This is a genomic window from Nitrospinota bacterium, from assembly GCA_029881495.1.
In the GTDB taxonomy this organism is placed as follows: Bacteria; Nitrospinota_A; UBA7883; order JACRGQ01; family JACRGQ01; genus JAOUMJ01.
The window spans coordinates 57,672-115,342 of record JAOUMJ010000003.1; the positions used below are offsets into that span (position 1 = coordinate 57,672).

The window sequence follows — 57,671 nt, forward strand, 5'->3', positions numbered from 1 at the left end:
CAGCAATATCGCAAATTTGCCTTATCTTGTGGACGCTTAACGTCCTTGGCGAACCTGCGCGAACTGTGAAGAGTTTGTCGCCGTTTTCAGCCACATGTACAAGTACGCCCGGCTTGATCCTTTCATGGTATTTCCACTTGCCGTAGTTCTTCTTCATCAATGGATGAAGATATTTCGTATAGTCGGGTGCACCGTTATCGCGCGGCGCAAGTTTTTGACCAGTTGTTGAACTCATAGCTTATCCCTCAACTTTCTCGTTACTGACAATATCTTTGTTCATCACCGAAGGATTCCTCTTTTTCTCCCCGCCGAAATTTGACGGAGCAAGCTCCTCAAATTTGATGTACGGGCTTACCCTTGGTTCGCGGACCATTCTTGGATCTGGCTTGATGCCTACATTCTCAAGGAAAGTGCCGAGCCCAATGCGCGCGATGAATTCGCCGACACGCTCATGCTCAAGACCGTTATCGGCCCAGAAATCCCATATCCTTTCAATAAGCTCGGTGAGCTTATCCCAGTCCTCTTTCGTTTCGAGTTTCATGAAAGGAACCAGAACAGAACCCATCGTGTCGCCAATCTTAAGCGTTCGTTTTCCGCCAATAAGTATTGTTACACCCTTGTCCTTGCCGGGAGCCAAAGCCCTGTTCATTACGTTGATGCAGTGCATGCAGTGAACGCACGAGTCATCGTCAACGACCATCTTCTTGCCGTCGAGCTTCATGCAATTCGCGGGACAGCGGCTGATTACAACGTCCTTCACGTATTCTTCGCCGTTTTTATCGATGAATTTCGCTACTTCGGCCTGGTCTATCAGCATCGGTCCGCGCCAAGTACCTATGATAGGCATATCGGAGCGCTGCATGGAGTTTGCGCAGTCGTTCGCGCAACCGGAGAGTTTGAATTTGTACTTGTAGGAGAATTCAGGCCTGTGAAGGAAGCCGATGAATGTATCGGTAATGTGTTTTGTCACGCCCATGGTGTCGTAGCAGGCCATTTCACATCGTGCCTGTCCAACGCAGCAGGCGAGGGTCCTCATCGCGGCACCCGAACCACCGATGTCCCACCCTTTTTCCATCAGCGCTTCGCCGGCGACGAATGTCTGCTCCGTGTTTGAACCTAGCATCAGGATATCGCCGGTCATACCGTGCAGCTGCATGATGCCTGCGCTATGTTTTTCGCTGATATCGCAAAGCTCGCGCAATGCGTCGGTGGAGTATACGAAACCGGGCGGCTCGATAACGCGTATGGTATGGAATTCCTTAATATCAGGATATTTGTGACCAAGTTCCGAAAGGCGGGCAATAACGCCGCCGCCGTACTGAGGAAGGTTGACTAGCGTTCCCTGCCAGTAGTTCCACCTGTTTTCGTAGGATTCTTCAAGCTGATCCAGTAGCTGGTCAACCGAAGGTTTTTCCTCTGCCAAGCCCTTCAAATCGGTCACAAAGCTGGGCCATGGACCGCTTTCAAGTTGATCTAGCAGGGGCCTTTTCTTATTTTTTGTCTTTGCCATATTACCCTCACTTATAGAAGTTTCTGTCACTGCCTGAACAATTAACTATCAACAAACCGTCTCACAGGACGGCAACTACACTAATAAACAACGCTATATCCACGGGGCAACATTATGCTTCTCCGCCAAGTCTACGAATCCCGCATAATCTACAATCTTTACCCCATCTATTACTGATGCGATCCCTCTTGCCTTCAGGTCTGGCCCTAGAGCGTAAATTTCGAACTTGCCGAGAGCCTCTTTCAATTTCTTTTCATATGATGTCCCTTTTGAAGCGGCGTATACACCATCCTCGATAAGCAGTATCGGCGTATCCTTGATGGCGTACTGAAGGCATGAATCAAGGTGCCCAAAAAGGAACGGTGATTTATTTACGGTAAATAGCAATTCGTCACCCCTCTTTAAAATGGAAACAGGACATCCTGCTCCTGCATTAATTTTGTAACTTCGCTTTTGTCGACGACCTCGACTTCAAGTAGAAGATCCTCAACAGTAAGGCCTCTATTCTCAAGTGACTCCTTTTCGACATATATTTTCTCTATTCCATATCCTGGGAGTACCCTGAATGTGGTCGAAAAATCTTTCGCTCCAATCTCTTTTGGATCCTGGCCTTTCTTTATGGCATAAACACCATCATCGAGAAATACAGCGGAAAGGTCCTGATCGTAGGCGGCAACGATGAGCATTACCTCGAGACCCTCATAAGGATTGATCGTTCCATGAGGGGCCTTCCTCATAACGAACATCATCTTTTTAACTATTTCGTCGCTTGATTCTTCAATTTCTTCCGGATTTGCCATCTTTTAATCCCCAAAGGTCACTAATCGGTCGGTTGATATAGCCAGATCTGTCAATTGCCCAAGTCCTGATATTCTGGTTCCTTTAATTAGGTTATCGTCTATCAAGCCCCGTCTTTTGCCAGCGGCGATGCAAACAACAATATCTATCCCTTTTTCCTGAGCAAGTTTGGACCACTTTTCCTGAACGTTCCTATCGTCCTGAGGCGGATCGCCAAATGAAGTAGCGTTGTTAACGCCATCGTTATAGAGGAAAACTCCTGAAACTTCGTGCCCCTTTTCAAGGGCAGCGATAGCAAAATTGTATGCCGAGTCTGAAGACTGGTGCTGATACGGTCCTTCAAGTATCAAAATACCGAATTTCAACTTTACCCCCACTTTTCTACAATTAAAAATTGCTCTATGCTGAACTAGTAAAAGGCAATATCAGTGCCAATTCCCTCCATAATTCAATGTTAATCCTGAATAATGTAAACGGCTCATTACTATATGAATATTCAATGCATTCTTAGCATCATAAAATATGACGTGGTTTTTGTATTTATAAAAGGTATTGTCTTTATACCATTGGTAATATGGTGAAAATACCATAGCAAGGCGGATGTTTGAGATGTTTCGTAATAAATGCGCCATTTATTAACCTCGTTTTACTTTAAAAATTTAATGGTGTTTTTCGATCCTTGAATTTGAATGGAGAGACCTTGGATACCATACAGGTTTTGAATGAAAAAATGAGAACGTAGGATCGCTGAATACATCATCACTTCTTTCTCCTGTATTTTATCGTTGTTGTCATTATACACCTAGTATCAATATTTTTAAATTCAGAATCAAAACCTGCCTGACAGCCAATTTGTAATATCTTCAACTGACCCCACTCAAGTCTTATTGCAACAGTATGTTAGAATGTTTCTTGAAACTACATAAAATATAATTTACAAGTCACCTTAGATAGGAGATGTTTTTACTGATGAAAGAAGCTATTTTAAATATTATCCCCGGTTCTCCGGTACTTTCAGCACTGATTTTCATAATTGTGCTGGACATCGTGCTATATATGGCAAGAAAACCTGTGCATCGAGGCATAAAGTCGATAAGCTTCATATTAAAAAACGCGATGAGGATCACTTCTCATTCCGTACTGCTTGCAGAAAATCAGCTTCAAAAACGCAACAGAGATGTTCTGCTCGCCGCTGGTATCGACGCCACGGAAAGACTCATGGAGAGGGAATTCAGAAGAGTGGAGGAGACACTGAAACGAGACCTGGAAGGGTATCCGGCAATTCAGAGAAATATGGCAGAGCTGATAGCAAAGATCGATGAAGATTACAGAATAAGCACCGAGGTACCACCTTCTCCTCCGGAATGGGTAAAGGTGGTGCAGTCTGTTTCCATAATCCCTGCTTCTGACACAATGGTAGCCAGAATGCTAGGCGAGATACGCTCTACGCTGATCCAGCAGGAGAAGAATGCCTTAAGCACTTACCGGGAGTCCACAAGCAAAAGGCATTCTATGCTGCGAAAAATGATGCCTTACTGGAGGAAGCTCTCTGAAACATTGGCGCATGTCGACGCATCCATATCTGGTATTCTCAAAAGGTCAAGCCATATAGACCGGCAGATCCAGGATTTTGAGGATATTCGAAAAGGATCGGAAAAAGCTGTTCGGACTCTATCCTCCTCGTCAATGACGCAGTTCACCATATCGGGACTGGTGCTTTTAATAGCGCTGGGGGGGGCGATGGTGAACTTCAATCTCATCGCGTTGCCTATGTCGGAGATGGTTGGGGGGGCTAGTTTTATAGGTCCATTCAAGGTATCGAGTATTTCCGCGATGGTGATCATTCTTGTCGAAAGCGCGATGGGTCTGTTCCTCATGGAATCATTCAGGATAACCAGGCTGTTTCCTATCATTGCCTCAATGGACGACAAGCTGAGAAGAAGGATAATGGTTGCCGCCTTTATACTCCTTTTCGTATTGGCATCTGTTGAATCGTCTCTCGCTTTCATGCGCGACAGGATAGCGGCGGACATTCAATCCTTAAGGTCGGCTTTGACCGGCCTGGAGCCGCAGGAGCCGACACAGGCAAGCTGGATACCGATGGTCGGTCAGATGGTGATGGGCTTTATCCTGCCGTTCGCCCTCATGTTCGTTGCCATACCTCTTGAATCGTTCATACACTCATCAAGGACCGTGCTTGGAGTAGTGCTTGCATGGTTATTAAGAGCCTTCGCTTATTTGTTGAGGCTGTTCGGGAATATTGTGAAATCGTTCGCCGATTTTGTCATGGCCGCCTACGACCTTTTCATTTTCCCCCCTTTATGGCTTGAAGACCTTGTGAAGGGAAACAAAGTTGAATCGGATAATTCTGATATCGGTTCAGATCCGGAAGTCATCAAGGACGTGATAACTTTCAAGGATGAGAACTCGGTTTCCGCAGAAAAAAATGACGAAGATGGAGATGATACAGGCGTTTTCGAAACCGTAAAAAAAGGAAAGAATGATAAAAAATGAAGAAAATATCGCATGCTTTCCTTTTATTTTCCCTGTTTATGCTTACGTCATGTTTTCAGACCGCGCAAAACCACACCAGAGGCGTATACATGCTTCTCGATACCTCGGGGACATATGCCGAGGAGATACAGAAGGCACAATCGATAATCAACTATCTTCTAGGAACACTTCAACCGGGCGACACAATGGTAGTCGCCAGAATTGACAGCGGCAGTTTCAGCGAAAAGGATATTGTCGCAAAAGCAACATTTGACAGCAGGCCTTCCGTGGCGAACAAGCAAAAGCGGGTATTCCTTCAGACGATACAGGATTTCGCCAGCACGGTGAAAGGGAGCAAATATACCGACATCAGCGGCGGACTTCTCCAGGGGGTCGAATTCCTTAATGAAAAAGGGGTCGGGAAAAAGGTCATCCTGATTTACTCCGACTTGCAAGAAGAACTGCCAAAGGGGCATGTTCGGGATTTTCCGATGGAACTATCGGGATTCGTAGTAGTCGCCCTGAACGTGACAAAACTTAGAGGAGATATCAAGGATCCGAAGCAGTATCTCGACAGGATCGAATATTGGCGCGACAAGGTAGAGTCCAACAGGGGAGAGTGGAAGGTTATAAACGATCTCGACAGGCTTGAATCTATTTTTGAATAATAACTGTTTTTTCCGCTTGCGATAAAAGAGAGTTTTTGTTTATTTTCCAGCCTCGATTGAACGAACTATTAATTGAATGGCAAATAACGTGGTTGAAGTAGTCGGCTCTAACAATAGCATTCTCGATATTGAAAACTTAACAAAAGTATTTGGCAAGCTTACTGCGGTCGACGATCTGTCACTTTCAATTCCTTCAAAAACGATTTTCGGTCTGCTTGGCCCGAATGGGGCAGGGAAGACAACGCTTATCAGGATGATTGCCGGGCTAGTTCATCCAACAAAAGGGAAGATACGACTATTCGGCAATTTGCCGCCTGAAAGCCTGAAAGCAAGGGGGCAAATCGGATATATGCCTCAGGACATCTCCATCTATCCCGGCCTTTCCGTGCTGGAGAACATATATTTCTTTGGAAGGATATACGGACTCGAAAAGGAAAAGCTCATACGCAACGCGGAAGAGGCGCTTGAATTCGTAGAATTGTCCGCCAAACGTAACACTCAGGTATCCGAGTTATCTGGTGGAATGGTGAGAAGAGTATCTCTTGCGACAGCATTGGTTCACAAGCCGAAATTCCTGGTATTGGATGAACCTACAGCAGGTGTCGATCCTCTGCTAAGGCTAAAGATATGGACCCTTCTTGAAGAGTTGGCATCGGAAGGCACGTCAATACTTATTACGACACACCACATCTCCGAAGCGAGGGAGTGCGGTAATGTTGTTTTCATGAGAAACGGCTCACTCATTGATCAAGGGGCGCCTCAAAGTATCATGGATAAGTACTCGGCAAGCGATCTTGAATCTGCTTTCGTTAAAGCTACTGAGGAGAGAGGTAACTCCGTGTGAATATCAGGTGGATAGCGCTACGAATTATTCAGGAGATAGTCCGAGACAAACGAACGCTCGCGCTTCTGTTCGTTGTGCCAATAGTTGTGATGACACTCATATATTACGCGCTGGCGACGGACGAAATTGCGAAAGTGAGCGTCGTATCTCGCGGCACCGCGCGATTGTTCGATTCTGAGATCATTAACGTGCTCGAAAACGATGATGATGTCGAGTTGGTTGCCATAGATATCCCCGACGAGGAGACGGATCCGGATATTCTTGTTGAGCTGATAAAAAAGGAACTGATAGCCGGACACGTCGACGGCGTGCTTTACATGGATGAACAGCTTCTGCTGGATCGTTTTTCAGACAAAAGGGGGACAATTCACATCTTTGTAGAAGGTTCTAAACCAATTATTACTTCATCCGTTTTCGCTGCTATCTCCTCCGCAATGGACGACCTGGCCGCCGGACTCCCTGTGGTTATCGATTCTTCATGTTCCGCGTTCTGCGCCGATTCCGTCAACAACAAGACAATGGACATGGAGAAACATTTAATATATGGTTCCGATGAATACAGACTGATAGATTTTTTCCTCCCTGTCTTTCCAACGTTTTTTGTATTCTTTTTCACTTTTATAATCTCCACTATCAGTTTCCAGCGTGAACGGCTGAGAGGAACACTGGAAAGACTCCAGGCGGCTCCTATCCGCTTTTACGAAATTGTCGGAGGTTACGTCTTCGGATTCTTCATTTTTGTTACCCTGCAATCGATAATCATCGAGAGCTATATCATGGTGCTGATAGAGTTCGAATTTTCCATACAACAATTCGTTTCATACAGCGTGGTGGTCATCCTTACCATGCTTGTTTCGCTTATGCTCGGGCTGATGGCATCGTTCCTCGCGGCAAACGAATTTCAGGCTATACAGTTTATACCGCTCTTCATACTCCCGCAGATATTCCTCTCCGATATGATCTGGAGTATCGACAGCTTCCCGAAAGTGTTCAAATACATTTCGTACGCATTTCCGCTTACCTATTCGAACAAGGTAGCCCGCGACGTGATGATACGAAACAAGCCGTTGATCGACTCATGGTTTTCATTGCTGGTACTGGTCGGCTTTATTCTGCTTATTCTCACTGTAATGACCATAATCGCGAACAGGAAACTGCGGAAAAGCGATTGATCGTTTTGTACCCTGAATAAATGATAATCTGGAATTCGCAAAAGGGGAGGGGGGCAAATTGTTGAAGATCCTGTTTCTATGTACAGGGAATTCCTGCCGGAGCCAGATGGCGGAAGGTTTCGCGAGGGCGTTAAAGGGAGACGTCATTGAGCCGTATTCCGCGGGAGTTGCTCCATACAGGCTAAGCGCGAAAGCGACAACCGTGATGGCAGAAGCGGGTGTGGATATATCGAAGCAGTACTCAAAGGATGTATACGATCTTTTTGAAATTCATTTTGATTATGTGATAACAGTCTGCGATAACGCGAGGGAGAGTTGCCCGGTGTTTCCGGGACACGCGACAAAGGTAGTGCATTTCGGATTCGAGGATCCACCGTTCCTCGCAAAGGACGCAAAAACCGAAGAGGAAGCTCTCTCTCATTATCGACGGGTGAGGGACGAGATCAAAAATTTCGTGGAAAAGCTCCCGGGGATCCTGGATCAGCTTTCAAAATAGCCTAATAATATTTTACGAATTCATTGGCATGCTCCAGCGCAGGGGTATGGCTAGAGAGGATTCGAACTGATACAGCCTATTTGTCAGGCTCGCTCATTACCCGGCTGTCGCCGTGCCGCAGGATGAAGAACTCCTCTTCGCTTAACCCGGCTTTTTCTCTCTCTTCTTTCAGCTTTAGCGGCGGTTCGTCCAGCGGTTCGTTCGTAAGGACGAATGTCCCCCAGTGCATGGCGACAGATCTCTTCGCATTAAGATCGATATGAGCCTTCACCGATTCCTCCGGGTTGATATGCGAGAACTTCATGAACCATCTAGGTTCGTAGGCTCCGATAGGGATGGCGGCAAGATCGAAAGGGCCGTACTTCTCGGCGATCTCCCTGAAGTGCGGCGTGTAGCCGGTGTCGCCGAGGAACACGAAGCGAAAGCCGGGGGAGACAACCACCCATCCGCACCAGAGTGTATCGTTGGTGGAGAACATCGACCGCCTGCTCCAATGCTGAACCGGCACGGAAACGACTTTTACGTCGTCGAACTCCGTCTCTTCCCACCAGTCGCGCTCGATGACGTTGGTTATGTTTGTATCATCGAACCACTCCCGAAGGCCGAGGGGAACCATGAAAACGGTTTTATCCCCGCCATCCCGCTTCCGTAACGCCATAAGGCTCTTTGTATCGAGGTGATCGTAATGGTTATGGGAGATCACAACTATATCGATCGGGGGGAGGTCTTCCAGAGCGAGGCCCGGTTTTGTATGCCTTTTCGGCCCGATGTTTTCGAAAGGGGAGGCCCTCTCCGAAAATATAGGGTCGGTAAGGATGTTCTTTCCCCCTATCTGCAAAAGGAGGGTCGCTTGGCCAATCCAGGTCACCGTGTTTTTTGTTCTGTTTTGCCGGAGGAACTCGGGGTCGTTCTCCCCCATCGGGAAGTTGTATTCGATGTCGTTCGGATTCTCCATCCCGATCCGTTCCCACTGCCATTTGACCATGTCGCTGAAACCGGGAAGTTTGTAGTTGTTATGTATGTTCACGAATCCGTTTTCCACATGATGCTTCTTCATCTTACTCATATCCTGCGCCGAGGCTGTGTTAATAAACAGAATGATCGTCGAAAATATAAACGCAACCTTCATGATCATATTTTGAAATCGAAAAACCTGATAACAACAGCCATATTTATATCTTATTAAAAGAATATCATGATGATAATGCCACAAAATAATAGTGGCGGTAAGTTTATTATTGTAAATTTATTTTGATAATGGATTTAACCGCCTCAGCTTTTATCATGTAAATCCTTGATATTAAATTAATGACTTTTTCAGGAATTCGGCAGCACGTTCGCCGAACTCGGCGCCAAGCTCTTCCTGGACATAATGGCCGACCTCTTGAAACTGAACAGTCGTTGAGCGTTCGAAGAGGTTTTGCCACCGCACAAGCTCGTTTTTTCCAAACGCAATATCCTTCTTCCCCCAGAGGATGAGAGCGGGCTTCCCCTTTACAGCCGGGATCTTTTCCCAGATAGATTCGAGCCATGCAGAGGAGCCGATGATCTCTTTTGGAAAGACAATGCACCCTTTACGGTTCCCATTTTGCGGCATTATGTACTGCCGATGAATCTGCTTTGTCAGCTTCCTCTTCTCCCCAAATCCCATTTTCATAACGACCTTCACAAAGAAATTGTAGCGGGTGATAAGGAAACGGCCTATGAATCCCCCCATAACGGCGCTGAACCGCTCAAAGTGAGGGTTCCCCTTCACCGACCAGGCCCAGGTGTTCTGGATTACGAAAGCGCGGACGTTATCGGGATTATTCACCGCGTAACTCATCCCTATCGGGCCGCCCCAGTCGTTCAAGGCAATAACGATCCCCTTCAGTTTGAGATGTTCAATAAGCTCGCTGATTATCTTTGCGTGATCGGAAGGGAGATATGACCACTCTTCAGGTTTATCGGAAAGGCCGAAGCCGAGGAGGTCGGGGGCTATACAGCGATACTCCTTTGATAGTACCGGTATCGACTTCCGGTAGAGGAACGACCACGCCGGGTTCCCATGTAGCAGGAGGATCGGCGTACCTTTTCCTTCGTCAAGATAGCTTACCGTTCCCGCCGAACTATTAAAGGTCTTTGGGGAAAACGGATACTCCTCCCTATCAAGCCAGTCGTTCAATATTCCTCCCCTTTTAGTGAAAGTAACTGCATTAACAATACCACGCAAATATGTTGATAACAAAAGATGTGGGGGGTGGAGAGTTTGTTTGATAGATTCGTTTCGACTGAGGGGACGCAGTAAGAAGTGGCGGGGTTGACGAGACTCGAACTCGCGACCTCCTGCGTGACAGGCAGGCGTTCTAACCGACTGAACTACAACCCCAGTCAAGAAAACGAAAAGGAATTGTAAATCGCTTTTCATCACAAGTCAATTTATTAGTAATCCCCCCCTTTACTATTCAGCTCCCTCCGAAATGCTAGAATAGGGGTGTTCCGAACAGTAAAGGGGTAATCATCATTCTATCGGCCAGGCTGGCCGTGGGGGACGCTATGGCTGAGACTGACAGGATCCGGGAAATTGACCGCATTTTCTCCCTTCAGAAAGGGGCATATTCTAAAAACATGTATCCCACGATTGAGGAACGGCTTCAGCATCTGGACAACCTGTACAACGCTATCAGAGAGAACAGGGAGAGGATAGCGACCGCCATTAATGCCGATTTCGGGTGCCGATCCTTCACCGAATCGTACGTAGCCGACGTTTTCGCCCCTATGGATTGCATCCGGTACGCGAAGAAAAACCTGAAAAAATGGATGAAGCCGTCAAAAAGAGATGTCGCCATATGGTATCTCCCCGCAGAAAACATGGTAATACCCCAGCCTGTAGGTCTGGTAGGGGTCATCTCCCCGTGGAATTTTCCTCTATACCTTTCACTCGGACCGGCGATCTCGGCGCTCGCCGCGGGGAACAGGGTAATGATAAAGTTTTCCGAACATACGCCGCGCACAGGAGAACTGCTTGCCGAAATAATCAGGGGCTCTTTTGCGGAGGACCATTTCGCCGTGGTAAATGGAGGGGCGGAAACAGGGGAGGCGTTTACGAAGAAAAAGTTTGATCACATCATCTTTACCGGTTCGACCGCGATAGGCCGGAAGGTATTACAGGAAGCGAGTGTCAACCTGACTCCGGTAACACTTGAACTTGGCGGGAAATCTCCAGCGATCATATCCCCCGGTTTTCCAATGAAAACAGCGGCCGAGCGGATAATGTTCTGGAAGTGTATAAACGCCGGGCAGGTCTGCGCCACAACTGATTATGTGATGGTTAGGGAGGGGGAAGAGGAATCGTTTATAAAATCGGCCAATCAAGCCGTTTCCAGCTATTACCCTAAGCTGGAATCAAACGAGAACTACACCGCGGTCATAGATGAGCGGCACTACAAAAGGCTCGTTGCCCTTCTGGATGACGCCAGAAGGAAAGGGGCGCGTATAGTGGAGATAAATCCTGCCGGAGAAAAGTTCTTTCCGTCCAAAAGGAAGATCCCGCCAACGCTTCTGCTCAAAGTGACGGACGACATGAAGATAATGCAGGAGGAGATCTTCGGGCCTCTCCTACCTGTAATTACATATGGAAACATGGAGGAGGCGAAAAGGTTTGTAAATTCAAGACCGCGTCCGCTTGCTCTCTACTATTTTGACCACGACCAAACCCGTATTGACCTGATGCTAAGAGAGACAATTTCAGGGAGTGTCGCTATAAACGACACTGTATGGCAGTATTCGCAGGATGGAATGCCTATCGGGGGTATCGGAGAGAGCGGGATGGGGCATTATCATGGCAGGGAAGGGTTTGAGACCTTTTCAAAGATGAAGCCGGTATTTCGCCAGAAACGTTTTAATGCTCTTGGCCTTATGCGTCCCCCTTACGGCGCGATCATGAAAAACCTCCTGAAGCTGATGCTCCGCTGACCGGCGAAGTATGTTCACGAGAAGGGAGCTGATTAAAACCTCCATCGCCGGAGGTATTCTCCTTGCGGCTATCCGCGTCGCTCATGGCCCTTTCAAATACGATCCTGTCGCCCCTGAAGATACCGAATATAGTTTCTATTTCCTAACAGAGAAAGACCGCGCAGTCGTTGTGGCGCTCTCTCCCGTGATTCTAGCGATAGATCCCGCCGGGAATGGCGAACGGATAAACGATATAGTCAGTGGCGTCGATAGGGCTATTTCGGGACTCCTTCCATCGGTGCAGAGTGAGGTTAGGGATCTGTTCAACATTCTAAATTTTCCGATTACAAGGAGGCTTCTTTGCGGGGTATGGCAACCGTGGTTATTGGCAGAGGTCGACGATATAGACCGATTCCTCAGCAGTTGGCAACATAGCCGTTTTCTCCTGTTGAGGAGCGGATACCAGGCTCTTCATGAACTTGTTACCGCATCATGGTATGGAAATCCGCGCTCCTGGGTGGAGATAGGGTACGAACGGCCCCCCGACCTGGGTGAAATAGAGTGACTCCCGACATCTCCACCGGCATATCAAAAGGGTGGGAACACCATGACGCTTCTCTACTCGAACGGGACATGGTGATTGAAGCTGACGTTGCCGTGATAGGCACCGGCGCGGGGGGTGGCCTTTCGGCGGAGATATTTGCCAAGTCCGGACTAAAGGTCGTCATGATAGAGGAGGGGCCTTTAAAGACGTATCGCGACTTTCATCTGCTGGAAAGCGAAGCGTATCCTCACCTCTATCAGGAATCTGCGAGCAGAAAGACCAAGGATAAGGGAATCGAATTCCTGCAGGGGCGTTGTGTCGGCGGAAGTACTACGGTGAACTGGACAACTTCAATTCGCACACCAATCCAGACTCTAGAATATTGGCGCGATATATATGATTTTAAAGGATATGGTATGTCGGAAATAGTGCCGTGGTTCGAACTGGCCGAGGAGCGTTTCAACGTCACGAGTTGGGATATCCCGCCGAACGAGAACAACGATGTGCTTCGGCGAGGGGCAGAAAAACTCGGTATCTCTTTCGATTTTATGAAAAGGAACGTGAAGAAGTGCCTAAACATCGGTTATTGCGGTTTAGGCTGTCCCGTCAGCGCCCGGCAATCGGTGGATGTAACTTCCATCCCATCGGCTATGGAAAAGGGGGCGATACTGTTAAGCCGGGCGAGAGCCGAAAGATTGAATATTAACGGTGGAAAAGTAAAAAGTGTTACCTGTGTCGGGATGGACAGATTCGGAACGGCTCCCGGAAAGCATAAAGTTACAGTGGTTGCCAGGGAGTTTGTTCTATCGGGAGGCGCAATTGGAACACCGGCACTCCTCTTGAGGAGCAAAGCTCCCGATCCACATGCGATAATCGGCAAGAGGACTTTTCTGCACCCCGTAAGTATTTCGATAGCTCAAATGCCGGACAGGGTGGATGGCTGGTCGGGAGCGCCGCAATCGGTATACTCAGACCACTTCAATTTCGTTAACGATGGCAGAATGGAGTATAAGCTGGAGATGGCGCCTGTCCATCCGGTACTTGCCGCGACAAAAATCACAGGATATGGGAAGCGTCATAAAGAGCATATGAAAAATCTGCCATATGCCCAAGTGATTATCGCTCTGAACAAGGATGGTTTCCACCGCGAAAGTCCGGGCGGTTACGTGGAATTGAACAGGGACGGAACACCCGTGCTGAATTATCCGATAACCGATTACCTGTGGGACGGTCTTCGCAGGTCGTTGCTCTCTTCCGCCGAGATTCAGTTTGCCGCCGGAGCAAAAATGGTGCTTCCGCTACATGAAGATTCATTCGGGTTTCGCTCATGGAGCGAAGCTAAAAATGAAATTCCAAAACTTGAGATGTCGACTTTAAGGGCAAGGGTCGCCAGCGCACATGTGATGGGTGGATGCCCGATGGGAGCCTCCGAAAAAACATCCCTTCTCGATTTCAATGGAAAGTATCGCTTTCTGGACAATCTTCATGTGTTCGACGGCTCGATATATCCGACAAGCCTAGGAGCCAATCCGCAACTTACAATATTTGCGGTAACGATGAAGCAGGCCACTGAGCTGACAAAAGAAATATGATGCCGGAATTTACTTTATGCTTTTTTCTTGGCGTCCACTTTCGAAACAAAACTCGCGAATCTCTTGACTACCTCGCCAGCCGGTTCAATTGAGTCGATCTTCTCCACCGATTTGCCGGCCTGAAAATAGTCCCTGTACCCCGAACCCTGCTGGGAAGCTTTTTTCAGGTGGAAGATCGACCTTAATGTGTAAAACATCCTCATCCACCGCTTGATACTTTTATCGCGTAGCAGTAGCTTAACGATCCAATTCGCCTCAGTTCCTGTTTTATCAACAAAAGGGGTGCGGATCACTGAAACCGGAACGCCGCTTATCTTGTCCGTAAGGACAATATCCTTTTCCTTCGCGTTTAGAATGGCATTCTTATAGTCATCATGCACATTACACTCTTTCGTAGCGATAAAGCGTGTTCCCATCTGAACGCCCGCATATCCAAGGTCAAGCGCCGCCTTGAAATCGGCTTCGTTTCCAATACCACCGGCACATATCAACGGGACTCCAAGATCCTTAAGGTCGTCATACATCTTTTCTGCCGATTCTTTTCCTGCATGTCCACCCGCTCGGTTGTTCACGCAAATCAACCCATCGACTTCGCTCTCGAGCGCTTTAAGCGCCCATTTCCTGTTTGTTGCGTCATGATATACGATCCCTCCCGCCTGATGTACCTTGTCGACCACCCATTTGGGTTTTCCAAGGGCTGTAATAAAAAAACGAACATTCTCCTCTAGCGCAATGTCGACCCACATGCGCATTCTATTCATATAACGTCTGGAAGAATCCTCAACAAGAGCGTTGAAACCGATAGGCTTGTTTGTGAGGGTTCGAATATAGCGTATACCCTCCCGAAGCGTATGACCATATACGAAGGTCATGGATACCGGCTGTATGATGCCGATCCCCCCGGCTTTACTCACCTCGGCGACAAGCTCGGGATTACTGCAAGGGTACATAGCTCCGCAGATGAGAGGGACTTCAATCCCGACCTGCTCGGTAAACGGTGTCACAATCATATTCTTATTCCTTTAAAGGGCCTATAAGCCAGCAGGCCTTCGCGGTTGCCACTATATCGCCTGCTACGTCTCGCAGTACCACGTCAACCTCGTACTCTTTTTCGATATTATCCTTCGGCGGATCAAACTCCGACTTTGCCGTGATGGTTCCGCGGGCCTTCTTTGTATATTCAATTGAAAATCTTCTGACTATTCCGCGCGCGTTCTCCGGTATTCCTGCCATCATCGCGAGACCGGAGGCGATTTCCGCAAGGTTCACGAGCGCCATTGCGTGTATGCTGTTCAGATGGTTCCTTACTTTTCTCCTGTCACGCATCTCCACAACGGCTTTGCCGGGTTCAAGGAATACTGTTCGAAAGCCTATTGAACCGGAGTAGGGGGCAACCTGCCCTATGAAAAAGCTGAAAACCGCTTTCCCAAAAGGTATTTCGGCCAGCAGGCGCCATGTTTTTAAAATGAAACCCGGTCTAACTAATGTCAAAGATCACTCCAAATAAGTGTATGAGTCGAATAAACGGTTTTTTCATATTCTTCATTTTCGTATTTACGACGAATTATATCAGAAAAGGGGCTATTCGCCTGTAACAAGCAGAACGGAATCCTTCATTTTTTCAACCATGTTTTCAAGAGATAGGCCGTCTGCCTGAACAGATTTTAATGTTCCTGCGTCCGACGGAGCAGGCGCCCGTTTCAGCAATTCCATAAGTTTTGCCGATTTTGTTGCGTAGTTTATGTTTTGAGGTATATCGCCGTACCAGTTGAAATGGCGTATTGTTTTCAATTTCACTGAGGTAATGCCGATAACTTCCCCTTTACGGTTAAAGAGCGGGCCACCGCTGTTTCCCTGCTGAACGGGCGCGCTCATCTGCATGGTATTCGGATCGTTCTTCAACCCCTTTGTGGAGTTGATCCTGCCGGTAAATAGTTTTGGGGAGAATCCGGTGATATGGGGGAGGGGAAAACCTATCGTGAACACATCGGCTCCCATCCGGGGCTCTTCTTCGGAGATGGCAAAAGGAGCAGGAATCGATTCGAAACTTTCTGGGATTAGAAGGGCGATATCGTTATCCATGTCTGAAAGATATACCCTTGCCGCTATTTTCACCCCGTCTGTCCTTATAAGCTGAATATTTTTTCTCCTTTCGATAACGTGTCTGCAGGTAATGATGTATCCATATTCGGTAGGCCAGGCGGTGCCGAGCGCTCTTTCCATCTCTTCCGTGGAGATAACCTCCTTTGACCTCTCATGTTCCGCTGAAAAAACATCTGGCCGGGTTCCGGTTCCCCATTTTTCAAGTACGCCGTTCCTGAAGGCTACATATTCCTGATGGTTTATTTCCGGATTGCCATGCAAAACGCTTGGGGCATCGTAGACATCAAATACAAGGATTTCCCATGTATCACCCCCTTCATTGAGTATTGTTTGCCATACCGGTTTTGCCCCTCTGTATCGCTTGTTCGGCTCTATCCACCACTTCGCAAAATCCTCTTTAGTGGCCCCTTTCTTGATGCCGTAAAATCCGGTTTGCGTGAGATATAGATCCCTTGAACTGGCGCAGGCAGAAATGGATATTGCGATAATGAGGATAGTAATTCCTTTTGCCGCTTTCATCCCTTACAAGTTTATCCCCTTTGTTGCACGAATTTCAAAGATAGCGGAAGAATTGGCTGCTTTTTTAATTTCGTTGACGTTTGAAACAAAGGGTTTAGAATACCTCCATGGGTGTGTCAAATAACTTCAGATTCCATCTGCTGTTTCTTCCGCTAATCCTGGTATTCACCACCAGTCAATCCGCACACTCCGAAGTTGTAAACAAGGATGCCGATGGCCTTGAGAGTACAATTTATGCACTCGATTCAAATCAGCAAACACCGCTATTTAAGGGGAAATACTCGATACTCCTCGAAGGGGAGAGAGAAACCCAGATAAACACGATACGGGATATGGACGGCAACATCGTCACTGTTGAAACGCTTGTAGCAGAAAAAGGTATCTTTTCTAAGTACGGGTACCAGAGGGTAAACGCGAGCGAAGGGGGAGAATTGATCCTAAAAGGGAATATTCTTCATTACACCTACATCAAGGATGAAAAGACAAAAACTGAGGAGCTGATATACCCTCAAAGCTTTGTGGTCGGGCCAGCGCTCACAGCATATGCCCGCACCAAATGGGACACTATCATGAAGGGGGAAGAACTCCCTATAAGGTACGGAGTTCTCGACAGGCTTGATATCTTCCGCTTCATGCTCATAAAAGAGGGGATGGAGAAGAGAGGATCGGAAGATGTTGTCGTAGTAAAACTTATGCCAGCCACATGGCTGGTGTCCAAATTGGTAAATCCGGTATACATTACCTTTTCAAAGGACGGCTCAAAGGTCTATAAGGTAAAAGGGAGAACTTTCCTGCTGGTAAAGAAGGACGGGAAGTGGGAGCCGCTCGACGCGGAAACGATATACCACCATCCCTAGGCGTACATAATAATCCGTTTGCTGGATTTCATGCCCTATCTGGCTGAATATAAACTGCATGATAAACGCAATACTTGCTCGTTAAGCACGATTCAGATGTTACGGGAAATGCGCCTCTGCCGGATACAATTACTGCTCTAATACCGGGCTATAACATATCTCGATCCCGAAAGTATGCCCAATCGGTGCCTTTTTGAAAAATGCATCAGGCTCTTATATGTTTGCCGATAATTTCCATTCAATGTAACTCCATAATCTCCAAATTATATTTATCGTGTATAATAGTTAAAACATCAGAGATGAAAAGGCTCTTATAATTAATATAAATGCAAGCATATCTGTTTGATAACCAGTCAAAATCAAGCATTTTAGTTGATACCGTCCGGCAAATAAGTGGGATAATACCAATAGAGGAAAACATGAAGATGCGTTCCGGTTCCAAGATAATGCAAATAAGCCTGGAGGATAGTTATGGGTCAGATTAACAAGGTAGCAGTGCTCGGCGCAGGGGTGATGGGTTCGACTATCGCCGCCCACTTCGCCAATGCGGGACTGGATGTCCTGCTGCTTGATATTGTCCCGAAAGAGCCTACAGATGATGAAAAGAAGAAGGGGCTTGGCCTGGAAAGCCCAGCCGTAAGGAACCGATTCGCATTAAAAGGGCTTGAAGGGGCAAAAAAGGCAAAGCCTGCCCCCTTTTACCTCCCGGCCTATGCCTCTCATATTGAAACCGGAAATCTGGAGGATGACCTGGCCCGTCTCAAGGAGTGCGACTGGGTTATTGAGGTCGTTCTTGAAAATATGGATGTGAAGAAAAAACTCTTCTCTGAAAAGATTGCTCCAAACCTGAAGGAAGGGGCCATTCTTTCAACGAACACAAGCGGACTCTCGGTAAACGAGATGGCCGAGTCGCTTCCACCAAACGTCAGGAAGAATTTCCTGGTCACGCACTTCTTCAATCCGCCTCGATATATGAGGCTTCTTGAAATTGTGCCATGCAAGGATACATCCCAGGAAACAGTTGCCGCTATGGCGCATTTCATATCCAACAGACTTGGAAAGGGGATAGTCTACGCAAAAGACACCCCAAACTTTGTGGGGAACCGCATAGGCGTTTACGCGATCTTCAACTCCATAAGGCACATGCTGGAAATGAAGATGACGGTCGAAGAGGTGGATGCCATAGCCGGACCGGCAACAGGGAGGCCGAAAAGCGCGGCATTTCGTACGGTCGACCTGGTAGGCATCGATACGCTGGTACATATTGCCGAAAATACATACAAGGCACTCCCCAACGACGAACAGAGGGATATATTCAAGGTTCCCGAATTCATGCTCAAAATGGTGAAAGAGGGGCTTCATGGCAGTAAAACGGAAAAGGGATTCTACAAGAAAGAGAAAGGGGCGAACGGCTCCAACATCCTCTACTACGACTACACCAGTTCCGACTTCAAGCCACTTCAAAAGCCAAAGTTCGGATCCATACAGTCTGCCAAGATGATGGACAACACTGCTGTAAGGGTAAAGGCGGTAGTATCCGGCCCCGACAAGGCTTCGGAATTTGCCTGGAAAAATCTGCGGGATACCATAATTTACGCATTCAACAGGGTGCCTGAGATCGCCGATGATGTGGTAAACATCGATAACGCAATGAAGTGGGGTTTCAACTGGGAATTGGGACCTTTCGAGATGCTGGATGCGATCGGCATCAACTACTTCGTTGAAAGAGCCGGGAAGGACGGTGTTGCCGTTCCTGAAAAACTGAAAGGGATCGAAAGTTTTTACAGGTATACGGATGGACGCAAAGAGTATTTCGACATCACAAGTGGTAAATTCAAGGAGGTTCCGCAGAGAGCCAACGAGATAAACCTGGAAATAATAAAGAAGGCCGGGGGAGTGGTAGAAAAGAATGCCAACTGCTCAATAGTAGACCTCGGCGACGGCGTGTTCTGTTTCGAATTTCATTCCAAGATGAACAGCCTCAGTAACGACATCCTTTCGTTTACACACAAGGCGGTAAAAAGGGCGGAAACAGAAGGGGTCGGTCTGGTAATCGGAAACCGAGGAGCAAACTTCTCTGCTGGCGCAAATCTTATGATGCTTGCAGTTGCAATAGCTGAGGGAGCTTTCGAGGATGTCGATATTACAATCCGGGCTTTCCAGAAGGCGACAATGGGTGTTAAATATGCCAAGGTGCCGGTTGTAGCGGCGCCGTTCCATCTTGCCCTTGGTGGCGGATGTGAATTTCCACTCCATGCCGATGCCATCAATGCGTATGCAGAAACATATATGGGGCTTGTCGAAATTGGCGTAGGACTACTTCCCGCTGGTGGCGGTACAAAAGAGATGGCTGTAAGGGCAATAGATCTTGCTGATAAATTCGGCACCGACCCAACAACTTTCATCTTCAAATATTTTAAAAATATCGGTCTTGCAACGGTGTCGATGTCCGCATCTGAACTCTTCGAACTCGGCTATATGAGGGAAGGGGACAGCATAACCATGAATTTCGATAACCTGATATCGGATGCAAAACAGAAAGTAATTGCCCTTGCAGGAAACTACCGCCCCAAAAAGCCGCGCGAAGACCTGAAGGCCCCCGGCCGGAGCATTGCGGCGAGCATGAAGAGCCAGCTTTGGAACATGAAGATGGGTGGTTTTGCAACCGAGTATGAAGCGGAGATCGGCGGAATGATCGCCGATGTCATTACCGGCGGAGATGTTCCGGCGGGAACGATCATAACCGAAAAATATCTCCTCGACCTTGAAAGGGAAAAGTTCCTAAAGCTCTGTGGAAATAAAAAGACGATCGAACGTATCCAGCATATGTTGAAAAAAGGTAAGCCTCTCAGGAATTAACACGGAGGAAATGATGGCAAAGAGCGCAAAGAAATCGCCGGTAAAAAAAGAGACGGTCAAGAAAACCGACAAGAAAGTTTCCAGTAAGGTCGTAGCGAAATCGCCTGCGGGAACATCTTCAGGCAAACCTTCTGCAGGGAAGGCGTACATACTTGCGGCGTATCGCACGCCCGGTTGCAAAGCGAACAGGGGGAAATTCAAGGATATGAGACCGGATGATCTGGCTGCGGTAGCCATAAAAGGGCTTATCGAGCGGACCGGAATAGATCCTGCCGACGTAGAAGATGTAATTCTGGGGTGCGCTTTCCCTGAAGGTGAATCCGGGATGAACATGGGCCGCTTTGCGGCCCTGAAAGCGGGTCTTCCATATACGGTTCCGGGTCAGGTTGTTAACAGGTGGTGCTCCTCCGGTTTACAGACCATTGCCATGGCTTCCGAACGGATCATGGCAGGTTTTGCCGATTGCATAATAGCTGGGGGCGCGGAATCGATGTCGATGGTTCCAATGGGAGGCAACAAGTTCAGCGCAAATCCTACACTTGCAACCGAGTGGCCCGAAACCTATTCCAATATGGGGATTACCGCTGAGCTTGTGGCCGAAAAATACAAGATAAGCCGAGAGGATATGGACAAGTTCGGATATGAAAGCAACATGAAGGCGGCACAGGCCATCAAGGAGGGGAAATTCAAGGATGAGATAATTCCTGTTGAAGTGGAGAAGGTTTCCCTGGTGAATGGCAAAGTAAAGAAAGAGAAAGAAATCGTCGATATCGACGATGGAGTACGCGCCGATACGACAGTTGAGGGGCTCTCCAAACTCAAAACACCTTTCAAGGTAAAAGGGACTGTCACAGCCGGTAACGCTTCACAGGTTACCGACGGCGCGGCCGTGGCACTGATAGTCTCTGAGAATTTCCTGAAGAAAATCGGGAAAAAGCCTATAGCGAGGTTCGTTGCCTACACGGTGAAAGGGGTTCCGCCGGAGATCATGGGTATAGGTCCGGTAGAGGCTATCCCCGGAGCGCTTAAACTTGCGGGACTGACGCAGAATGATATCGGGCTTATCGAGCTAAATGAAGCGTTCGCGTCGCAGTCGCTGGCTGTAATACGGGAATTGAAACTAGATCCGAAGATAATAAACGTAAACGGCGGCGCCATAGCGCTTGGCCATCCGCTTGGATGTACCGGCGCGAAGCTGACGGCAACACTGCTATCGGAAATGCAGAGAAGAAAAGATGTGAGATACGGAATGGTGAGCATGTGCATAGGCGGCGGCATGGGAGCCGCCGGCATTTTTGAAAAAGTCTAATTTACGCGAGGTGAGTAATATGAGCGACACGATTATCAAAGGCGGAGAATTTCTTATTACCGATGTTTCGAAAGATGATGTCTTTACTCCCGAGGATTTTACCGACGAACATAAGCAGATTGCCGAGACTACGGAAAACTTCATGCTTAACGAACTCCTTCCAAAGATGGACGAGATAGAAGCAAAAAATTTCGATGTCATAAAAAGCGCGATGAAAAAATGCGGAGACCTGGGGCTTCTTATGATAGACACTCCCGAAAAATTCGGTGGATTACAGCTCGACAAGGTTACAAGCATGCTTGTCGCGGAGAAGATGTCCCCTGCCGGTTCCTTTTCGGTAACATACGCGGCCCATACAGGAATAGGGACACTGCCGCTTATCTATTACGGCAACGACGCGCAGAAACAAAAGTATCTCGAAAAGATAATTACAGGCGAATGGATAGCCGCATATGCCCTTACCGAACCGGGATCTGGAAGCGACGCGATGAAGGTCGATACGACCGCGAAACTCTCCGCTGACGGCAAGCACTACATCCTAAACGGCACGAAACAGTTTATTACCAACGCGGGGATGGCGAGCATCTTTACCGTGTTTGCGAAAATTGATAAGGAACACTTTACAGCTTTCCTTGTCGAGCGCGGTTTCGAAGGGGTATCAATCGGACCCGAAGAGAAAAAGATGGGTATTCACGGCTCTTCAACATGCCAGGTGATACTGGATAATGCGAAGGTGCCTGTGGAAAACCTCCTCGGTGAAATAGGGAAGGGGTACAAGATAGCTTTCAACGTCCTGAACGTGGGGCGTTTTAAACTTGGCGCGGCGGTTACAGGAGCATCCAAGTACATACTTGGAGAAGGGGTAAAATACGCCAATCAGCGCAAGCAGTTTGGAAAAACGATTGGAAGTTTTGGAGCGATAAAGGAGAAGATTGCCGACCTTACCGCTGAAATCTACGCCGCTGAATCCCTTATCTACAGGTTTGCCGGGATGATAGACAAAAATATTTCGCAACTGGACAGGGATGCCAAGGATTATTATGTTGATTATCAGAAGGCTATCGAAGGTTATTCATCCGAATGCGGCATAGCCAAAGTGTTTTGCAGTGATACCTTGGCTCACACGGTTGATGAGGTTGTTCAGATACATGGCGGATACGGTTTTATAAGCGAGTATGTTGCCGAGAGAGCCTATCGGGACGAGCGGATTAACAGGATATTCGAAGGTACAAATGAGATCAACCGCCTCCTGATAACCGGAATGATCCTCCGTAAATCTGTCAAGGGGGAGCTTCCGCTTCAGAGCGAGGCGATGAAAGCGTTTGAATCGCTTATGAGCCCGACTTTTGAGGAAATAGACGAGACGCTTCCGTTTGCCAGGGAAAAGGCGCTTGTTAAGAATCTGAAAACACTGTTCTTGATACTTTCAGCGGCGGCAGTGCAGAAATTCATGGAAAAACTCGAAAACGAGCAGGAAATACTTATGGCGGCTTCCGATATCGCCATTCAGATATTCGCGTTGGAAAGCGCCGTCCTGCGAGCCGAAAAAAATTACCAGAAAGCGAGCGAGAACAAAAAGAAACATTTTGACGCCGCTGTAAAGGTATTTGCCTTCAATGCCACCGAAGAGGTTGCGAAATCGGCCAGAAAAGCTGCCTTCTTTGTGGAAGAGGGGGATACCCTGAATATGATCTTGAGCGGGATCAGGCGATTTGCGAAATACGACGCCACCGGACTTCTGAACGCAAAACGGTTTCTTGCCGATTCATCCCTGGAGGTCGACAAGTATATTTTTTAAGCTGACATGATGAATTTAGCCGCAATGGGGAAAATGCCACTTTCCGCTTGCAGATCGTCTCCATATAGCGCACCCGGCAACTTTTGGAAAACATAATGGAAATAATCGACAATGGCAGCGGATTAAAATTTGAAAAACACTCTATTACTACCCCTTATCACGTCGGTGTAGTTCATATCTATACTTGCGAAATAAACGGCAACCTGATCCTTTTCGATACCGGGCCTCCTACCATCACCGGCAGGGAGTACCTGAAAAAGAATATAGATATGAAAAGGCTGAAATACCTCTTCATCACCCATTGTCACCCGGATCATTTCGGGCAGATGAAATTTATAGAGCAATCTAGTGACGCTACGATAATTGTCTCCAAATACGATTCGTACAAATATGAAAGTCCCTTCAAACACCTTTTCCTATTTTATAGCTTTTTCAGGCAACTTGGATTCCCTCTCTTTCTACACATTTTGTCAAACGCAGGGCTGACAAGCTTCTTCTTTTCCGGGAAATTTTCAAATAAATATAAGCTGCTTGAAGAATCCGGTGAAATCCTTGATTCACTCGGCATCCGTTATGTGAGATGCCCGGGCCATTCGCAGAGCGATATTATTTATCTCCTAAACGGGTACGCGATCTCAGGCGATGTCATTCTGCGGGAAATATTCACAGCTCCGCTTCTTGATACGGACTACGAATCCTTTAGCGGCAGATTCAGGAACTATGATGCTTACTGCTCTACCATTTCGAAATTAAAAAACATTGAGAAGATGACTTTTCTCCCTTCTCACAGGGATTACATAGATAGCGTGGACAACAGGATAATCTATTTCGTAGAAAAACTGCTTAGCAGAGCAGAGACGGCGGCGCCTATCCTGAAAGCGAACGACTCCATTTACCAGGCCGCAGAGATACTGTTCCCGTTGACAAAAAAACTCTCATTCATATTTTTTATCAAGGTTTCAGAACTTGTTTTCATAGATGACTTCATCAAAAACCCGAATCTGCTTGCAGAAGCCTTGAAGAAAAACGGCCTTTTCGAAGTAGTTGAAAACAAGTTCAGACAGTTCCTTAATCTGTAATAAACAATAGGGGGAAAGTGCATGGGACATCATCTCTCATCCAAGAGCAGTATCATCCCGCTGATAGAAAGGCTTAACAAATATCCCGTCGGACTTGTTGACAACGAAAAGCTCAGGGAGATACTTTCGATCTTATTCGAAGAGAAGGAAGCGTTCGTTGCGTCCATGTTTCCGCTTGAGGAAGCAACTCTACCCGAACTCATAAATGTAACCGATATGCCAGAAGACGAACTCCTTCCAATACTAGAAAGAATGGCCGACAAGGGATTGATAATGGATATGCCATATTCCGGCACGACCTACTATCTCCTGATGCCCGGGCTGATAGGTTTCATGGAATTTACGTTCATGAAAAGCAGGGTGGACCTTCCGATGGCAAAACTGGCAAAACTGATGACCGAATATCTTTCAGGCAACTCAAAAGACGGGATGGCAAATGAGTTCTTCGGTAGCAGTACACAGCTGACCCGCTCACTTGTATACGAAGACAAGATTCCCGTCACATCTGAAATAACCACATACGAAAATGCCAGGGAGATAATAAAAAATGCCAGCTTCGGCGCGGTCGGCACATGCTATTGCAGACACAAGAAGGAACACCTCGACCAGAAGTGCAAAAAGGGGGCGCCGGTGAAAGATACCTGCATTACGCTTGGAAGCGGCGCGCGTTTTCTTGTACGCAGGGGATTTGCCACGCAAAAAACCACAGAGGAACTCTTGGCAATAATAGACATGGCAAGGGATCTTAACCTGACGCATGTAACCGATAACATCAGGAACAAACCTTCATTTGTCTGTAACTGTTGCAGGTGCTGTTGCGAACTTATGTCCGGCGTGCAGATGGGCTTCACGGAAGGGATCGCAAAGACCGCCTTTCTAGCGCGGATTGACCCGGAAAAGTGCGACTACTGCGGCGACTGTTTCAAGGCGTGCAACGTAAAGGCGATCGGCCTTGCGAAGGGGAGGGTTTTTGCCAGGAAATCCGACAGATTTAGTGAAATTGAGAAGGATATCTGTCTCGGTTGCGGAGCGTGCATCTCCACCTGCGATAAGAATGCGATCTCTCTCGTACCACGGGAGCGGAAGATCGTACCGCCTGAGAATAAGCGGAAGATGTTTGCCAGAATCCTTTGGGAAAAGGGAAAGCTATCCCCCTTCCTGCTGAACAGGGGGAAAAAGATAGTAAGGTCCATCTTCGGAATGAGAGGATAACCTCTTGAAATCCATGCCTATTTCAGCATATCAATAATCTCTTTTCGCACCGGAACGGTCCTGCCCAACTTGGAATCGAAACAGGCCATGACTGTCTTTGCCGTAGCATATACGCCGTCTTTCCCGTCATGTATTGAATAATCCATATCAAAACTTGAGTTTCCGAACCTTGATGCGCGCATGGAAACGATTACAGTGTCGTTCAGATTGATCGGTTTTTTATAATCGCACTCCGCCCTGACGACGAAGAAGAGAAGTCCGCTCTCCATGAACGAGGCGAACTTGTCTGAAAATAGCTTCACCCTTGCAGTTTCAAGGTAGGTGAAATATGTAGCGTTGTTTACATGATTGTACGCGTCAAGGTCTGCGAACCTGACGTCAATCGCCGCGGAAAAGGTTCTAGTTTCGTCTGCCACTACAGTTTCGCTTCGGATTTCCCGTGAAAGGCCTCCAGAAATTCCTTAAGTGCGCTCGGATTGTTTGATTTAATGGCGCCCGAAATTAAATCTTTCAATTGGGGCATGTACCCTTCATTCCATATTTTCATGAAAAACTCTTCAGAGGTCTTTCCCACGCAATCCGCCTTTTCAATCGTCTTTCCTTTTTCCACTATAAAGGAATCAGGTTTTACGGTTACTGTTCTCATCACGTCGCCGATATGGAAATAATAGGTTCTGGTTTCCTTTATGACGCCTGCGTGGAAATTATCGCCAAGTTTATCGAATACTTCTTCCGTGTTCATCGTTTTGCCTCCTGCAATTCCTGTGTTGCTAAAACATGTTTGTAAAATATATTGCTTGGCCTTACTTTTTCCTGCTCTTAACTTTTTCCGTAAATACAGGTATGAACTGCTTCATATCCGCTACGACTAGAACGTCGGCCACCTCGCCGATAGGAGCGTCCTTGTCTGTGTTTATAGCCACGATAAATTCAGATTTTTTCATTCCTGCAAGATGCTGTATCGCACCGGAAATGCCGCACGCAAAATATACCTTGGGTGAAACTGTCTGGCCGGTAACACCTACCTGTCTGTTCGATTCCAGCCAACCAGCGTCAACCACCGGACGGCTTGCTCCAAGCTCACTTCCAAGAACATCTGCCATATTCTTTACGATCTCGATATCTTCCTTTTTCCCGATGCCGCGGCCAACGCTTACAATCGATTCGGCTTTCGTAAGGTCGATTCCTGTTTTGCCAGATTCTTCATATCCGGTGAATTCAAGGGTGGACGATACATCACCTATGTCAATTATCTCAACTGCTGGTGTTCCGGATGGCTCGCCCGACATAGAAAAGGCTCCTGTCTGAAGCGTAACCACCGTTACCGCCGTGCCAGGTTTCATATCTACACGCAATTTGGAGTTGCAGGCTGGAACTACAAGTTTTCCGCTGTTGACATCGACCACTTCAGATACCTGAGCCGCCTTCAGCGCAAATGCTATACGAGGGGCGATGTCCCATCCGTAGGAAGAGTGTGAGAAAACGATATATTCCGGCTTCTCCTTTGCGATAACGTCAAGAAGGAGCTTTTTATGAAGCTCGGTGTTTATCTCGCCGCACTTCTCTGCGTCGGCCAGGTAGAGTTTTCCGTTGTATTTCGGCAGGGAGCCTTCGGAACCGGCTAGAAACATCGCGCTTTCCGCACCCAGTTTTCCCGCAAAGGCGATAAGTTCATAGACGGAGTCGAGGAGTTTCCCTTTTCTCTGTTCAGCTACGAGTAATACTTTCATCTGTTCCACTCCTATTTCAATACCGCGGTTTTTTCGCCGAGGATTGATATCAGTTTATCAGCCAAATCGTTTACGTCCCCTTCAAGCACGAGGCCGCCACCCTTCTTTTCGGGGTAGTACATTTTTTCGGCGGTAACGAGCTCTTTATCCTTCAGCAATGTGCCGGCCTCAGAAGTTAACAACTCCTTCTTTTTTGCTTTCATGATGTTTGGAAGGGTGGGGTACCTGGGGGTATTCAATCCAAGCTGGCATGTGAGGAGTACTGGAGGTTTAACCTTCACCCCTGCCTTTAGACCACCTTCAAGCTCCCGCTTAACGGAAACCACCCCCCCTTCAAATGCAAATTCCATGATAGTGGTTACCGATGGGATACCGAGCATCTCAGCCAAAAGGGGGCCGACCTGCGCAGAACCCCTGTCCTGCGACTGCATGCCGGTAAAGATCATCTCAAACCCCTTATCCTTTGCAAATTCATGGAGGATGGAAGCTACCTGGAACGAATCCTTTTTAAAGTAATCATCGTCCTTGATATGCACGCCGCGGTCACACCCCATCGCAAGAGCTTTCTTGATCGCTTCCTTTACCCTTTCAGGGCCGATTGAAACTACAGTTAGGTCCGTATCGCCCCCGAGCTTTTCCTTGAGCAGAACCGCTTGTTCCACGGCAAATTCGTCATACTCATTCATTCGGTAGGCGAGATCGGTTTCATCGAACCAAGTGCCGCCTCCGTTTATCTTGAATTTTGATTCCATGTCTGGAACCTGTTTAATGCAAACGAGTACCTTCATCTGCTTCCTCCAACGTTAACAATTTATATTTCCACTATACAGGAACTGGTCTCTACCTATAGTCTATCAAATAGTTGGCAAAAATTTGACTTAGAGCCTTTCAGCGATAATTTCAGACAGATCCTTTGTCCAAAGGGTTGCTTCCAGCCCTTCAGCCTTGACTCCATCCTCGAACATGGTCATGCAAAAAGGGCAATTTGATACCAGGACATGAGTATTTGTGGCACTTGCCATCCTTATTCGCTCAGCGTTTATGCGTGTCCCCAGCTTCTCTTCCGCCATGACACGCCCTCCGCCACCGCCGCAACAGAAACTGTTGTCACGGGTTTTATCCATCTCGACTATCGTTCCTCCAATCGCTTTCAAAGCCTGTCGGGGCTCATCGTAAATATCGTTGTACCTCCCCATATAACAGGAATCGTGATAAGTGACATCAAACGGGTCTGATTTCAGTTTGATTCTCCCTTCTTTTATGAGGCGGGACAAGAAGGTAGCTTGATGTTCGACTTCAATATCAAGACCCAAATCCCTGTAATCCCTGTTAAGGGTATTGAAGCAGTGGGGGCAGGTAGTGACGATCCTTTTGGTTCCTGAATTTTTTATCTTTTCGATGTTTTCGACAGCCATCATCTGATAAATATATTCATTGCCGATCTTCCGCATAGGTTCGCCGCAGCATTTTTCATCCTTACCAAGGATACCGACCTTTATGCCGGCTGAACGGCATATCTTTATAAAACTTTTGGCGATCATCCTGTTCCTTTTGTCAAAGGAGGCGTAACAACCAGCAAAATAAAGTATATCCATTTCGGTATTACCATCCGCCAATGTCAACCCTTCCAAACCTTCGGCCCAATCCCCGCGCGAGGCAAACGCAAGACCGAAAGGATTTCCATTCACCTCGGTATTCTCCACCGCCGTTTTCACCTCCGGCCCCGGAAATTCACCATCCATCAGAACCAGGTTTCTCCGCATTCCTATTATCTTGTTTACATGCTCAATGCTGGCGGGACATACCTCCTGGCAAGCGCGGCAAGTGGTGCATGACCAGAGAGCATCCTTGGATAATGCGTTGGCAAGGGGATTTTCTGGAGAATTAAACGCGGTTTCCCGTATCCCGGTGATCACCTTCATTGGCGAGAGTGGTTTTTGGGTATTAAACGCTGGACATACATCCTGGCACCTTTTGCACTCCGTGCAGGCATCGGCGTCGAAAATATCCTTCCAGAAAAAGTCCTTCACAGTCCCTACGCCGAAGCTTTCAACGTTTTCATCCTCAAGGTCCAATGTATCAATACTCCCCTTGGGTCGTCTGTCGGTAAAGATATAGTTCGTCGAGGTAGTGAACATATGCTTCAACTTCGTGAAAGGGATAAATACTATAAAACCTATTGCCACGAAGAAATGAAACCACCAAAGATACCGGTGTGCTGATGACAGGGAGGCGGCGTCCATACCTGTGAATGGAAGAGAAACCGCCAGGCCTACAGGTGAGAAAAATGCCAGCGGCATGTTAGTTTGATATTCCGTTGCGGCTATCCTGATCCCTTCCAGGACAAATCCCGTAATGAGAATAGTAAAGAGAAGGAGATGTATTGCATAATCGCCCAAGCGTGTCTCAAGACCTTCCGGCCTGATTATAAATCTCCGTACGAAAAGTCCCCCAAGCATCACAATCGCTATCAATCCTGCCACATCAAGTGTGAGGGAGAATATCTTATAGAAGCTCCCATGAAGGAACCGAATATCAAAAAATGGTTCGGTAATGTCCGCCTGAATAAAGGTTAATGTAGTTCCCAGCAAAAGTAGCATAAACCCCCAAAAGAACAGGGCATGCATTCCTCCTGAAGACCATACCTTCAATACCTTGGCCTGCAGGAGCGCATCGCTTATAAAGCCGGCGATCCGGCTGATCATCTTATCGGTGCGGACAAGCTCTTTTCCTTTTTTATATACCTTGAGCCTGAGAAGAAATCCGATTATGAGTATCAGGATGGCAATCCCGGCAATGGAATACATCGGAAGAAGGACGCTTTTCCCTACGTTCCAGTAAATTTCCCTTGTATCTGTCATCCGTGCCCCCTCTGTCCGATAATTATAATCTGCTGGTTTTGAATTACACCGGTATTATTTCAGTCTGTCGAAACCTGATAACAAGATTCAGTTTAGCAATAGGAGTTCAAAGTCAAAAGGAAAACTTATCTTCAAATCATCATGCCAAAGACAGGTTCTGGTATCATATCATCATTGTTGTGGAGGGCGGGGATGAACAGTACTGTTACGATACCTTTTTGGCTGTTGATACTCCTTTGTGTGCTTGCGGCATGGGCCGCTATTGGAAGCCTGTTAATACCTAGTGTACGCTGGTTCCTCCGCAGGCGCGTAAGCAGGGTTATCGACGAATTGAATACCAGGTTACAGCTCCGAATCCAGCCGTTCAAGACCACCAAGCGTCAGGTACTTATTGACAGGCTCCTTTATGACCCTGAAGTATTAAAAGCTGTCGAGTTGCATTCCACGGAACATAAACTCAGCCGTGATGAGGCTATGGCGGAAGCGGAAAACTACGCCAGGGAAATTGTTCCTTCCTTCAATGCATACGCTTATTTCCGCGCTGGATATGCAATCGCGAGATGGTGCGCGAGGCTTCTCTACAGGGTAAGGCTTGGATATTCGGACGAAACCGGCCTTTCAAAGGTGGATAAGAACGCGGGCGTAGTATTTGTGATGAATCACAGGAGCAACATGGATTACATCCTGGTAGCCTACCTGGCGGCAACCCGGGCGGCTTTAAGTTACGCGGTAGGGGAGTGGGCGCGCATTTGGCCTTTACAGACCTTGATACGCACTTTGGGAGCGTACTTCATCCGGCGGAATTCCGGTAATCATCTTTACAGGCGTGTTCTTGCCCGGTATGTACAGATGGCGACCGAGGGGGGGGTGGTACAGGCGGTGTATCCTGAAGGGGGCTTAAGCAGGGATGGAAAGATCCGGCCTATTAAATTGGGTCTGCTCTCATACATGGTGCTAGGATTCGATCCAGACAGGGAGAGAGATATTGTTTTTGTACCTGTAGGGATCAATTATGACAGGGTTATTGAAGACAGGAGTCTTCTGTTGAAACTTGAACCGGCGCCAGTAAAGAGGAGTTTCTTTTTCGCAATCAAAACCACTCTCGGATTTATTCTTCACAATTTCAGCCTGATGCTTCGCCGCCGCTGGTACCGTTTCGGCTACGCAGGGGTAAACTTCGGCACTCCTATCTCCATGAAGAGCTACATGAAAAAGCATAGGATTGATTTCCGCAAGATGAACGATGACTCCAGACATGAGGCTGTGGAACGGCTGGGGAAGGAGCTTATGTCCGAGGTTGGAAAGGTTATACCTGTTCTCCCGGTCTCGCTGGTTGCAACTGTTCTGCTTGAGGATGGCGTAACGGAGATGGAGGAGGGGAAGGAGTTCAGCGAACTTGAGTTGAAAGTGGCAGTTCAAAGGCTGGTGGAAAAACTTGAAAACCTCGGGGGACATGTATACATACCTAGAGCTGATCAGGAGTACGCTATCACTGTCGGACTGCGCATGCTTACCCTTCGCCGGCTAGTTATAAAGGAAGAGGGGATGTACAGAGCCAACATAAAAGAGGTCCCGCTTCTCCGGTTTTACGCCAATTCCATCGAACATCTTCTTTCGAAGTAATAAACTCCGAAATAACAGTATAATGAAGTAGTGGAGGGTTTCAGCCCGATACCATATATCATGTTTAAATGACACTGGAGGGTAAAATGAGCGAACTGAAGACTATAGGGAAAATGTTCCGTTCCGTTGTCGAGAAATACCCGGAAAAGCCAGCGCTTTGCAGAAAAGAATCGGGTGCTTGGAAACCGATAACCTATCGCGAACTGCATAATACCGTTTTAACGTTTTCAAAATCGCTGCATCTGCTTGGCCTGCGGCACGGAGACAGATTGGCAATCATGCTTGGAAACTCTCCAGAATGGGTGATAGCGGATCTTGCCACCATCTCAATCGGGGCGGCGGATGTCCCTCTATACGGAACCATTTCAGATGAACAGGCAAAACATATACTGAATGATTCCGGGGCGAAAATCATTCTTATCAGAGGAGACGACCAGGTTGCCAAGCTTCGGAATATAATCGGAAGTCTCCCTGAAGTTCAGGTTGTTATCACTGTCGACGAAGGGGTCGGCGCTTTTGGATCAGTCAGAACCATAAGCTTCGCCTCTGCTCTGAAACTGGGGAAGGAAGCCGATGCGAGCGCAGAATCCAAAGTGAAGGAAGCTGTTGAGAAAACCTCGCCGAACGATCTTGCCTCAATAATTTACACGTCCGGCACCACAGGGATGCCTAAAGGGGTAATGCTTTCACACGGCAACATAACATCCAATCTGGAAGCGATATACAAGGCGGTAGACATTCTGAATTCGGATGTTCACCTTTCATTTTTACCTCTCTCCCATGTTTTTGAGCGGACTTGCGGCTATTACTGCCTGATAGGTGTTGGCGCGACCATCAACTACGCCGAAAGCATGGAGACGATAGCGGACAACATAAAAGAGATTCATCCGACAGTGGTAATTAGCGTTCCCAGGCTTTTTGAAAAAATGCTCGCGAAAATAAAGGATAAGGTCGCAAACGGCCCGGCTGTCCGTCAGAAACTTTTCTACTGGGCTCTTGGCGTTGGCGTAAGGATGACCGATCCCGATAGAAAAGAATCGGATTCACTCTGGCTCCAGTTGCAGTTCAAGCTGGCAAGCAAACTCGTTTTTTCCAAACTCCAGGAGGCGTTTGGCGGCAAGATAAGGTATTTCATTTCCGGTGGCGCCGCCTTGAACAAGGACGTCGCGAATTTTTTCCGTTCAATTGGGATCAAGGTGGTGGAAGGGTACGGTCTTACCGAGACCTCTCCAGTTATCGCTGTAAATCCACCTGACGGAATCAGGCTGGGGACAGTCGGGAAAGTCTTGTCCAACCTGGAAATGAAAATGGAGGAGGATGGCGAGCTTTGCGTACGAGGTCCCAGCATATCAAAAGGCTATTTCAACAATTTCGAGGCGACCAAGGAGGCTTTCGACAGTGACGGCTGGTTCCATACTGGCGATATCATCGAATTAAGCGATGACGGTTATGTAACGATCGTCGACCGCAAGAAGGATATCATAGTCATGTCGAACGGCAAGAATGTCGCTCCTCTTACACTGGAATCGAAACTCGTTGGGGACGACTATATAGCGCAGATAACGGTAGTCGGCAATAACAGGAAATTCATGGCCGCGCTTATCGTCCCGAATTTCGATAAGCTGAAAAGGTTTGCCAACGACCAGGGGATAGCGAATGATGATAATTCAAAACTGATCTTGAGCCCAAAGGTTGTCGCCTTATACCAGCAGAGGATCGACGAACATATGAAGGACTTCGCGCGGTTTGAGCAGGTCAAAAAGTTTACTCTTCTGGCCCATGAGTTTACGGAAAAGGGGGGAGAGCTTACTCCTTCACTGAAAGTAAAAAGAAAGGTGATAGATAAAAAGTACGCAGAGATCATCGATAAAATGTATGCGGAGTAGTGGAGACCGGTTCCCGGCGGAATAGGTGGGGGGCGCTGTTTTTTCCGTCCTGACGGGGTGTTAGCCGCTGTTAATGCTTAGGATTTATCAATTAACTCTGAAAAGGATGAATGAAATGTCATCCGGGTGAAATCCTTCGTCGCTGTTCTCCATATTCATTTTTGCCTGCTCCGAAAGATTTTCCCGCACCGATTCCAAATCGCCTTTTCGGATAATTTCGATTATCCTTTCGAGAGTTAAATTATCGGTTACTCCGTCGGTTGTAAGTAAAACAGTATCTCGCGCGTCAAGCGTAATAAACGATCCAATTTCTATTCTCATGTCATCCGAGCCGACAATGTTCGAGACAATATGTTTTTCATCATGGTTTTCCAGTTCGCTACCCGCGATTATTCCCGACTCAAGCGCGTAGCCGACCGGGGAGTGGGCTATTGACTGATATTTCAGCTTCCCTCTTTGACCTACGATAATTACGCTTGAATCACCAACGTGATACGGTCGAATCTGCTGCCCCTGTATTTCCACCGCTACTACGGTTGAACCGGCTCCTACCTGAAGTTCTTTGATCCTTTCATTGGATTTTTCAATGGCTTCAAGTATTGCTCCCCGCAAATCCTCTTCTCCTTTATGCCCTGCAAGGATCTCGTTGAACGTTTCAGCGATTATGCGGGCGGCCTTTTCACCGGATGGCCGGCCTCCCATCCCGTCGGCAACAACTAGAACTCCAGTGCCGTCTCCAAGGCAGAGCATGGCGATACTGTCTTCATTAGGATTGGAGTATCCTGGGGCTCTTTCTGAAAATGCGGATAGACGCCCGCTACAGAATTCCTGATCGTCCAGATTATATTTCTCTGCTTCGACTATTATCATTTCCGCGGTAGTGCCTTTAGCTATATCAAACTGTCGAAATTCAAATTTTCCAGGTACACTCTTAATTGTCCCGCAGTTTTGTATTTTTTCCTAATTATTGAGCGCTTCAAACCGCAAACTACCTGTTTAATTTCCTTTGGAAGTTTTGAATAGATTTTTACGCCGCCGATCGATTCATGATAAACCTGCAAAAGATCACACACATCGTCGAGAATATTTTCGGAGGTGGCGTCTTTCCAGTGGAAAAAATCGATCAGCTTCACTCCGAAACTCAAGCCGTACCGTGTGATTATTATATTATCGGTATGGATGTCGCCGTGAAACTCCTTGAGGCTGTGAATACATTCCACCCCCTTGGCCAGAGCAAGAAGGAGGTGGAGCGCCTGATATGGATCAAGCCGTTTTTTCGGCTGACTCGTGTAAAATTCGGAGAGCATGACGCCGTCTACATATTCGGAGATCAGGATTGGAATCTGCTGACGCTTGAATGTAATCGTCTCCTGCGTGTTGTACTGGATAAGTATCTCGCAATTCCTTAGTTTGTGGAGCTTCTTGGCGTGATAGCGCAGAGTGCTGTTTCTCAGGTTGCGGTGGGGAAAGAAAAACTTCCCAGCACGCTCGATCCCGGTCTCTATTTCAAGCAGTTTATATACTTCCCCCTCCCATCCCGAACCTATGCGATGCACGACCTTGTATTTCTTGGCAAGCACTCGGCCAGGTTTGAATTCAAAGGAACTAATCTTTTCTACTTTCACCACCCGCAATATACCAGATGTCCCATAATCTCTTTATAAAAACATGCAAAACGGCACTATGAAATGGAGTGCCTCCAGGCTTAAATATCGAGGTCGGGAGTGAAACCGCGGCGCATGCTGTTTTCGGATATCGACCTCGGTTCGACGAAATTCAAGAGGTACCCAGGCCCCCCCGCTTTTGTGCCAAGACCGCTCATCCCGAAGCCTCCGAACGGCTGGCGATGCACCAGCGCCCCAGTGATCCCGCGATTTATGTACAGGTTCCCCACGCGGAACCTGCTTCTTGCCAGTTCCGTATTTACCGGGCTCCTCGTGAAAACTCCACCGGTAAGCATGAACTCGGTTGAGAGCGCGACGTCAATCGCGGTTTCGAAGTCATCTACCACCATCATGGCAACGACAGGGCCGAACAGCTCCTTCTGCATTAGGGGGTGGTTTTCAGTTTTAACCCTGAAGAGGGCAGGGGGTATGTAATAGCCTCCCTTGGGGAGGAGTTTGCTTTCGCCTATGTATAGCGGTTCGGCCCCTTCGCCCGGATCGCTGATCACTTCATTAAGACGGACATAGGCCGATTCGTCAACTACAGGACCGAGTTTGCACCCCGGATCCGATGGCGGCAATATCCGCAAACTCCTGCATGCTTCTATCAGGCGATTGAAAAGCGCATTGTATGTATCTTCACCGACAACTATTGCACGGGAGCAGGCAGAACATTTCTGTCCGGCATACCCGAACGCACTCTTGATGATTCCAGATACCGCTTCGTCAAGATCTGCGTCATCATCGACGATGATAGCGTTCTTCCCCCCCATTTCGCATACGACCCTTTTTATGGTCGGCTGACCTTCGGAGACCTTCGACGCCTTTTCCAGTATCGACAGCCCCACCTCCTTGCTACCGGTAAAGGCTATCTGCGCAATGAGCGGATGAGTGACGAGGCTGTCGCCAACCGTTTCACCCCCACCCGGAATGAACTGCACCACCTCGGAAGGGAAGCCTATATCTATCATTCTTGTGTATAGCGCGTAAGCTGTTGCGCATGATTTGCCCGACGGTTTCATGATCACGCTATTCCCAGCAACAAGCGGTGCAACGGTCATCCCGCAGAGTATCGCAACCGGAAAGTTCCAAGGGGCAACAACCAGCGTTGGGCCGCGCCCTTCGTAGATGAGTTCGTTTATCTCGCCGGCCATGTTCCCCTGTTTTCTTGGAGCCAGTTCCTTTCTCGCCATCATCGCGTAGTAACGGCAAAAATCTATCGCTTCGGCGACGTCCGCATCCGCCTCGCGCCACGGCTTCCCAACCTCGTATACCTCAAGCGCCGATATCTCCGCTCGATCTTCATCCAGCCTGTCGGCGAGCTTCTCAAGGAGTGTTGCGCGCTCTTCAATATCGGAATCTCGCCATGGCGCCCATGAAGCCATCGCCGTGTTCGCCGCCTTCTCAACCTCCTCGATGTTTGGAATCACAACTTCTGTAACGGCAGTTTCATAATCTGCGGGTGAAAAATGGAAAAATGATTCTCCGTCGAGTCTGTTCTTTCCGTTAACCACTACCGGAACTTTTATAGGGAGATGCTGGAGGGTCTCCTTCATCCACGACGCAAACTCTTCTCGTTTGTCCCTGATTGTAAAATCAGTGAGAGAGGCGTTTGTGAATTCGGGAGACATTTTTTCGGTTTTCCCGGTAGAGGAGGAGGGGATGGGTCTTGCCAGGAGTTTTTCCCGATCCATTTTCTCGTGATAACTCATGCGAAGGAACCCGGCATTTGAGGTGTTTTCGAGTATGCGCCGTACAAGATACCCGATCCCCGGCAACATCTCCCCTATGGGGGCGTATAGCCGAATCCTTTTCCCCATTTTCCGCAAAGCCTTCTGCTCCGGTTCGGCCATACCATAGATCATCTGAACTTCATAGGCATCTTCCGGCAGGTTCTTACTTTTGGCATATGCCATGGCGTGAAGGAGCGTGCGGTGGTTGTGGCTTGCGAATGCCGTGGAGATAAGATCGGGAAATTCCAATAATTTTTCGGTCAGGCGTTCATAGTTTGCGTCCGTTGCGCCCTTTTCAGTAAATACAGGAACCTTATATCCTAGTTGTCTGGCATGGACTACTTCGTAATCCCAATAAGCGCCTTTAACAAGCCTTACCGTGAGCGGCGTACCTCTTACACGAGCAAGGGTGAAAAGCCTCTCAACATCAGCTTCGGCGGCCTTCAGGTATGCCTGCACCACAATACCGATGTGAGGCCACCCCTTCATATCGGGATGAGCAAGTATCTCCTCGAGAAGAGTATAGGTAATGTCATGATACTCCCACTGCTCGAGGTCAATGTTTACAAATACGTTTTTCTCCCTCGCTTTTAGAAAAATGGGGAGAGCCATCTCCTTTAACCTGGAAACGCTGCCGGCAAGGTCGGCGCTTTCAAGCTGGGAATCAAGCGCCGAAATTTTCAGCGATATGTTCGCGACAGGTATCGAACCGGACGAATTGCGTGATAACAAGCTGTTCTCCGACCATTTTCCCACACTGGCGGAGAGCTTTTCAATCAATTCAAGATAGCGGGCCTTATAAATTTCAGCCTCAACCTGGCTTACCGTGGCTTCTCCAAGGAGATCTGCCGTACACGCAAGACCATCCTTGTAAAGTTTACCCATTACCTTCAGGGCGCTCTCTGGATCTTTTCCGATAATAAATCTTTCGGCAAATTCGAGGATCCCTTTTTTTATGGCAATCGAGCCGATACCGGAAGTGAGAGGGGAGGAGGCCGCCTTCATGGCAAAATCAAGAATCCCTGAAAACTCGCGCCCTTTCTTCAGGAAATATTCGTCGATATGCTTCGAGATTTTATCAGAACTGTTCAGCGCCGGAAGGACATCAATGAACCTCAGGAGGTCTACCTTGAAATCGGGCTCGTTCATCGCCCAGTCGAAGAGTCTCCCTTGCCAGAATGATTTATCGAAGAGACCCGGCACGCCCCCCTCCAACCGGTCATAGAACTCGGTTCCAATGTTTTGGATTTCAGCTTCCAGGTCAGAAATATTCTCCAAGATTCTTTCTCCCATAGCTACCACCAGCTCTATTATAGGACTCAGGTCTATTATATTCGGTTTTTCAAGTTTATGGGTTGAACATGGGACTCGATGACTTTCCCTGCGCAAAGAATGCAAAGAATTATATAATCTATTTTGACGGGCACGGTTTACAACTTGCCCCCTGTTCTTGCGTCTGTTTAGAAACGTCCCATATAAAAGCGAGATATTAGAAATGTTTTCAATTCGAAGGATCTACGATGCGGTCCTCCCAGTTAACCAGGAGGCGATACGGCAGGCCGAGGAAATAATACTGAACCGGTTTGCCGCTCTCGAAGTATCGGACGTAGATGGATTGTCCAAAAAGCTTATGAACCCGTTCAAGCAGAAATTTAGAACGATCCTCTATGTAGCGGAGAGGCCTCAGAAGGCGCAGGTAATCGGCGCGGCAATACTGATGCACGATCCCGATCTCAATTTCTGCTACCTCGATTTTCTTGCTACCGCAAAAGGTGTTTCAAGCCGCGGGGTAGGGGGCGCCCTTTACGAATATGTGAGGGATGAGGCTCGCGATTTCCAGGCGAAAGGACTTTTCTACGAATGTCTTCCCGATTCCGAGCAAGAGTGCCCGAAACCAGAAGGGATTTACAAGGAAAATGTATCACGGCTCCGCTTTTACGAAAGATATGGAGCGCTCCCGATTGCCAACACCCAATACCAGCTACCGCTTAAACCGGGCGATACATGCATGCCTTTCCTGGTATATGACGGGTTGATGCCTGGAAAGGTTCTTAGGAAGGATTACGCAAAGGCGGCGGTTAAGGCAATTCTAGAAAGAAAATACGGCAAGGTCTGCCCTGCTGGATATATCGAAACAGTAGTTAACTCATTCAAGGACGATCCGGTCAAACTGCGTGAACCCCGTTACAATAAAAAGTCCGCAAGCGAAGACAGCTCCAGGAAGATAGGCCAGACCATAAGAGAGCCGATAATGCTTGTAGTGAACGACAAGCACGATATCCATCATATCAAGGAGCGCGGCTACGTCGAATCTCCGGTGAGGATATCGAATATACTAGATGAAATATCGAAAACAGGGCTGTTCAAAAGGGTGCCGCCGAAAGATTTTCCCGAAAAGCATATTAAATATGTTCATGAAGCCGGGTTTGTGGAATACATCAAAAAGGTATGCGCATCCCTGCCGGAAAAAAAATCGGTATACCCGTATGTATTCCCGATTCGAAACGCAACCCGACCGCCGAAGGAACTTTCCGTTAGGGCAGGGTACTACTGCATAGATACCTTCACCCCTATCAACCGTAACGCGTATACTGCGGCCAAAAGAGGGGTCAACTGCACGCTTACGGCGGCAGACTATCTATTGCGGGGAGAAGTTTTGTCATACGCCCTGGTGAGACCCCCCGGACATCACGCGGAAAGAAAATTGTTCGGAGGTTTCTGCTACTTCAATAACGCGGCAATAGCGGCGAGGTACCTGAGCAGGTACGGGAAGATCGCCATCCTCGATATCGATTACCATCATGGAAATGGCCAACAGCAGATATTTTTCGACCAAAACGACGTCCTGACCGTCTCTATTCACGGTCACCCCAATCACGCCTACCCATATTTCTCCGGGTTTGCATCGGAAAAAGGGGAGGGGCCGGGCAAAGGATTCAATCTCAACTTCGCATTGGGAGAGAATATCAACGCGGAGGAGTACCGCCGTACACTGAAAGACGCTTTGAACAGAATTCAAAAGTTCCAGCCGATGTTCCTGATAGTCTGCCTCGGTTTCGATACAGCCAAGGGGGATCCAACCGGCTCATGGAATCTCACCAGCCGCGATTTTTATTTAAACGGCAGAGTAATCGGTAAATTGGGGATCAGAACTCTGATAGTGCAGGAAGGGGGGTACAAAACAAAAACCATCGGTATCAATGCAAGGAACTTTTTCACGGGACTGCATGAAGGTTATAAGGAAGTCTAGCAAGCAGACGATTGAATCTTAACCGTAATGCCGCGGTAAACGGAATTTGATACAATCACATTATCAATCCGTTCGGAAGAGGGGATTTATTGTTTTCAAAATTGCTATTGCATAAAGTGAACAGCAGGGAGATTGGGAAAAGAAGTTGGTGGCCTTCAGCAGTGACAGCAATCAAAACTCCTCATGGTGGGGTGAATATCGCATTCCGCTAAATCAGCTGAAGCAGATATCCATCGGATCGCTTTCGGTATACCTTCAGCGGTATGAAAACGAATGGCAGGCTGTTCACAGCCTTATGAACATGGAGGAGGAGAAAAACAGCATTCAATGCGAATTCGCCGATGCCGATACGCTCCCCCTTGGAGCGGAAATTGAGCGAAAGGCATTTGCGCGGACGACCGAAACGGTTCGGATCAGACCGATGATCCCTCCCAGACCGATTGTCAGCAGTCCGGTCTCCCCGTTCAAGGTACCGCCAAAACAGTCGATCACCATATTCATAAGTCTCCCGGTTTGGGTACGTTTCGAAGTAGGGCATCCCCCCGTCACATTGATAGAGACGTGGACGCAAAAACTTTCCGATACCTGGTTTGGACCATCATCGCAGCAGGGTGAGCTCTGCTATGCAAACAAAACATCCTGCTGTCTGAGGCTTGATGATATCGATTTCAAAACCAATCGCGCCATAACGCCCGTAACCATTCATAACCAGTCGCAGGAAACAATACACCTTAAAAAGATCAGTATGCCGGTAACCAATCTCTCCATTTTCACAAACGAGAAGAAGCAGTTATGGACATCCCCGGTAAAGGTCGAGATGCTTAAGAGCGATGAAACTGTAAACGTAAAGATAGAAGAGAAATTCCCGTCATTCGCCGGGAAATCGATAATTCTTGAAAAACCCAGGAAAGATCTGCAGGAAGGGGCGATGACGCGGGCCATTTCCGCGATCTTCAGCTAGAATATGGAGAGCATCAATTCGGTACTGGAAACTGTATATGCCTACTTGAATGTTGTGGACATCGTTTCCGCGATCCGGGCTTTCCTCCTTCTGTCCGCCGGATACCTCCTCGGTAAATTCGCAAGCCGCTCGCTTGATGTTACCCTGTCTAAATATTTCGGTGAACACCAGGTAAAACTTGTCAGACGAGCCGTCTATTACACCATATTCCTCCTCTTCTTTATCTCGGCGCTAAGAGAGATCGGCTTCAGCCTGCAGGTACTGCTCGGAGCGGCCGGTATCTTTTCAGTAGCCATCGGTTTTGCATCACAGACCTCTGTTTCGAACCTTATAAGCGGTCTTTTCCTGATAGCGGAACGACCGTTCATAATCGGTGATTTGATAAAGGTCGGTAATCAAATCGGCAAAGTGCATTCAATCGACCTCCTTTCCGTAAAATTGATTACTTTTGATAACCGCTATATCAGGATCCCAAACGAGACCCTTATCAAATCCGAAGTAGTCACGCTTACAAAATACCCTATACGGCGTATTGACATGAAGCTGGGTGTTGCCTACAAGGAAAATCTTGAAAAGGTGCGCGATATCTTGAAAGGTATCGCAAATGAAAATCCGCTTTGCCTTGATAATCCAGAGCCGATATTCATCATTGAAGGCTTCGGTTCATCATCGCTTGAACTTCAGTTCTCATTTTGGGTAAAAAATGAGAATTTCCTAGACCTCCGAAACAGCATGTATATCGAAATAAAGAAGGTATTCGACAGGGAAGGGATAGAGATTCCGTTCCCGCATATCTCACTTTATTCCGGCTCTGCTACGGAACCTTTCCCGCTGGAAATGCGCACCGGTGATCCCGGTAGCAAACTTCCGTCAGGAGAGAAAAAGGAGCAGTAGACTGGAGGGTATCTTGAGACATTTATTCAATCCACAAATCCAAACCTGATCCCATACTTAACATAATATATCTTATCTGCTGTAGGTTTTAGCGTGTCCCCTTGACGTTTATTACCGGCTTCAGGTGATGAAGTACCTTCACCATATCCTTCTGCTCCTCCATAACCTTAAATATGTCTTTGTAAGCATAAGGGTTCTCGTCAAGCGTATCGCGGCTAACCTTGGCGGTTATACCTTCCATCAATCTTTGAAACTCCTCAACGGACGTCTGGGTCTTTGCCTTATTTCGGGATACGGAACGACCAGCTCCGTGAGACGAAGAATTGATGCTTTCTTTATTCCCAAGCCCTTCCACCACAAAGCTCCCGTCCCGCATATTACCCGGAATAACGCCAGCCATCCCCTTCTCGGCATGTGTAGCCCCTTTCCGGTGTATCCACTCTCCGTTTTTCTCCTCGGCATGGTTATGATTCCGGTTAATAAATTCCATTTCAGCAGGCTCCCGTTTGAGCCTGTAGGCAATCTCCTTTATAGTTCGCCGTATGATCTCCCGCCTGTTATCGAGGGCAAACTGTAGCGCCTTGTTCATATCGTGTATGAACGATTCCCCTTCGCGCGATTTGGCTTCAAAGCCGTAGTGGCCTTCCTTCGGTTTTGGAAGTTTTTTACCTTCGTATGGCTGCCCTGCGGCCATTCTCATGTAAAAAGAGGCTATTTGATGCCCGATATTTCGCGACCCGGAGTGGACCACAACCCAGAGGTTTTTCTCTTCGTCATACGACAGCTCGATGAAGTGATTACCCCCTCCCAGACTCCCCATCTGAAAACAGGCCTTTTCGTTTATATTTTCATTCAAAGAGCGGTATCTGCTCTCCAAATCGAACTTTTTTACAGTTTTCGAACGATTTTCATCCCCCATCCCAGTCGGTATAGATCTATAAATTCCGCTGAATATCTCCTTCCGGTGTGGGAGTATCTCGTCCACATTTGCATTCAATTTTACCGCCGCCATCCCGCACCCTTGATCAAAACCGACCCATGAAGGAACAACGACACCATCCGTAACCACCACACCCCCTATCGGGAGGCTGTAGCCGAGATGCGCGTCCGGCATTAATGCGCCCCGCTTGGCAAAACTCTGCTCCATCGCGGAGTAGAACTGATCCAGCACATCCTTTTCAACGTCGCTGGCAAAAATAGCGGTTTTCTTCCTCATACCGATATGGTAAATCCAGATGAGAAAAATGTCTTTAAATATTAATCAGATAACAGGTCAAACAGCAGAAAGTCCCGCAAGATACTCTTTTGCGAATTTACTGTATTCACCGCTGGAGATAGCGTTGCGGATCTTTTTCATCAGATCCTGGTAGTAGGTGATGTTATGTATGGTATTGAGTCTCAGACCGAGGATCTCGTTGGAGGCAAAGAGGTGTCGGAGGTATGCGCGTGAGTAGTTTTTGCAGGTGGTACATCCGCATTCCGCGTCCAGAGGAGAGGGATCCTCAGTATGTATGGCATTCGAGATATTTATCTTCCCAGAAGAGGTGAAGAGCGTACCGTTTCTCGCGTTCCTTGTCGGCATCACGCAATCGAACATATCAACGCCAAGAGCAACAGCCTCTACGATATCTTCAGGTGTGCCGACCCCCATGAGGTAGCGGGGTTTGTCTGACGGGAGGACATTCGCGGTAACTTCTGTCATTTCGAGCATAAGGGAGCGCGATTCACCCACGCTTAGCCCCCCTATTGCGTACCCGTCAAATCCGATATTCACGATCTGCCTTGCAGATTCGACCCTGAGTCCGGCATCAGTTCCCCCCTGGGTGATTCCAAACAGCGCCTGATGGGGATTTGTTTTCGCTTTCTTGCACCTTTCTTCCCATCTGGTAGTTCTGTCCATCGCATCTTTAATCTTCATTTTGTCAGATGGATACGGTGGAGGTTCGTCAAAGCACATTATGATGTCGGAGCCAAGCGCCTGCTGTATCTCCACCGCGAGTTCCGGGGTGATCATATGCCTGCTTCCATCCAGATGGCTCTGAAAGGCAACCCCCTCTTCGCTTACCTTGGTTAGGCCTTTGAGACTGAAAACCTGAAATCCACCGCTGTCGGTAAGGATCGGGCCGTTCCAATTCATGAATTTGTGAAGTCCACCGAGCTTTGCTATGAGCTCATGCCCAGGTCTCAGGTAAAGATGATATGTATTTCCAAGAAGTATCTGCGAGCCGGATTCGCGGATCTCTTCGGGAGAGACGGTTTTTACGGTAGCCTGCGTCCCTACAGGCATGAATGCCGGGGTTTCAATGTCGCCGTGAGGGGTACTGATGAGCCCGCGTCTTGCGCGACCGTCTGTAGATTTCAGCTGGAAGGAAAACACTGTTTACTCGGGGGCCTGTCAGATAATGCTAAGCAGGAATTTGAAATCGCTTTCATCGACCATTATCCCGACGCCGCCAAAATATGTTTTGTAATATTCGTTAAGGAGGTCGTCAGCTCCGAAGTAGGCGTAAATATATTTCTGAAGGTAGTACTTGCCTGTCAGTTTTAGTTGCGGATTTTTTGAGTTGATGTCATATCCGCTGAAACTGAATATATCGGCGCTAAGCCTTAAGGAATCGCTCCAGGCATAATAATCAAGACCCAAGCCGCCGGTAGACTCTATCAAACCGGCCTTCATGTTCAGGTTGCCGTACCTTTTGTTCACCAGGAGTGTGAAGAGGAGCGAATTCATCGCGTTTCGTATCTGGAGGTCGTCCCTTCTGGTATCCTCACTCACCTCAAAAAGATAGTATTTATCCTCCTTTGGCCTGATGCTGAGAGAGAAATACGATTTGGTTTTCTGAAGGCTTTCCTGGTATTCAGCTCTTGTGCCGATAGCCAACTGCATTTTTTCGGCGCTTCCCATGAAGCTCTGAGCTCCAATCAGAGTTTCGTTTATGTTTTCGTAAACTTCCTCTTCATAAACCAGTCTGCCGAACGTCCCCTCGCCTTTTTCTATCTTTGCGGCTATCTTTTCTACGCTGAACATTATGCTGTCCAGCTTTGAAGTGCTGGCTTTCAGGTTCCCAAGCGTATCCTTGAATGTCTCCCTGTTTTCTACCATCAGTTCGTTAAGGTTTCCCGAAAAATCCTTCACGTTGGAAAGTCCCATCCTTAGGCTTTTACGATTTTCAGCCAGCATAAGTTTTAGCAACTCCGATGCTTCGCGCGCGTTGTCCACTATCTGCCCAAACGGACTTTTCTCAGCGCCTACCCCCTCTTCCTCACCGAAGAGCGTGCCCATCCCTTGAGTAAATTTCTTGATATCGTCAAGCGCGGATGAAAGTTTGCTCATGATCTCGTCCAGATTCGCCGCATCAAGGGAGTTTTCCAGTACGCCGTCGTTTGGGACAAACTCATCAGACGCTCCTGGACGAATGTTTATGAACTTTTCGCCGAGCAGTCCGGCGCTTTGAATGGTCGCGACTGAATCCACAGGTATCTTTGTATCGGCGTCAAGGAATACGGTAACTTTAACCTTCCGTTTATCGAGAAACAGCCTTCCGACCGTTCCGATCTTCACGCCGGCCATGCTTACCGGGGTTTTTTCGGATATGCCGGATATGGCATTGAAGTAGATGTGGAAACGGTACTCCCCCTCGGCACTAAAGCCTGTGAGGCTCCCCATTTTAAAAGACATGAACATGAGGGCGGCGATCCCCGCAAGGATAAAAAGCCCCACTTTGAAATTTAAACTGTAACTGCTCACTTCTCTACACCGAGTTCCTTATGTCCTTGCCCTGGACCGCTTCCGTCTGCCGGATGATCCGCCCTATCTCCACAAATTCCTTAACTACCGGATCCGTCTGGTGGAACATAATATCGTCGGGCGTTCCTACCGCGATAATTTCCCCCTTGTAGAGCATCGCTATCTTATCCGCTATCCTGTTCGCGCTAACCATATCGTGGGTAATTGTAACAGAGGTAACATGCAAAGCGCGCGTCGTCTTTATAATCAGGTCGTTAATTACGTCCGCCATGACCGGGTCAAGGCCTGTGGTAGGCTCATCGAAAAGGATGATCTCCGGCGTCATTACGATTGCGCGCGCGAGCCCTACCCTCTTTTTCATTCCTCCTGACAGCTCGTCCGGTCTCAGGTTTTCGATATCCTTCATGCCGACCATCTCGAGGCACTCTTTCACCCTTTTCAAAATTTGAGAGTCGGTCATTTTCGTGTGTTCTTTGAGGGGAAAGCCGACATTTTCACCTACTGTCAAAGAATCGAATAGCGCGCCACCCTGGAAAAGCATTCCAAATTTTTTACGGAGTTCATTAAGGTCATTCTCATTCAACTCGTCGACGACCTGCCCCGCGACCGTAACGTGACCGGCGTCAGGCTTTAAGAGTCCTATCATATGCTTTATCAATACCGACTTTCCGGTTCCCGAACCTCCGATGATCACCATACTCTCACCCTTTGGGCAGTGGAGCGTGGCCCCCTGAAGAACCTTTTTGGAGCCGAAAGCCTTGTATACATCCTTGACGTAGATCAAAATTTGCCTCCACCGGTCTCAGCGAAGAGCATCGCCGTAAGGATATAGTTTGCCAGAAATATAAGAAGGAACGAGACCACTACGGAACGGGTCGTCGCCTTTCCAACACCTTCTGCTCCCCCTTCGGTATAGAAACCGAAATAGCAACCCACTATTGAAATGATGAATCCGAATGCCGATGCTTTTATCAGGCCGGATGAGATATCGTTGAACCTCAGGTAATCGAATGTCCGCTCCATGTATGTGACCGGATTAGCGTCAAGCGTAAATACAGCGACGATGTATCCGCCAAATATCCCTATCACATCCGACAAACACGCAAGGATGGGGAGCATCAGAGTGGCCGCGATAACCCGGGGAACAACCAGGTATTTAATGGGATTCGTTGCTAGCGTATACAGCGCATCTATCTGTTCCGTAACCCTCATTGTGCCGAGCGAGGCGGTCATGGCGGAACCGGCCCTTCCAGCTACGATAAGCCCTGTAAGAACAGGGCCAAGCTCTCTCGTCATTGATAGCGCTACAACCGTGCCAACCATGCTTTCAGCGCCGAACCTTTTAAATCCCGTGAAAGTTTGAAGTGAAATGACCATCCCGCTGAATATGGCGGTGAAAAGAACGACTGGGAACGAAAGAACCCCTACTTCCATCATCTGCTCTACGGCGGCCTGGAACCTGTATGGCCTTTTAAACATCCAGCGGAAAGTGTCCTTTATAAAAAGCGAAAATGTCCCAAGCCATTCGATAAAATCGACGAAGATCACGCCGAGATTTTCCGTCCATTTTACAAGCGTACCTATGACAAAACCGTTTTCCCGACCGCCTGACTTCCCCTTGTTTTCCAACTGCAAATCGATATACCCTTTTTTTTATATGCCGTCCTGGTCGGCTGTAAATAGAGCCCCTTTTTCTCTTCACATATTAATCCTTTATATTATAACCAATCGCCGTGGGAAAAAATTGTTCTCTGTTTAAAACTGAAATTCAGTCTGAAAACCGAAGATATTCCTTTGACTGCCAGCAATTACCATGCTAGATATTCCTGATGAGAATACTTCTTACAAATGACGACGGTATCAACGCTCCCGGGATACGAGCACTTCACAACGAATTAAAAAATATCGGAGAGGTCGTTGTCGTTGCCCCGGATAAAGAGCAGAGCGCCGTAGGGCATGCCATAACGATAGCGGATCCTTTGCGCGTTCGAGAGGTATTTCAGAATGGTGATTCACTAGGCTTTGCTGTGGACGGCACCCCGGCTGACTGCGTAAAGATCGCGGTCAAGGCAATTATGAAAGAAAAGCCCGATATAGTTGTTTCCGGCATAAACCAGGGGGGGAATTTTGCCACGAACATAATCTATTCCGGCACCGTCTCCGCCGCAACTGAAGGGACTATCCTGGGTATCCCATCCATAGCGTTTTCAATGGACAGTTTTCTCAACAGGGATTTTTCAAAAGCTGTGAAACACGCTGTTGAAATTACAAAACAAGTCGTTGGAAAACCGATGCCTGAAGGGACCCTCCTTAATGTCAACATACCTGCGCCAGAAGTTGAGGTAAAAGGTATAAAGGTCTGCAGGCAGTCAAGCTTTACTTTCCGGGTCACATTCGACAAAAGGCATGACCCGAGAGGACTCGATTATTACTGGCAAGGTGGGGATATGAATCTGGATGATCCCGACCCTGAAACAGATATACGCGCCTTAAAGGATGGATATATCACGATCACTCCGATAAAATATGATCTGACCAATTATGATTTTCTCGAAAGCGTAAGATCGTGGGGATTATCAGGGTAGCATCCGTTTAATTTACTTTCTCAAGCTCCTGCATTGTCATTTTGAAATCGGCTCCACCGTCGGCTGTAAATTGTCCCAGTGTTCCATCCCCTCTGATAACCCTGTGGCATGGGATCAGCAAAGGCAACGGATTCTTCGCCATAGCTGTTCCAACTGCTCTTGCCGCTCCTGCATGCCCTGCTCTCCGCGCAAGTTCGCCGTAGGTCAATACCTCCCCTCTTTTCACTCTTAAGAGGGCGGAGTACACTTCTCTTCTGAAAATTGGAAAACGGGCCATTGGGAGCTTGAAATCCTTCATCTCAACAATTTCCCCGCGGAAATATGCTTGAACGATTCCTTCCAGTTCCGGATATCGTTTTCTTGGGATTTTGCCAATGAATTTTTCCGCTTTCTCCTTTTTTGTAGGGAGGCAAAAGCGTAAAACAACCCCTTTATCGTCGACAACTGCCGAACAGTAGCCGAATTCGGTTTTAAAAACGGTTCCGAATTCCGCTATTTCATCAATACGTTGGCGTGACATCCGTTCATCAACTCGACAAAATTGGGAAAAGTGATCTTGATCGCCTCGGCAGTGGAGACTTCGGTCTCACCCTCAGCGACAAATCCGGCGATGGCAAGAGCCATGACGACCCTATGATCGAAATGACCGTTCACCTTCGCCCCTTTTAGTCTTGAACCAGTAATAACCAGCCCATCAGGTTTTTCTTCAATATCCGCACCCATCTTCTTCAATTCGGAGGCCATCACGGAGATCCTGTCAGTCTCCTTTATCCTCGCCTGAGAAACGTTAACAAGCTCGGTTCTGCCGTCAGCCATACACGCGGCGACAGCCATTGCAGGAAGAGCGTCCGGCGTACTGTTCAGGTCGAGGACAGCCCCTTTCAGTTTTTTCCCTCTGATTGTTATCACATCGCCGCATTCAATATCGGCTCCCATACTTCGGAGATAATCTATTACCTTCTTGTCCCCTTGAGTATCATTGAGATCCAATCCTTCAAGAACTACTTCTGCCCCATCGATAGCGGAAAGGATCAGGAAAAACGTGGCGGAGGAGAAATCCGCGGGAACTGAAGTTTTAAAGCCTTTAATACGCTGGTTCGGCATAACTTTGAATTCGTCGTATCCACTCCGCCTGAAGTCGAGGCCGAGCTTCTCCATCCAGTTCGCGGTCATGTCTACATACGGTTTTTCATTCAGCATCCTCACTTTTATCGATGTTTCCCTGCTGCAAAAACCTGAATGAATAAGGAGTGAAGAGAGATATTGCGAAGTTTCGCCATTTACTTCGGTTGCCCCCCCCTGAATTGGCCCTTGTATGGTTACAGGGAGTTTTCCATTATCGGATTTCAAAACGGTCGCCCCAAGATTGGATAGTGCGTCCAGCATAGGTTGCATCGGCCTTTTACTGGTTGAGGCATCGCCGGTTATCGTGACCGGTGTGGAGGAGAGAGAGGCCATGGAGAGAACGAAAAGCGCTGTTGTGCCGCTGTTGCCGACATCGATGATCTTTTCCCGCGGAACTATTGCTCCTCCCGTTCCCCTTACAAGAAGGGCATCCCCTCTCTCAGTGATATCTGCCCCCAGCGCACGACACGCCGCAATAGCCGAGTTCACATCCTCCGCCTGAAGTCTTCCATGGATCTCAGATTCCCCCTCTGCAAGAGACGCGAAAAAGACCGCACGGATGGAATGGGATTTGGACGGGGGTATTTTAACTTTTCCTCTTGGAACTGAGGTATTTGAACTAATGATCATCGATGCGCATTATAACTCAACTTAATTGTTTCGCCATACAAATCAGAGCTGGTAGAAAGTATAAATATTTGATTTAACTTATCCGATTTGTTATCATCAAATATGTGTACTAGCAAATGGGTTCGCTGAATTTATGGAGGTTAGGTAAGTGTTAAAAAGCAATAAAAGCCTTTTATTAGTTTTTGTAGCAATATTCGCATTTTCTTTAGCATCGTGCGCGACAGGTGGAAAACCTACAACAGAGGTAGAGCCGACAGCCGAACAGCTTGAAAAAGAGCAGATGGAGGAAGTAAGCCGGCTCGAGCAGGAAGAGCTTGAAGCGTTGAAGAGGGATGAGTCATTACAGGACGAAATGCGCACAATGGAATTCACACCCGGCGAGCTTGCGACTGTATATTTCGATTTCGACAGATACAACCTGAAACCGGGAGCAAAAGCCGCGTTAAAGAACAACGCCGAATGGATAAAGGCCAATCCCAACCAGAGAGTGCAAATAGAAGGTCATTGCGACGAGAGAGGGACTGAGGAATACAACCTTGCTCTTGGCGAAAAAAGGGCTACAACCACCAAAGCATACCTAGTATCCCTTGGTGTAAATGAAAGCGATATCTATACGATCAGCTATGGTGAAGAGAAACCCGTGGATATGGACCATACGGAAGCCGCATGGGCAAAAAACCGCAGAGCTGAATTCAAAGTAACTGAGTAGTAAGCTTAACGGTATTATCCGGGGGTTCTTTGTAATATCCGAACCCCCACTCCGTTTTCCATATACCATTATGAAACTCAATTCCTGCGTTTTTATAGCTTTTTCCACAGTTTTCCTGCTCCTTCTCTCTTCCTGCGCCACCGAAAAAGGGATGCAAACCGTCGGGCAAGATGTAAAAGGACTCAAGGATAAAATGGACAAGGAACTTGATAGCTTGAGGAAAGATCAGGAGAAAACAAAAACCACCTTATCTACGGTTGTGATCAATCAGGCAAATACCAAGGACGAGATTGAAAACCTCGCTCTCACGATTGAAACTCTGATGGCAAAAGCCGAGGAGAGCTCCTTCTTTTCAAAAAAAGTTCTTGAAGAAATGAAGAGCATCAACAGCCAGTTGAAAAGTCTTAATGAGCAAACTATGGAATCGGACATGAAATCGGCCCAAAGGGACGGGGCCAACAGGGAAGAGATAGAGCTTTCCTTTACCGAGATACGAGCTAGCCTCGCTGAGATCAATGCTGTGATAGATAAACTGGAAAAGGACAAAAAAGAGAGCGAAAAAAGAAAGAAGAAAGAGGTCGCCGTAAAACCGAAAGCAAAGCCGCCGGAAAAGAAAACGACCCCGGTCCCCCAAAAAATTTCGCCGGAACAACTCTATCAAAACGGATATAAAAACTTCATGAATGGGGAATATCAGCAGTCACTGCTTGAATTTCAGGAGTATATAAAACGTTTCCCAAAAGAGGAACTCGTCGATAACTGCCAATACTGGCTTGCCGAATCTCTTTTAAAACTTGGAAATGAAAAAGAAGCTGTTGAAGCGTTCCTCAAGGTGGAAAAAAGCTACCCCGATTCCCCAAAAGTGCCGGATGCCCTCTTCAGGGCGGCGGAAATAATGGAAAAAACAGGCGGATTGAAAAAAGCTGAACCAACTCTGGTAAAAATACGGGATAATTACCCGAACTCGATTGAGGCGGGCCAGGCGGTAAAAAAGCTTGAGAGCCTGGCAAAAAGCGAAAGTAAAAAATAAGTGATTAATGTGACGAAGTGCAAGAATTGAAAAGGTAGGAGAAAAGAATGCTTGAGAAGCTAAGGGAAAACGCATCTGGCTGGATGCTGCAAAGCATATTATGGCTTTTGGTACTGGCTTTTGTAGGAACCATATTCCTTGTGTGGGGTTATGGAGATGAAAGGGGCCAGCGCCCTGTCGCGAAAGTAAAGGGGCAGGCAATTACCATTGCCGAATTCCAGCAGAGATACGACAGAACCCTGAAGCAGATAACCCAGTCAAACAGTGAAATTTCGCAGGAAATGCTGAAAAGTCTCCGGCTAGAGAGAAAAGTTATTGATGAGTTGGTACTCGAAAAATTACAGATCGAAGCGGCAAAAGAAGCGGGATTCGACGTATCCGACGATGAAATATCGATAATGATAACTACAAATCCTGGTTTCCAGAGCAATGGAACTTTCAACCGGGATCTATATTTCGCGGTCATGAAAAGCAACCGCCTTTCACCTTCGCAATATGAGAACCTATTACGAAACGAACTCCTTAAAGGGAAATTGATAAAACTGATCTCCGATGCTGTAGAGATCACGGAAAAGGAGATCCTCGACGGCTATTCATGGGATTACGACCAGGTTAATGTCAGGTACTCCTCATTCGGCCATTCCCGTTTTGAATCGAACGTACAGGTGAACGATAAGGATATCGAAGAGTATTACAACAAGAACAGGGTCAAGTTCATGACACAGGAAAAGCGCCTGATAGAGTATTTATTCATCGATCCAGCCAAGGCGGTCGAATCAATGAGCATCTCCGACGCGGAAATAAATGAGTTTTACGGAAATTACAAAGATAATTACAAACAGAAAGAACAGTTTCATGCCAGGCATTTAATCGTAATGGTACCTGAAAATCCGTCGAGGGAACTCGAAGCGGAACTACGCGCAAAAGCCGAAGGCTACCTTGCCGAGATACGCGCGGGAGCCGACTTCGCTAAAATGGCTGAAAAATATTCCGAAGGGCCATCTTCCATCAAGGGTGGTGATCTTGGAAACTTTGGCCCTGGAGATATGGATCCAGTGTTCGAGGATGCCGTCAGGAAATTAAAGCCTGGCGAGATATCCGACATTGTAAAGACCAGCTTCGGTTTTCACGTTATCAAACTGGAAAGTCACAAACCGGAAAGCTACACCGAACTTAAACTGGTCAAGGACGATATAATCGAAAAAATTCGACGTTCCAAAGGGAGCGGAATGGCAAAGGCAAGAATCAACAAAGCGCTGAAGGCAGCTGGTGAAAAAGACGCCGACTGGAAAAAGGTAGCCGAGGCAAACGATGTTAAATACAGTTCCATCCGTGTTGAAGTAGGTAAAGAACTGAACCTGGGAGAAGACTGGAACAAACTCGTAAAAAGGGCTTTCAGAATGAATGTCGGTGAACTCTCCTCCGTGATGGAGATGAGCAAAGGGTATTTCGTTATTCGCCTCATTGAGGTAATACCTCCAAAAATGAGAGAACTTGAGGAAGTAAAAAAAGAGATCGAACAAATTATTAGAGTTGAAAGAAGCCACGATCTTGCCAGAAAAACGGCCCAGACTATTAAAGACAGATATAAAGAGGGAACGGAATTTGCCCTTCTCGCAAAAGAACTCAATATTACCGTTAACCAAACGGGCCTCATCACCAGACTTAATCCCGGTGGCGGACCATTGGCAAAGCCGGAGATATTAAGAACCGCTTTTGCCATGAATCCAGGAGATATTGAGATCATATCCGAAGAGGACGGCCAACACCTTCTCGTTCTTCTGGAGAAAAAACCTGCAAGCAAGAATGATTTTTCATCAAAACGGGAAGAGGTAAAGAAAAACCTGATAACTAAAAAACGCTTTGACATTATCTCCGCATGGCGTGAAACGCTCTGGAAAGAAGCTGAAGCCAGTGGCGATATCAAGATTGAACCGCAATACCTTTAAACCCTACGTTTGAACGTCGGTAATATCAGCTATAGCGGACTGATATCATAAATGCCATTTATCAGGTACGGCTAGAAGTGAGATGATAATATACGAGCATGGAACTTAGGATTCTTGGATCCGGATCTTGCGCCCCCTCTTCGGAGAGGAACAGCTCTGGCTATCTGCTCAGTGCGGGGGGGAAAAGATTTCTGCTCGATGCCGGTCCCGGCACCTTCGCCCAGCTCAATCGGTTTAGTATCGACTTAACCACTATCGAGGAAGTGTTCATAACACATCTTCATGTGGACCATGTAAACGACCTCCCCGCCATACTGTTCTCGCTCAGGCATTGTGTTCCGAAAAAATCGCAAAAAATGCCTGTAATTCATGGCCCCGAAGGATTTGAAAATGATATTAACACTCTCCTTTCCGCATACGGCAGTCAGATAATCAGTGAAGACTTCAAGCTTAATGTGGTTGAACATAAAGCTGACGAAGAAGGTCATATCGAAGATTTCAATACAGGATTGATGGTTGTGAAATCACTACCAATGGAACACTCTCCCGTATCAGTGGGATACCGTTTCGACCTCTATCCCGAAAAGCCTGCCTTACTTGAGATAAAGAAATCATCAAACGCCAAGAATATTCAAAGCAATGAAGATATAACTGAAGATGACAGCGATAATAGTGGATTTGTGCCCGACAACTTCAAAGAGGATGTCGCACCTTTAAAATCACTGACCTATTCCGGCGATACCGCTCCATGTAAAAACATAATAAACCTGGCAAACGGCTCGAATTGCCTCCTTATCGAAGCATCTTCTGCCGATACCAACAAATTACAGGGCCATTCCACAATAGCGGAATCTGCCAGTGTAGCGCAAAAGGCAAAAGTGGAAACACTTGTTCTTACACATATCTCTCCTGAAAATGACCGGATGAACATTGAAAAAAAAGCATCGGAAATTTTCAATGGGATTGTCATCGTCGCCAAAGACGGTATGCGAATAACGATATAAAATCTATTCGGAAGCGTGTTACCTGTTCTTGGGCGTTTTTTCTTCCCTGTCTGAGTCATAATCGTATTTCATATCGGGAACCTTGTCGGAAATGTCAGGCTCTTCAGGCGGGGGTTTGGGATCCGTTTTAAGGCCGCATGATGAAATAGCCGCTATTAAAAATGAAAATATCAGTATTCTGAAACGCATCATTAACCCAGGTGACCCTTTAACCTTTTTATCTGCCGCAATATCTCTTTTTTTGCTGTTGTGCCGATCCCTTTTTTTCTGTCGGGTGACAGCCTCGGGTTTATAAAACTGAAGATGTCCTTGCCGAAAAATTTTGAATATTTTTTCAAATCGGCTAAAGAAAGTTCCATGAACGAAATGCCTCTGCTTTCGCAATAACCGACAATCTCGCCAACGACATGGTGCGCATCCCGGAAAGGTACACCTTTCATTACAAGGTAGTCGGCCATATCCACGGCAGTCATGAATCCCTTGTCGATGCGCGATTCCAAAACATTTTTGTTGAACTTTATCATGCCGACCATTTCAATCACCAGCGGCAAGCCGGATAGAACCTGCTCACTGCTGTCGAAAAGAGCCGGCTTATCCTCCTGCAAATCCCTGTTATAAGCCAAGGGGAGTCCTTTGAGCGTCATCAAAAGGTTAAGGAGGTTTCCGGTCACCCTGCCGGCCTTTCCTCTTAACAGTTCAGGGAGGTCGGGATTCTTTTTCTGAGGCATTATGCTTGAGCCGGTGCATATCTCATCTGGCAAAGAGACAGTATTGAACTCGGAGCTCGAAAATATCACCAACTCCTCCGAAAGCCTAGATATGTGCATGAAAAGGACTGATGAGGCGTAGCAAAAATCAAGAGCGAAATCCCGGTCGGAAACGGCATCGATCGAATTATTGGAAATTTTCGTAAATCCAAGCAGGCGAGCCTGGAACTTCCTGTCCAACCCGAAATTATTTCCTGCCAGGGCACCGGAGCCGAGCGGCATTGAATCGGTCCTTGCCACCCCCTCCATAAATCTCTCCTGATCCCTTGAAAACATCTCTACATAGGCCAGAAACCAATGAGCCACCCGCACTGGCTGAGCCATTTGCAGATGTGTATAAGCAGGCATTATGTAGTCAATATGCTTTTCAGCCTGAAGTACAAGCCGTTTCTGCAATCGCTTGAGCAGGGAGATTATCTCCCTACCCTTTTCCATTGTATAGAGCCTGAGGTCGGTAGATACCTGATCATTCCTGCTCCTCCCTGTGTGCACCTTCCCGGCAAGCCCACCTACTTTCTCCCTCAGCCTTCTTTCGATGTTCATATGAACATCTTCATCTTCAATCCTGAATTTGAACTTTCCAGTGAGAACCTCGTTTTCGATCTCCCTCAATCCCTTTTCAATTTTAGCGAGCTCCGTTTTTGAAATAATCCCTGCCTTTTGAAGGGCCATTGATTGAACGATGTTCTGCCGAATATCCAGGAGAGCAAGCTTTTTATCAAAATCAATTGATGCGGAAAATTCCAGAAATTCACCCTTCTGAATATTTTTAAACCTTCCGCCCCATGCACGGTTTTTCACGTTATACTTCCCCAAATGTTGAAAAAATTTAATGTAGTTTACCACACAATCCTTTTGTGTCTGCTCCTGCTATTCTACCCCTTTTCAGCAAAAGCAGAAGCCGAACCTATTCAGATGAAAAACCATGCCCCTATCTGGTTTGGCCTGCTCTTCCCTACTCCAGACAGGACAGAACCTTTGGAAAATAAAAAACATGAAACAAGCCTTCAATTCGAATATTCAAGCATATTTTTTTTAAAAAACCGGGCAGAGTGGTATCTCCTTTTCGACATGGAATTAACACAGCTTACGATCTCTCATAGAATAGGTTTGCCAAACCAGTTGGAAACTGGCATCGAAGCTTCCGCGATACATATGGGGGGGGGATTTCTGGATAATACCATTATTAATTTCCATAATACTACCGGTTTCCCGAATTATATCGGTCAGGAAGAGTCCCCCAGAGACAGGTTCCTCTATGGAATATGGCACTACGACGAGGAGTGGAATCACGCAGTACCGTATACTTTCACTCTTGGCGAGACAAATATCTGGCTGAAAAAGGGGATTTGGCAATCCGATGACAAAACAGTGTCCGCAAAACTTGTCGTTCAGGCGCCGACCGCCCCTGCGGATATCGGTATTGGCAATGGCTCATGGGAGTGGTCGGCACTGCTTTTATACAAATTGACCCTTTACTCCTGCGAGACGGATATAAGTGGAGGATATGTAGATACGGGGTATTACACGCGTGGAGAGATATTCCACCCGCATGATTACCTTTTCCTTAGGGGGAGCATGGAAAAGCCTGTTAACGGCAGATACAGCCTTATACTTCAGGGGACCGTTTCCAGTACGCCGTTTTATGTGCCTGTATGGGGTGAAGTTACATTTGGGGGGCGTTACAGGGTCCCGGATGGCTCTGCAGTTACTGTCGGCCTCCTGGAAGATTTAAG

Annotated in this window: 52 protein-coding genes and 1 tRNA gene (2 of these 53 cut by a window edge); 25 read left to right on the forward strand and 28 right to left on the reverse strand. The window is 47.4% G+C overall.

Features of this window, described 5'->3' with window-relative positions; all coding sequences use genetic code 11:
* The 5 genes from dsrB to tusD all read right to left on the reverse strand — a co-directional run.
* Positions 1–235, reverse strand: the beginning of a protein-coding gene (dsrB, locus tag OEY64_02085) for a dissimilatory-type sulfite reductase subunit beta (GenBank protein ID MDH5541732.1). It extends 848 nt beyond the left edge of the window; the window shows 235 of its 1,083 coding nt (coding positions 1–235); its start codon is at positions 233–235; its stop codon lies off the left edge, out of view.
* A gap of 3 nt (positions 236–238) precedes the next feature.
* The gene (dsrA, locus tag OEY64_02090) at positions 239–1,510 is read right to left on the reverse strand and encodes a dissimilatory-type sulfite reductase subunit alpha (GenBank protein ID MDH5541733.1); all 1,272 of its coding nucleotides are present in this window, start codon (positions 1,508–1,510) and stop codon (positions 239–241) included.
* Positions 1,511–1,603: 93 nt separating this feature from the next.
* A complete protein-coding gene (gene tusB, locus OEY64_02095; GenBank protein ID MDH5541734.1) occupies positions 1,604–1,897 on the reverse strand; it encodes a sulfurtransferase complex subunit TusB in 294 nt (97 codons plus the stop codon).
* A gap of 14 nt (positions 1,898–1,911) precedes the next feature.
* Complete coding sequence (gene tusC, locus OEY64_02100; protein ID MDH5541735.1) at positions 1,912–2,310, reverse strand: sulfurtransferase complex subunit TusC; 399 nt, start codon at positions 2,308–2,310, stop codon at positions 1,912–1,914.
* Positions 2,311–2,313: 3 nt separating this feature from the next.
* On the reverse strand, positions 2,314–2,673 hold the full coding sequence (gene tusD, locus OEY64_02105; GenBank protein ID MDH5541736.1) for a sulfurtransferase complex subunit TusD: 360 nt from the start codon (positions 2,671–2,673) through the stop codon (positions 2,314–2,316).
* A 604-nt stretch (positions 2,674–3,277) separates the two neighbouring features.
* Between tusD and OEY64_02110 the strand changes: the two genes are divergently transcribed.
* From OEY64_02110 to OEY64_02130, 5 genes are all read left to right on the forward strand, one after another.
* Positions 3,278–4,822, forward strand: coding sequence for a hypothetical protein (locus tag OEY64_02110; protein ID MDH5541737.1), 1,545 nt, complete (start codon positions 3,278–3,280; stop codon positions 4,820–4,822).
* Positions 4,819–5,469, forward strand: coding sequence for a VWA domain-containing protein (locus OEY64_02115; protein MDH5541738.1), 651 nt, complete (start codon positions 4,819–4,821; stop codon positions 5,467–5,469). The genes OEY64_02110 and OEY64_02115 overlap by 4 nt, the downstream gene beginning before the upstream one ends.
* A gap of 76 nt (positions 5,470–5,545) precedes the next feature.
* Positions 5,546–6,313: an ABC transporter ATP-binding protein gene (locus OEY64_02120; protein ID MDH5541739.1), complete on the forward strand. Its 768-nt coding sequence runs from the start codon at positions 5,546–5,548 to the stop codon at positions 6,311–6,313.
* On the forward strand, positions 6,310–7,485 hold the full coding sequence (locus OEY64_02125) for an ABC transporter permease (protein MDH5541740.1): 1,176 nt from the start codon (positions 6,310–6,312) through the stop codon (positions 7,483–7,485). The genes OEY64_02120 and OEY64_02125 overlap by 4 nt, the downstream gene beginning before the upstream one ends.
* A gap of 58 nt (positions 7,486–7,543) precedes the next feature.
* Complete coding sequence (locus OEY64_02130) at positions 7,544–7,981, forward strand: arsenate reductase ArsC (GenBank protein ID MDH5541741.1); 438 nt, start codon at positions 7,544–7,546, stop codon at positions 7,979–7,981.
* A gap of 76 nt (positions 7,982–8,057) precedes the next feature.
* Here OEY64_02130 and OEY64_02135 read toward each other — a convergent pair whose 3' ends face one another.
* From OEY64_02135 to OEY64_02145, 3 genes are all read right to left on the reverse strand, one after another.
* Positions 8,058–9,047: an MBL fold metallo-hydrolase gene (locus OEY64_02135; GenBank protein MDH5541742.1), complete on the reverse strand. Its 990-nt coding sequence runs from the start codon at positions 9,045–9,047 to the stop codon at positions 8,058–8,060.
* Between the two features lie 234 nt (positions 9,048–9,281).
* Positions 9,282–10,145 (reverse strand): alpha/beta fold hydrolase, encoded by an 864-nt coding sequence (locus tag OEY64_02140; GenBank protein MDH5541743.1) that lies wholly within the window; start codon positions 10,143–10,145, stop codon positions 9,282–9,284.
* A gap of 127 nt (positions 10,146–10,272) precedes the next feature.
* Positions 10,273–10,349, reverse strand: a tRNA-Asp gene (locus tag OEY64_02145).
* A 167-nt stretch (positions 10,350–10,516) separates the two neighbouring features.
* On the opposite strand from OEY64_02145, the gene OEY64_02150 reads away from it, so the two are divergent.
* From OEY64_02150 to OEY64_02160, 3 genes are read left to right on the forward strand one after another with little or no spacing between them, the layout of a single operon-like run.
* The gene (locus tag OEY64_02150) at positions 10,517–11,935 is read left to right on the forward strand and encodes a coniferyl aldehyde dehydrogenase (GenBank protein ID MDH5541744.1); all 1,419 of its coding nucleotides are present in this window, start codon (positions 10,517–10,519) and stop codon (positions 11,933–11,935) included.
* Between the two features lie 10 nt (positions 11,936–11,945).
* On the forward strand, positions 11,946–12,479 hold the full coding sequence (locus OEY64_02155; protein ID MDH5541745.1) for a hypothetical protein: 534 nt from the start codon (positions 11,946–11,948) through the stop codon (positions 12,477–12,479).
* Positions 12,476–14,050 carry a GMC family oxidoreductase gene (locus OEY64_02160; protein ID MDH5541746.1) on the forward strand — a complete coding sequence of 525 codons (1,575 nt, stop codon included), beginning with the start codon at positions 12,476–12,478 and terminating at the stop codon, positions 14,048–14,050. Before OEY64_02155 ends, OEY64_02160 begins: the two co-directional genes overlap by 4 nt.
* A gap of 14 nt (positions 14,051–14,064) precedes the next feature.
* Here the strand turns inward: OEY64_02160 and OEY64_02165 are convergent, their stop codons facing one another.
* From OEY64_02165 to OEY64_02175, 3 genes are all read right to left on the reverse strand, one after another.
* Complete coding sequence (locus OEY64_02165; protein ID MDH5541747.1) at positions 14,065–15,060, reverse strand: nitronate monooxygenase; 996 nt, start codon at positions 15,058–15,060, stop codon at positions 14,065–14,067.
* Positions 15,061–15,064: 4 nt separating this feature from the next.
* Complete coding sequence (locus OEY64_02170; GenBank protein MDH5541748.1) at positions 15,065–15,541, reverse strand: DUF4442 domain-containing protein; 477 nt, start codon at positions 15,539–15,541, stop codon at positions 15,065–15,067.
* 90 nt (positions 15,542–15,631) lie between these two features.
* Positions 15,632–16,672 (reverse strand): serine protease, encoded by a 1,041-nt coding sequence (locus OEY64_02175; GenBank protein ID MDH5541749.1) that lies wholly within the window; start codon positions 16,670–16,672, stop codon positions 15,632–15,634.
* A 107-nt stretch (positions 16,673–16,779) separates the two neighbouring features.
* On the opposite strand from OEY64_02175, the gene OEY64_02180 reads away from it, so the two are divergent.
* The 6 genes from OEY64_02180 (at position 16,780) to OEY64_02205 (ending at position 25,786) form a co-directional block, all read left to right on the forward strand.
* Complete coding sequence (locus tag OEY64_02180; protein ID MDH5541750.1) at positions 16,780–17,529, forward strand: hypothetical protein; 750 nt, start codon at positions 16,780–16,782, stop codon at positions 17,527–17,529.
* 471 nt (positions 17,530–18,000) lie between these two features.
* Complete coding sequence (locus tag OEY64_02185; GenBank protein MDH5541751.1) at positions 18,001–20,388, forward strand: 3-hydroxyacyl-CoA dehydrogenase NAD-binding domain-containing protein; 2,388 nt, start codon at positions 18,001–18,003, stop codon at positions 20,386–20,388.
* A gap of 10 nt (positions 20,389–20,398) precedes the next feature.
* The gene (locus tag OEY64_02190; protein ID MDH5541752.1) at positions 20,399–21,697 is read left to right on the forward strand and encodes a thiolase family protein; all 1,299 of its coding nucleotides are present in this window, start codon (positions 20,399–20,401) and stop codon (positions 21,695–21,697) included.
* Positions 21,698–21,716: 19 nt separating this feature from the next.
* Entirely contained in the window at positions 21,717–23,495 is a 1,779-nt protein-coding gene (locus tag OEY64_02195) for an acyl-CoA dehydrogenase family protein (GenBank protein MDH5541753.1), read from the forward strand.
* A 95-nt stretch (positions 23,496–23,590) separates the two neighbouring features.
* On the forward strand, positions 23,591–24,574 hold the full coding sequence (locus OEY64_02200) for an MBL fold metallo-hydrolase (protein MDH5541754.1): 984 nt from the start codon (positions 23,591–23,593) through the stop codon (positions 24,572–24,574).
* 21 nt (positions 24,575–24,595) lie between these two features.
* Positions 24,596–25,786 carry a 4Fe-4S ferredoxin gene (locus OEY64_02205; GenBank protein ID MDH5541755.1) on the forward strand — a complete coding sequence of 397 codons (1,191 nt, stop codon included), beginning with the start codon at positions 24,596–24,598 and terminating at the stop codon, positions 25,784–25,786.
* A 17-nt stretch (positions 25,787–25,803) separates the two neighbouring features.
* Here OEY64_02205 and OEY64_02210 read toward each other — a convergent pair whose 3' ends face one another.
* The 5 genes from OEY64_02210 to OEY64_02230 form a co-directional block, all read right to left on the reverse strand.
* Positions 25,804–26,202: an acyl-CoA thioesterase gene (locus OEY64_02210; protein MDH5541756.1), complete on the reverse strand. Its 399-nt coding sequence runs from the start codon at positions 26,200–26,202 to the stop codon at positions 25,804–25,806.
* Positions 26,202–26,528, reverse strand: coding sequence for a hypothetical protein (locus tag OEY64_02215; GenBank protein MDH5541757.1), 327 nt, complete (start codon positions 26,526–26,528; stop codon positions 26,202–26,204). The genes OEY64_02210 and OEY64_02215 overlap by 1 nt, the downstream gene beginning before the upstream one ends.
* Positions 26,529–26,589: 61 nt before the next feature.
* Complete coding sequence (locus OEY64_02220; protein MDH5541758.1) at positions 26,590–27,516, reverse strand: electron transfer flavoprotein subunit alpha/FixB family protein; 927 nt, start codon at positions 27,514–27,516, stop codon at positions 26,590–26,592.
* 11 nt (positions 27,517–27,527) lie between these two features.
* Positions 27,528–28,304 carry an electron transfer flavoprotein subunit beta/FixA family protein gene (locus tag OEY64_02225; protein MDH5541759.1) on the reverse strand — a complete coding sequence of 259 codons (777 nt, stop codon included), beginning with the start codon at positions 28,302–28,304 and terminating at the stop codon, positions 27,528–27,530.
* Between the two features lie 90 nt (positions 28,305–28,394).
* Complete coding sequence (locus tag OEY64_02230; protein ID MDH5541760.1) at positions 28,395–30,377, reverse strand: heterodisulfide reductase-related iron-sulfur binding cluster; 1,983 nt, start codon at positions 30,375–30,377, stop codon at positions 28,395–28,397.
* Positions 30,378–30,569: 192 nt separating this feature from the next.
* Here OEY64_02230 and OEY64_02235 point away from each other — a divergent pair, with 192 nt between their 5' ends.
* Together OEY64_02235 and OEY64_02240 are read left to right on the forward strand one after the other, a co-directional pair.
* The gene (locus OEY64_02235; protein ID MDH5541761.1) at positions 30,570–32,000 is read left to right on the forward strand and encodes a 1-acyl-sn-glycerol-3-phosphate acyltransferase; all 1,431 of its coding nucleotides are present in this window, start codon (positions 30,570–30,572) and stop codon (positions 31,998–32,000) included.
* Positions 32,001–32,086: 86 nt separating this feature from the next.
* Positions 32,087–33,886, forward strand: coding sequence for a long-chain fatty acid--CoA ligase (locus OEY64_02240; GenBank protein ID MDH5541762.1), 1,800 nt, complete (start codon positions 32,087–32,089; stop codon positions 33,884–33,886).
* An 87-nt stretch (positions 33,887–33,973) separates the two neighbouring features.
* On the opposite strand, the gene OEY64_02245 is transcribed toward OEY64_02240, so the two are convergent.
* The 3 genes from OEY64_02245 to OEY64_02255 all read right to left on the reverse strand — a co-directional run bounded on the left by OEY64_02245 (position 33,974) and on the right by OEY64_02255 (position 38,561).
* Positions 33,974–34,756 carry a protein phosphatase 2C domain-containing protein gene (locus tag OEY64_02245; GenBank protein ID MDH5541763.1) on the reverse strand — a complete coding sequence of 261 codons (783 nt, stop codon included), beginning with the start codon at positions 34,754–34,756 and terminating at the stop codon, positions 33,974–33,976.
* A gap of 20 nt (positions 34,757–34,776) precedes the next feature.
* Positions 34,777–35,511, reverse strand: coding sequence for a protein kinase (locus OEY64_02250; GenBank protein MDH5541764.1), 735 nt, complete (start codon positions 35,509–35,511; stop codon positions 34,777–34,779).
* Positions 35,512–35,591: 80 nt separating this feature from the next.
* Positions 35,592–38,561: a proline dehydrogenase family protein gene (locus tag OEY64_02255; GenBank protein MDH5541765.1), complete on the reverse strand. Its 2,970-nt coding sequence runs from the start codon at positions 38,559–38,561 to the stop codon at positions 35,592–35,594.
* A gap of 217 nt (positions 38,562–38,778) precedes the next feature.
* On the opposite strand from OEY64_02255, the gene OEY64_02260 reads away from it, so the two are divergent.
* The 3 genes from OEY64_02260 to OEY64_02270 all read left to right on the forward strand — a co-directional run bounded on the left by OEY64_02260 (position 38,779) and on the right by OEY64_02270 (position 42,388).
* Positions 38,779–40,533, forward strand: coding sequence for an acetylpolyamine amidohydrolase (locus tag OEY64_02260; GenBank protein MDH5541766.1), 1,755 nt, complete (start codon positions 38,779–38,781; stop codon positions 40,531–40,533).
* A gap of 148 nt (positions 40,534–40,681) precedes the next feature.
* Positions 40,682–41,494, forward strand: coding sequence for a DUF432 domain-containing protein (locus tag OEY64_02265; GenBank protein ID MDH5541767.1), 813 nt, complete (start codon positions 40,682–40,684; stop codon positions 41,492–41,494).
* Between the two features lie 3 nt (positions 41,495–41,497).
* Positions 41,498–42,388 carry a mechanosensitive ion channel family protein gene (locus tag OEY64_02270; protein ID MDH5541768.1) on the forward strand — a complete coding sequence of 297 codons (891 nt, stop codon included), beginning with the start codon at positions 41,498–41,500 and terminating at the stop codon, positions 42,386–42,388.
* Positions 42,389–42,476: 88 nt separating this feature from the next.
* Here OEY64_02270 and OEY64_02275 read toward each other — a convergent pair whose 3' ends face one another.
* Genes OEY64_02275 through OEY64_02295 form a run of 5 tightly spaced genes read right to left on the reverse strand, consistent with a single transcriptional unit; the run spans position 42,477 to position 47,771 of the window.
* On the reverse strand, positions 42,477–43,604 hold the full coding sequence (locus OEY64_02275) for an RtcB family protein (protein ID MDH5541769.1): 1,128 nt from the start codon (positions 43,602–43,604) through the stop codon (positions 42,477–42,479).
* Between the two features lie 57 nt (positions 43,605–43,661).
* Entirely contained in the window at positions 43,662–44,765 is a 1,104-nt protein-coding gene (gene tgt / locus OEY64_02280) for a tRNA guanosine(34) transglycosylase Tgt (GenBank protein MDH5541770.1), read from the reverse strand.
* Between the two features lie 18 nt (positions 44,766–44,783).
* Positions 44,784–46,136: an MlaD family protein gene (locus tag OEY64_02285; GenBank protein ID MDH5541771.1), complete on the reverse strand. Its 1,353-nt coding sequence runs from the start codon at positions 46,134–46,136 to the stop codon at positions 44,784–44,786.
* A 4-nt stretch (positions 46,137–46,140) separates the two neighbouring features.
* On the reverse strand, positions 46,141–46,920 hold the full coding sequence (locus OEY64_02290; protein MDH5541772.1) for an ABC transporter ATP-binding protein: 780 nt from the start codon (positions 46,918–46,920) through the stop codon (positions 46,141–46,143).
* Positions 46,917–47,771 carry an ABC transporter permease gene (locus OEY64_02295; GenBank protein MDH5541773.1) on the reverse strand — a complete coding sequence of 285 codons (855 nt, stop codon included), beginning with the start codon at positions 47,769–47,771 and terminating at the stop codon, positions 46,917–46,919. The genes OEY64_02290 and OEY64_02295 overlap by 4 nt, the downstream gene beginning before the upstream one ends.
* A gap of 194 nt (positions 47,772–47,965) precedes the next feature.
* Here OEY64_02295 and surE point away from each other — a divergent pair, with 194 nt between their 5' ends.
* Positions 47,966–48,721 (forward strand): 5'/3'-nucleotidase SurE, encoded by a 756-nt coding sequence (gene surE, locus OEY64_02300; GenBank protein ID MDH5541774.1) that lies wholly within the window; start codon positions 47,966–47,968, stop codon positions 48,719–48,721.
* Between the two features lie 7 nt (positions 48,722–48,728).
* Here the strand turns inward: surE and OEY64_02305 are convergent, their stop codons facing one another.
* The gene (locus OEY64_02305) at positions 48,729–49,241 is read right to left on the reverse strand and encodes a methylated-DNA--[protein]-cysteine S-methyltransferase (GenBank protein ID MDH5541775.1); all 513 of its coding nucleotides are present in this window, start codon (positions 49,239–49,241) and stop codon (positions 48,729–48,731) included.
* Positions 49,214–50,476, reverse strand: coding sequence for a 3-phosphoshikimate 1-carboxyvinyltransferase (aroA, locus tag OEY64_02310; GenBank protein MDH5541776.1), 1,263 nt, complete (start codon positions 50,474–50,476; stop codon positions 49,214–49,216). Before aroA ends, OEY64_02305 begins: the two co-directional genes overlap by 28 nt.
* Before the next feature lie 148 nt (positions 50,477–50,624).
* Here aroA and pal point away from each other — a divergent pair, with 148 nt between their 5' ends.
* The 4 genes from pal to OEY64_02330 all read left to right on the forward strand — a co-directional run bounded on the left by pal (position 50,625) and on the right by OEY64_02330 (position 55,168).
* A complete protein-coding gene (gene pal, locus OEY64_02315) occupies positions 50,625–51,185 on the forward strand; it encodes a peptidoglycan-associated lipoprotein Pal (GenBank protein MDH5541777.1) in 561 nt (186 codons plus the stop codon).
* Positions 51,186–51,255: 70 nt separating this feature from the next.
* Entirely contained in the window at positions 51,256–52,215 is a 960-nt protein-coding gene (gene ybgF / locus OEY64_02320) for a tol-pal system protein YbgF (protein ID MDH5541778.1), read from the forward strand.
* Positions 52,216–52,262: 47 nt separating this feature from the next.
* Positions 52,263–54,164 (forward strand): SurA N-terminal domain-containing protein, encoded by a 1,902-nt coding sequence (locus OEY64_02325; protein ID MDH5541779.1) that lies wholly within the window; start codon positions 52,263–52,265, stop codon positions 54,162–54,164.
* A 98-nt stretch (positions 54,165–54,262) separates the two neighbouring features.
* On the forward strand, positions 54,263–55,168 hold the full coding sequence (locus OEY64_02330) for an MBL fold metallo-hydrolase (GenBank protein MDH5541780.1): 906 nt from the start codon (positions 54,263–54,265) through the stop codon (positions 55,166–55,168).
* An 18-nt stretch (positions 55,169–55,186) separates the two neighbouring features.
* On the opposite strand, the gene OEY64_02335 is transcribed toward OEY64_02330, so the two are convergent.
* Together OEY64_02335 and argH are read right to left on the reverse strand one after the other, a co-directional pair.
* Positions 55,187–55,360, reverse strand: a complete 174-nt coding sequence (locus OEY64_02335; protein ID MDH5541781.1) for a hypothetical protein — start codon at positions 55,358–55,360, stop codon at positions 55,187–55,189.
* Positions 55,360–56,736, reverse strand: coding sequence for an argininosuccinate lyase (gene argH / locus OEY64_02340; protein ID MDH5541782.1), 1,377 nt, complete (start codon positions 56,734–56,736; stop codon positions 55,360–55,362). The genes OEY64_02335 and argH overlap by 1 nt, the downstream gene beginning before the upstream one ends.
* A 15-nt stretch (positions 56,737–56,751) precedes the next feature.
* Here argH and OEY64_02345 point away from each other — a divergent pair, with 15 nt between their 5' ends.
* Positions 56,752–57,671 carry the 5' portion of a DUF3187 family protein gene (locus OEY64_02345; GenBank protein ID MDH5541783.1) on the forward strand. The gene runs 46 nt beyond the window's last position, so 920 of the gene's 966 nt are visible here — the first part of the coding sequence; it begins with the start codon at positions 56,752–56,754; its stop codon lies beyond the right edge, outside the window.

Excerpts from the sequence above, each read along its gene's own strand:
- OEY64_02205 (MDH5541755.1), top strand. The coding sequence starts at position 24,596 with ATGGGACATCATCTCTCATCCAAGAGCAGTATCATCCCGCTGATAGAA.
- OEY64_02260 (MDH5541766.1), top strand. The coding sequence starts at position 38,779 with ATGTTTTCAATTCGAAGGATCTACGATGCGGTCCTCCCAGTTAACCAG.
- OEY64_02150 (MDH5541744.1), top strand. The coding sequence starts at position 10,517 with ATGGCTGAGACTGACAGGATCCGGGAAATTGACCGCATTTTCTCCCTT.
- tusC (MDH5541735.1), bottom strand. The coding sequence starts at position 2,310 with ATGGCAAATCCGGAAGAAATTGAAGAATCAAGCGACGAAATAGTTAAA.
- OEY64_02195 (MDH5541753.1), top strand. The coding sequence starts at position 21,717 with ATGAGCGACACGATTATCAAAGGCGGAGAATTTCTTATTACCGATGTT.
- OEY64_02325 (MDH5541779.1), top strand. The coding sequence starts at position 52,263 with ATGCTTGAGAAGCTAAGGGAAAACGCATCTGGCTGGATGCTGCAAAGC.
- OEY64_02110 (MDH5541737.1), top strand. The coding sequence starts at position 3,278 with ATGAAAGAAGCTATTTTAAATATTATCCCCGGTTCTCCGGTACTTTCA.
- OEY64_02275 (MDH5541769.1), bottom strand. The coding sequence starts at position 43,604 with ATGAGGAAGAAAACCGCTATTTTTGCCAGCGACGTTGAAAAGGATGTG.
- OEY64_02190 (MDH5541752.1), top strand. The coding sequence starts at position 20,399 with ATGATGGCAAAGAGCGCAAAGAAATCGCCGGTAAAAAAAGAGACGGTC.
- surE (MDH5541774.1), top strand. The coding sequence starts at position 47,966 with ATGAGAATACTTCTTACAAATGACGACGGTATCAACGCTCCCGGGATA.
- OEY64_02270 (MDH5541768.1), top strand. The coding sequence starts at position 41,498 with ATGGAGAGCATCAATTCGGTACTGGAAACTGTATATGCCTACTTGAAT.
- ybgF (MDH5541778.1), top strand. The coding sequence starts at position 51,256 with ATGAAACTCAATTCCTGCGTTTTTATAGCTTTTTCCACAGTTTTCCTG.
- OEY64_02135 (MDH5541742.1), bottom strand. The coding sequence starts at position 9,047 with ATGAGTAAGATGAAGAAGCATCATGTGGAAAACGGATTCGTGAACATA.
- OEY64_02200 (MDH5541754.1), top strand. The coding sequence starts at position 23,591 with ATGGAAATAATCGACAATGGCAGCGGATTAAAATTTGAAAAACACTCT.
- OEY64_02220 (MDH5541758.1), bottom strand. The coding sequence starts at position 27,516 with ATGAAAGTATTACTCGTAGCTGAACAGAGAAAAGGGAAACTCCTCGAC.
- OEY64_02240 (MDH5541762.1), top strand. The coding sequence starts at position 32,087 with ATGAGCGAACTGAAGACTATAGGGAAAATGTTCCGTTCCGTTGTCGAG.
- OEY64_02175 (MDH5541749.1), bottom strand. The coding sequence starts at position 16,672 with ATGAAAGCGGCAAAAGGAATTACTATCCTCATTATCGCAATATCCATT.
- OEY64_02235 (MDH5541761.1), top strand. The coding sequence starts at position 30,570 with ATGAACAGTACTGTTACGATACCTTTTTGGCTGTTGATACTCCTTTGT.
- OEY64_02305 (MDH5541775.1), bottom strand. The coding sequence starts at position 49,241 with ATGTCACGCCAACGTATTGATGAAATAGCGGAATTCGGAACCGTTTTT.
- OEY64_02225 (MDH5541759.1), bottom strand. The coding sequence starts at position 28,304 with ATGAAGGTACTCGTTTGCATTAAACAGGTTCCAGACATGGAATCAAAA.
- dsrA (MDH5541733.1), bottom strand. The coding sequence starts at position 1,510 with ATGGCAAAGACAAAAAATAAGAAAAGGCCCCTGCTAGATCAACTTGAA.
- OEY64_02165 (MDH5541747.1), bottom strand. The coding sequence starts at position 15,060 with ATGATTGTGACACCGTTTACCGAGCAGGTCGGGATTGAAGTCCCTCTC.
- OEY64_02180 (MDH5541750.1), top strand. The coding sequence starts at position 16,780 with ATGGGTGTGTCAAATAACTTCAGATTCCATCTGCTGTTTCTTCCGCTA.
- OEY64_02330 (MDH5541780.1), top strand. The coding sequence starts at position 54,263 with ATGGAACTTAGGATTCTTGGATCCGGATCTTGCGCCCCCTCTTCGGAG.
- OEY64_02185 (MDH5541751.1), top strand. The coding sequence starts at position 18,001 with ATGGGTCAGATTAACAAGGTAGCAGTGCTCGGCGCAGGGGTGATGGGT.
- OEY64_02120 (MDH5541739.1), top strand. The coding sequence starts at position 5,546 with ATGGCAAATAACGTGGTTGAAGTAGTCGGCTCTAACAATAGCATTCTC.
- OEY64_02335 (MDH5541781.1), bottom strand. The coding sequence starts at position 55,360 with ATGATGCGTTTCAGAATACTGATATTTTCATTTTTAATAGCGGCTATT.
- aroA (MDH5541776.1), bottom strand. The coding sequence starts at position 50,476 with ATGATCATTAGTTCAAATACCTCAGTTCCAAGAGGAAAAGTTAAAATA.
- OEY64_02245 (MDH5541763.1), bottom strand. The coding sequence starts at position 34,756 with ATGATAATAGTCGAAGCAGAGAAATATAATCTGGACGATCAGGAATTC.
- OEY64_02115 (MDH5541738.1), top strand. The coding sequence starts at position 4,819 with ATGAAGAAAATATCGCATGCTTTCCTTTTATTTTCCCTGTTTATGCTT.
- OEY64_02230 (MDH5541760.1), bottom strand. The coding sequence starts at position 30,377 with ATGACAGATACAAGGGAAATTTACTGGAACGTAGGGAAAAGCGTCCTT.
- OEY64_02155 (MDH5541745.1), top strand. The coding sequence starts at position 11,946 with ATGTTCACGAGAAGGGAGCTGATTAAAACCTCCATCGCCGGAGGTATT.
- OEY64_02215 (MDH5541757.1), bottom strand. The coding sequence starts at position 26,528 with ATGAACACGGAAGAAGTATTCGATAAACTTGGCGATAATTTCCACGCA.